Here is a 46,082-nt window from a genome sequence, read left to right as displayed (position 1 = left end):
TTCCTCCGGGCGCTTCCTTCGTTCTTGCTTTGTTCTTGCGTTTCCGACTCTATCAGATCTTTTCGGACCCGATTTCCTCGGTGCTTTCCAGGTTCCCGCTTTCGCGTTTCCCTTTCCGGCGGTTCCGACTCTATCAGACAATCTCACCGGGTTTTTCCGGCTTCGATATCCGATAGGGATTCGGAGAGTGTGCTCCACCGGTGGAATTTATTTCCAGCTCGGGAGCGAGATTGATTCTAGTCGCTCGCCTCCAGACTGTCCAGTCCGTGGCAACCGTTCGAATCTACCTCCCCACGCGGGCCGTGTCAACGGTCTTTGCGGGACGACGAGGAGACTAGCAGCTCAGCAGGGCTGTACGCACATCAGGCCGCGGTCGGCAGCTTCGCGCTGCGGTCGGCGGCTTCCACGTCGCCCGTCTCGCCGGCCCGGGCGGCCCGGCCGCCGAGCACGTAGACGTACAGAAGGAAGGCCGCCTCCGCTACGACGCCGATGGTGATGCGAGCCCAGGTGGGGAGGCCGGACGGGGTCACGAAGCCCTCGATCAAACCCGAGACGAACAGCACCAGGGCGAGACCGATGGCCATCCCGAGGGCGGCGCGGCCCTGTTCCGCGAGGGCTTCGCGGCGGCTGCGGGGGCCCGGGTCGATGACCGTCCAGCCCAGGCGGAGGCCGGTGCCGGCGGCCACGAAGACGGCGGTCAGTTCGAGCAGGCCGTGCGGGAGGATCAGGCCGAGGAAGACGTCGAGGCGGTCGGCCGAGGCCATCAGGCCGAAGCCGACGCCGAGGTTGGCCATGTTCAGCAGGAGGATCCAGAGCACCGGGATCCCCAGGAAGGCGCCCAGCACCAGGCACATCGCGGCTGCCTGGGCGTTGTTCGTCCACACCTGGGCGGCGAAGGAGGCCGCCGGGTGGCTCGAGTAGTACGTCTCGTACTCCCCGCCCGGCTTCGTCAGTGCCCTCAGTTCCTCCGGAGCGGCGATCGAGGCCTGTACCTCGGGGTGCACGGCGATCCACCAGCCGATCAACACGCCGACCGCGACCGACAGCAGCGCAGTCGGGATCCACCAGCGGCGGCTGCGGTACACGGCGGCCGGGAATCCGGCGGTGAGGAAGCGGGCCGCGTCCCGCCAGGAGGAACGGCGGGCACCGGTCACGGTGGCGCGGGCGCGGGCCACCAGCTGGGTCAGGCGGCCGGTGAGCATGGGATCGGGGGTGCTCGACTGGATGAGGGAGAGGTGGGTGGCGGTGCGCTGGTAGAGGGAGACGAGTTCGTCCGCCTCGGCCCCGGTGAGCCGGCGTCCCCGGCCGAGCAGCTGTTCCAGGCGGTCCCATTCCGCCCGGTGCGCGGTCACGAAGACGTCGAGATCCATCCGCTTGGTGCTCCCCTGCCCCGTCGGTTGTCCACAGCACTTACTTCGTCCGCGGTCAGCTTGGCAGACTTGATGAACGAGGGGCAGGTCAGGTCAGGCAGGGAAGGGTGGGCTTCGGTGAGCGATCTGGTGACGGGGGACGCGGTCGTCCTGGGGTTGCGGCCGGCCCGGCTGCCGAGCCGGGCGCTGGCGATTCTGCTGGATCTGGTCGTGTACGTCGCGGGGTACCTGCTGGTGTCCGTCGGGCTCGTGTTCGCCACCGCGTCCCTGGACGATGCCGCGCTCGCCGCGGTGAACGTGGCGGCGTTCCTGCTGATTCTGGTGGGGGTGCCGATCGCGGTGGAGACGCTGTCCCATGGGCGGTCGCTGGGGAAGCTGGCCTTCGGGCTGCGGGTGGTGCGGGACGACGGCGGGCCGATCCGGTTCCGGCATGCGCTGGTGCGCGGGGCCATGGGTGTGATCGAGCTGCTGCTGACCTTGGGGGTGGTCGCCTCCATAGCCTCGCTGGTGTCCGAGCGGGGGCGGCGGCTCGGGGATGTGTTCGGGGGGACGCTGGTGGTCCGGGAGCGGGTGCCGGGGGCCCGGGTGATGCCGGTGCCGCCTCCGCCGCCGTGGCTGGCCGGGCGGTTCACGGCGCTGGACCTGTCGGGCGTACCCGATGGGCTGTGGCTGGCGATCCGGCAGTACCTGACCCGGATGGGGCAGCTGGACCCACAGGTGAGCATGCAGATGGCAGGACGGCTTGCGGACGATCTCGTGGCGCGTACGGGGGCGCTGCCGCCGGCCGGGGTGCCGGCCGCGGCGTTCCTGGCGGCCGTGGTGCACGAACGGCAGTCGCGGGACGCGGCGCGGGCCTTCGGTCCGGGGCAGATACCGGGTGGGGCGATGGCGCCGGGTGGGGCGATGACACCCCTGGCCGGCCCTGGGCCCATACCCGGGCCGGGACCAATACCCGGGCCGGGGCCGATACCCGGGCCGCAGCCCATATCCGGGCCGGGGCCGATGCCGGGGCCGGTCGCGGTGGGTCCGTCTGAGTCCCAGGGAGTGCCGTACGCGGGTGCGTCCGGGGGGCCGGCCGTTGGGCCGGTGGCGCCGGGGGCCTCGCCCGCGCGGAGTACCGGGTTCGCTCCGCCGGCCTAGTAGTCCGTCGGGAACACCGAGGGCGGGGTCTCCAGGTGTTCGAGTTCGATGCCGGGCGCGGAGAGGACCACGTCGCCGGCGATGTGGATGGTGTGCACCTCGCCCGTGTCCAGCGCGGACACCTGGTACTCGTCGACCGCCAGCAGGCCGCTGTCGGTGCTGTGGTTCTGGGTTCGGAGCAGGGCCCAGGCCTGGTCGACCGTACGGGGGGCCAGCACCGGGTCGGTGAAGTTCACCAGGCGGATCCGGGTGGCGGGGGCTCCGGGGGTCAGGCGCAGGAGTCGGCTGGTGGCGACGAGGAAGGCCGGGGAGGTGCCGGTGAAGGAGGGGGCGCGGACGTTGCCCTCGGTGGCCTCGGTGCCGGTGGGGTCGGTACGGACCCAGGTGACTCCGTCGATGGCGGCGCCGCGGACCTGCCAGCTCGCGGCGTTGAGTTCGAGACGGATCGGGCGGCCGAGCTCGTCGATCGCCAGGTCCACGGAGCCGGCGTGCTCGCCTTCGGGGGTGGTGCGCTGGGAGACGTACCGCCAGCCGGAGGGGCCGGGGGCGCAGTGGAAGTGCTCCTCGCCGAGCGGGGCGTGATCGTGCGGATCGTGGAGCGAGTAGCGACCGCGGGGCATGGTGCACGTTCCTTGGGGTGGGGCCTTGGGGGTGGGGGCCTTGCGTACGGGGAATGGGGCAGGCCCCCGACACGGGTGCCGGGGGCCTGCCTTGGGTGCTGGTGCTGCCGCGCTGTGGATCAGTAGCGGTAGTGGTCCGGCTTGTACGGGCCCTCGACCTTGACGCCGATGTAGGCGGCCTGCTCCGGGCGGAGGGTGGTGAGCTTGACGCCGAGGGCGTCGAGGTGGAGGCGGGCGACCTTCTCGTCGAGGTGCTTGGGCAGCACGTAGACCTCGGTCGGGTACTCCTCCGGCTTGGTGAAGAGCTCGATCTGGGCCAGGGTCTGGTCCGCGAAGGAGTTCGACATGACGAAGGAGGGGTGGCCGGTCGCGTTGCCGAGGTTCAGCAGACGGCCCTCGGAGAGGACGATCAGGACCTTGCCGTCGGCGAAGGTCCAGGTGTGGACCTGCGGCTTGACCTCGTCCTTGACGATGCCCTCGATCTTCGCGAGACCGGCCATGTCGATCTCGTTGTCGAAGTGGCCGATGTTGCCCACGATGGCCTGGTGCTTCATCTTGGCCATGTCGGCGGCCATGATGATGTCCTTGTTGCCGGTGGTGGTGATGAAGATGTCGGCGGTCTCCACGACGTCGTCGAGGGTGGCGACCTGGTAGCCGTCCATCGCCGCCTGAAGGGCGCAGATGGGGTCGATCTCGGTGATGATGACGCGGGCGCCCTGGCCGCGGAGGGACTCGGCGCAGCCCTTGCCGACGTCGCCGTAGCCGAAGACCACGGCGGTCTTGCCGCCGATGAGGACGTCGGTGGCGCGGTTGATGCCGTCGATGAGGGAGTGGCGGCAGCCGTACTTGTTGTCGAACTTCGACTTGGTGACGGCGTCGTTCACGTTGATCGCCGGGAAGAGCAGGGTGCCCTCGGCCATCATCTCGTAGAGGCGGTGGACACCGGTGGTGGTCTCCTCCGTCACGCCGCGGACCTCGGAGGCGAGCTGGGTCCACTTCTGGGGGGACTCGCCGAGGGTGCGGTTGAGCAGGGTGAGGATGTGGCGGTACTCCTCGGAGTCCGCGGTGGACGGGTCCGGGGCCGCGCCGGCCTTTTCGAACTCGACGCCCTTGTGGACGAGGAGGGTGGCGTCACCACCGTCGTCGAGGATCATGTTCGGGCCGCCGGTGGGGGTGTTCGGCCAGGTCAGCGCCTGCTCCGTGCACCACCAGTACTCCTCGAGGGTCTCGCCCTTCCAGGCGAAGACCGGGATGCCCTGCGGGTTCTCCGGGGTGCCGTTCGGGCCGACCGCGATGGCGGCGGCGGCGTGGTCCTGGGTGGAGTAGATGTTGCAGGAGGCCCAGCGGACGTCGGCGCCGAGGGCGGCCAGGGTCTCGATCAGGACGGCCGTCTGGATCGTCATGTGGAGCGAGCCGGTGATGCGGGCGCCGGCGAGGGGCTGGGCCTCGGCGTACTCACGGCGGATCGACATCAGGCCGGGCATCTCGTGCTCGGCCAGGGTGATCTCCTTGCGGCCGAACGCGGCAAGGGAAAGGTCTGCGACCTTGAAGTCCATGCGTGCTGCTCCTCATGGTGAGAGAGGGTGGGTACGGCTGAGCCGTGCACCGGTCCGGGGGTTCCCGGGGAGGCGCACCGAGCACAGTCCGTCGGAGGCCCTCTCTCCTCTCGGCCGGTCACGCGGACCGCCCGACCGCCATCAGCAGCGACGTCTGGCACTGCCACCGAATCTACACCGATCGGCCCAGTGAGCCCCAGTCGGCCGACGGGACGTGTCAGGTCATCTCTTTGGGTCCTCCGGCGGCTCCGTTTCGGGCCTTTCGGACTTTTGATGCACTGCTTACGTGGGGAAGGATGCCGTGTGCACGCCCCAGCAGGACCACCGCGTGAGGAGATTTCAGTGACCAGTCCGGTCGGCCCCCAGAAGCGCCTGAAGCTGCTCGCCGTGACCGCGTGCCCCACCGGGATCGCGCACACCTACATGGCCGCGGAGAAGCTCCAGCAGGCTGCGGAGCGTCTCGGTGTGGAGATGAAGGTGGAGACCCAGGGCTCCATCGGGGCCGAGAACGTGCTCTCCGACAACGATGTCAGAGACGCCGACGGCGTCATCATCGCCGCCGACAAGGAGGTCGACCGCGAGCGGTTCGCCGGCAAGCGGGTGCTGTCCACCGGTGTTGCGGACGGCATCCACCGGCCGGAGGGGCTGATCCGGCAGGTGCAGAGCGCTCCCGTGCAGGAGGGCACGGTGCCTGCGGCCGGGGCGGCCGGCGGCGCGGGTGGCGGCAAGGAGCGGAGTCTCGCGTACAAGGCGCTGATGAACGGTGTCTCGTACATGATCCCGTTCGTGGTGGTGGGCGGTCTGCTGATTGCCATCGCGCTGGCGCTGGGCGGCCATGCGACGGACGAGGGCTACGTGACCACCCCGGGCACCTTCTGGGACCACATCTTCCAGATCGGTGTCATCGGCTTCACCCTGATGATCCCGATCCTGTCCGGCTATATCGCGTACGCGATCGGCGACCGGCCCGCGCTGGTGCCCGGCATGATCGGCGGCTTTATCGCCAATACCGGGGCGCTGTACGACTCCGAGTCGGGCGCGGGCTTCATCGGGGCGATCGTGACCGGCTTCCTGGCCGGTTATCTGGTCATGTGGATCAAGAAGGTCAAGGTCCCCAAGGTTGTCCAGCCGATCATGCCGATCATCGTGATCCCGATCGTGTCGACCACGGCGCTGGGTCTGTTCTTCATCTACGTCATCGGCAAACCCATCTCGTGGGTGTTCGAGTCGCTGACCAGCTGGCTGTCCGGGATGACCGGCACCAGCGCGATCCTGCTGGGCGCCCTGCTCGGCCTGATGATCGCCTTCGATATGGGCGGGCCGGTCAACAAGACCGCCTTCCTCTTCGGTGCGGGTCTTATCGCGTCGGGCAACTACGCGGTGATGGGCATGTGCGCGGCGGCCATTCCGGTCATGCCGCTCGGCCAGGGCCTGGCGACCGTGCTGCGCCGCCGGCGGTACTCCGAGCAGGAACGGGAGGCCGGCATGGCGGCGATCTTCATGGGCATGTTCGGCATCTCCGAGGGCGCCATTCCGTTCGCGGCGGCCCGGCCGGCGATCGTCATCCCGGCGAACATGCTGGGTGGCGCGGTGGCCGGTGCGATCGCGGGTGCGGCGGGGGTGGGCGACCATGTGCCGCACGGTGGGCCGGTTGTGGCCGCGCTGGGCGCGATCAGCGGGGTGGGCTGGTTCCTGGTGGCCATCGCGGTGGGCACGGTGGTGACCGCGCTGACGACCAATGCGCTGATCGATCTCAAGGCGCGCCGGAACGGTGAAGGCAGCCCGGTCCCCACGGTGGCATCCGGCACGCCGGAGCCGGTTCTCGCCGGGGTGGGTGCGGGTACGGGTGACGTTGCGGAGATGGGTGCGGAGGCCACCGCGACAGCGGCGGTGCAGGTCGCGCCGGCCGCCGGTGCCGCCGTCGCCGCGGCGACCGCCGTCACAGAGGCCCACCCGGAAGTGCTCTCCGGGTACCTGACCGCGCGCACCGTGAAGACCGAGCTGGCCGCGGACGCCAAGGAGCCCGCGATCCGCGAGCTGGCCGAGATGCTGGCCGGCACCGGCAACGTACGGGACGTGGACGAGCTGGTCCGGGTCGCGCTGGCGCGCGAGGCGCAGGGCACCACGGGGCTGGGCGAGTCGATCGCCATCCCGCACGCCAAGACGGACGCGGTCAGCCGGCCGACGGTGGGCTTCGCCCGGTCCTCGGAGGGCATCGAATGGGGTTCGCTGGACGGTACGAAGGCCCGGCTCATCTTCATGATCTCGGTGCCGGAGGCCGCAGCGGGCGATGAGCACCTGCGGATCCTGGCACTGCTGTCCCGGAAGCTGATGAACCCGGACTTCCGGGACCGGCTCCAGTCCGCTCCGGACAAGCCGGCCATCCTCGACGTGCTCCGCGAGATCGAGTAGCAGGGGCGGAAAGCTCGAAGGCCCCCGTGAGCTGGTGCTCGTGGGGGCCTTCGGCGTGCTGTGGGGCTACTTGGTGTCGGTGGCTGCTGCCGGGTCGGTAGCCGGCTCCCGGTAGATGTCCGGCTCCAGGTAGATCACCCGGGCGATCGGGACCGCCTCGCGGATCCGGGCCTCGGCCGCGTCGATGGCCTCGGCGACCTGGGACGCCGTTTCGTCCGTCCGGACCGCGATCTTGGCGGCGACCAGGAGTTCCTCCGGGCCGAGGTGGAGCGTCCGCATGTGGATCAGGCGGGTGACCGTCTCACCGTCGACGAGGGCGGTCTGGATCTTCTCGATGTCCTCGGTGCCCGCGGCCTCGCCCAGCAGCAGGGACTTGGTCTCGGCGGCCAGCACGATGGCGATCAGGAGGAGCAGCACACCGATGCAGAGGGTGCCGATGCCGTCCCAGACGCCGTCGCCGGTGATGAGGGCGAGGCCGACGCCGATCAGGGCGAGGACCAGGCCGACGAGGGCGCCGAGGTCCTCCAGCAGGACCACCGGAAGCTCGGGGGCCTTGGCGCGCTTGACGAACTGGCTCCAGGTGAGGCTGCCGCGGATCTCGTTGGATTCCTTGATCGCGGTGCGGAAGGAGAAGGACTCCGCGATGATCGCGAAGACCAGCACGCCGACCGGCCAGTACCAGGCCTCGATGGCGTGCGGGTGCTGGACCTTCTCGATGCCCTCGTAGATGGCGAACATGCCACCGACGGTGAACAGCACGATGGAGACCAGGAAGGCGTAGATGTAGCGTTCGCGGCCGTATCCGAAGGGGTGTTGCGGGGTCGCTTCGCGCTGGGCCTTCTTGCCGCCGAGCAGGAGCAGACCCTGGTTTCCGGAGTCGGCCAGCGAGTGGACGGCTTCCGCAAGCATCGAGGAGGAGCCACTGAAGACGTAGGCCACGAACTTGGCCGCCGCAATGGCGAGGTTGGCGGCGAGTGCCGCCACGATCGCCCTGGTACCGCCCGACGCGCTCATGAGTGCGGATGTCCCTTCCTAGCACTGCCACTGGTTCGGCCGCACATTGTTGCAGCCCCGGATGGGGACAGTACTTCAGGCCACCACAGTGGCCCGGAAGACCGTGCCAGACCCGGACAGTTCGGTCCTTTCGCCCGCCGAGACGAAGACGGACTCACCGGGCGCAAGGGTCAGTTCGCCGAGCCGCGGGGCGCCTTCCGTGCAGAGCAGGATCTGCGGGGTGGCGGAGGGCACCGGCACCGGGGCGCCGGCCGGGGCGAGGTCGAAGCGGGAGAGCCGGAACTCGTCGATGGGGGTGTCGTACACCTCCTCGCCGTTGCCCTCGGGGCGGATCAGCGCCGGGTCGGAGGGCTCGAAACGGACGACCTTCAGGAGCTCGGGAACATCCACGTGCTTGGGCGTCAGCCCGCAGCGCAGCACGTTGTCGGAGTTGGCCATGAGCTCGACGCCGAGCCCGCTCAGGTAGGCGTGCGGAACGCCGGCGCCGAGGAACATCGCCTCGCCGGGCTGGAGTTGCACATGGTTGAGCAGCATCGCCGCGATCACGCCCGGGTCGCCCGGGAAGTGGTGCGCGAGGGTCGCGTACGGGGTGTACGCGCCGCCGAGCCGGGCGGCGGCGGCCGTGGCCTCGGCCACCGTCTCCGCCATCTGCTCGCGGTCCGCGGACAGGACGGCCGTGAGCACCTCGCGCAGCGCCGCCTCCTCGGGGTGCGCGTGCAGCAGGTCCACGTACGGCTTGAGGGAGTCGACCTCCAGCCCGGAGAGCAGCTCGGCCGCCTCCAGCGGCGGGCGGAACCCGCACAGGCCGTCGAAGGGGGTGAGCGCGCAGATCAGTTCGGGCTTGTGGTTGGCGTCCTTGTAGTTGCGGTGCGGGGCGTCGATCGGGACGCCGCGGCGCTCCTCGTCCGCGTAACCCTCCTGCGCCTGCGCCAGGTTGGGGTGGACCTGGAGGGAGAGCGGGGCGCCCGCCGCGAGGATCTTGAGCAGGAACGGCAGCCGCGGGCCGAACTTGGCGACGGTCGCCGCACCGAGTTCGCCCTCGGGGTCGGCCGCGATGACCTCGGAGAGGGCCGTCTCGCCGGCGCCGCCCCGGTTCAGCCGGGAGGGGGCGCCGGGGTGGGCGCCCATCCACATCTCGGCCTGCGGCCCGCCGGTGGGCTCGGTGCCAAGGAGCTCCGGGATGAGGGTGGTGGAACCCCAGGCGTAGGGGCGGACGGTGTTGGTCAGGCGGTCCATCGGTCGTCTTCCTGGCTTCCTGGTCGTGGGCGGTGCAGTGGTGCACGGGGTGCACCGGGTGCACGGGGGTGCATGCCGTTAGGTGCGGCCCGCGGATGTCAGCGCGAGGTACGCGGTGGCGAAGTCCGTGACGGCGAGGAGCTCGGCGAGCTGCTCCAGCTCCCCGCCCTCCTCGGGTTCGAGCTCGCTGATGGCCGTGTCGTGGCTGAGGGCGAGCTCGCGCGCGGCAGGGGCGGCGGTGAGGCCGCCGGCCGGGCGGTCGCGCAGCAGGACGACCCGGGCGCGCAGCGCCTGCTGTTCCTCGACCCGGTCGCGGAAGAAGTCCTCGGGGTCGGCGCCGGCCGCGAAGGTGCCGGCGAGCAGGACCCCGTGGCGGGGCAGTGCCTCGGGGAGCTCGGCGGCGAGCGCGGGGCGGCCGGCCAGTTCCGCGAGGGTCGCGGCAAACCGGCGGCCGGCCGGGGCGGCGCCGGGGCCCTCGCTCCAGATGAGCGGCAGTGAGTCGGCGAGCTCGGCGGCCAGGGTCTTGGCCGGGTTGCTGTACGTGGCGATGTTCGGGCCGCAGCGTTCGGCGGTGCGGTCGAGGCGGTCGGCGACGAGTTCGAAGGTGGCGGGGGCGGCGGTGATCAGGCCGACCTTGTCGAGGAGCAGCAGTAGCGGGGTGAGCAGGGCCCAGAGGGCGCCGGGGCCGGCCGCGGCGGACTCGTCGTACTCCTGGTACGGGGCCTTGGCCATCGGGAGCAGGAGGCCGTGCGCGCCGTCGACGGCCTCGGCCAGGGGGGACCGGGGCGGGGCCACCGCGACCACGGTGCAGCCGCGCCGGTAGGCCTGCTCGGTGAGCTGGGCGAGACCGGGTTCGCTGCCGTCGGTGGTGGCGACGAGGAGCAGGTCCACCGGGCCGGCCCAACCGGGCAGGGCCCAGCGGAGGGCGCCGGCGGCGTGGGCGACACCGGTCGGGTGCAGCCGGGTGACCGGGGCGGAGGCGCCGACGAGGGCGCCGAGCAGGTCGGCGACGCCGGTGGCGGCGGTGCCGGGGCCGGCGATCAGGACGGCGCGGGGGCGGCCGTCGGGGCGGAGCTCGGCCAGGCCGGCCTCGGCCGCGTGCCGGGCCGCGGTGCGGACCCGGGCCCCGGCCTCGGCGGCACCGCGGAGCAGGCCGCGCCGGTCGGCGCGGGCGAGGTCTTCCGGTGCGTCGAGCAGCGACTCGTCGAGCATGCGGGGCCTCCGGTCGTCTGAAGTCTGAAGGGTTCAGTGGAGGGGGCGGGCGCGAGCGCCGGCGGCGGGTGGGGCGCCGGGTGGCGGGGCCGGGTCAGGCGGGGCGGCGGGCCTCGTCCACGAGGAGGACCGGGATTCCGTCCCGGACCGGGTAGGCCAGGCCGCAGTCCTTGCCGGTGCAGATCAGTTCCGGGGTCTCGGCCTTGGTCTCGTCCTGCAGGGGGGCGTGGCAGGCGGGGCAGGCGAGGATCTCCAGGAGGCCGGCTTCGAGCGGCATGGGGGTTCCCTTCGGGGGTTGTCTGCGTACGGGGTTGGGCCAGGTCAGCGTACCGCTGGGGCGGGCGGGACGCGGCCTGGCCAGCCGAACCGGAGGGTGGGCCGCTGCGCGGGGCCGTTCCCCCACCCCGCCCCTTCCCGAAACCGGGCTCCGCCCGGACCCGCGCCTCAAACGCCGGCGGGGCTGAAGGGGGACGGGGCTCCGCCCCGGTCCCCGCCGTGCAACCGGCCCCCGGGGCGGGGGCCTGGGCCCGTGGAGCCACGGGCTGCGCCCGGCATCGACCGAGGGCGGCCCCGGGCAGGCGCCTGGCTCCGGCCGCACCCCGCGCGAGCGCCGCGGCGGAAACGGTCGGCTCCGGCTGCACCCCGCCGGTCCCCGCAACGAGCGCCGGTCCCGGGCGCGAGACGCCCGGCTCCGGCTGCGCCCGGCCGGGGTCCTGGGCGGGGCTGGGCGCGGCCGGGGCGGTGGCTGGGTGTGCCCCGCCCTCGCTGGGGCGGGGCGCAGCGGGGTCGGGTCCCCGGGTTGGCCTCCCCAGGAGGGGTTACGCGCGGATGAGGGTTAGGGCTTCGTCGCGGATTTGGGTCAGGGTTTCCGGGTCGCGGGCTTCGACGTTCAGGCGGAGGAGGGGTTCCGTGTTCGATGCGCGGACGTTGAACCACCAGTCCGCTGCCGTGACCGTCAGGCCGTCCAGTTCGTCGAGGGTCACGTCCTCGCGGGAGCCGTATGCCGCGCGGACCGCGGCCAGGCGGGCCGCCTGGTCGGCGACCGTGGAGTTGATCTCGCCGGAGCCCGCGTAACGGTCGTAGGAGGAGACCAGCTCGGAGAGCGGGACGGACGCCGTGCCCAGGGCCGCCAGGACGTGGAGTGCGGCCAGCATGCCGGTGTCCGCGTTCCAGAAGTCCTTGAAGTAGTAGTGCGCCGAGTGCTCGCCGCCGAAGATCGCGCCGGTCTTCGCCATCTCCTCCTTGATGAAGGAGTGGCCGACCCGGGTGCGGACCGGGGTGCCGCCGTGCTCGCGGACCACCTCGGGGACGGACCAGGAGGTGATCAAGTTGTGGATGACCGTGCCCGTGCCGCCGTTGCGGGCCAGTTCGCGGGCCGCGACCAGGGCGGTGACGGCGGACGGGGAGACGCCCTCGCCCCGCTCGTCGACGATGAAGCAGCGGTCGGCGTCGCCGTCGAAGGCGATGCCCAGGTCCGCGCCCTCGGCCAGCACGCGGGCCTGCAGGTCCACGATGTTCTTCGGGTCCAGCGGGTTGGCCTCGTGGTTGGGGAAGGTCCCGTCCAGTTCGAAGTACATGGGGGTGACCGAGAGCGGGAGGCCGGCGAAGACCGTGGGGACCGTGTGGCCGCCCATGCCGTTGCCCGCGTCCACGACCACCTTCAGTGGACGGATCGAGGTCAGGTCGACCAGGCCGCGCAGGTGGGCGGCGTAGTCGGCGAGGGTGTCCCGCTCGGTGACGGTGCCGGGCGTGGCGGCCGGAGCCGGGGCGCCGGACTCGGACCACTTCTCGACCAGGGCGCGGATGTCGGCGAGGCCGGTGTCCTGGCCGACCGGGGCGGCGCCGGCCCGGCACAGCTTGATGCCGTTGTACTGGGCCGGGTTGTGCGAGGCGGTGAACATGGCGCCGGGCAGGTTCATCGAACCCGAGGCGAAGTACAGCTGGTCCGTGGAGCACAGCCCGATGAGGGTGACGTCCACGCCGCGGGCGGCGGCGCCGCGCGCGAAGGCGGCGGACAGGCCGGGCGAGGAAGGCCGCATGTCGTGGCCGATGACGATCGCCGTGGCGTCGGCGACCTCGACGAACGCCGCACCGAACAGCTCCGCCAAGGACTCGTCCCACTGGTCCGGGACGACTCCACGTACGTCGTACGCCTTGACGATGTTCGAAAGATCAGCGGCCACTGCCTGCCCTCCTGAGTCCTGTGCGGTCGGAACAACCTACCTTGCGGAGGGGGGCGGCTTCAGCGGCGCGAACGCGTCAGGGTGACAGCGTTCAGACGGCGTTTAGGTGTCCGGTGAGCGTAGTACGCGGAGGTGGCCTCGGCGTGTCTCGTTTCCGCCGGCGCGTCCCTTGCCCCCGCCGGCCTCGGCCGCGCGGTCCTGCGGGCGGGCGGCCTCGCGTACGGCGTTGGCCAGGGCTTCGAGGTCGTCCCCGCTGGGCCGGGACGGCGCGGAACCATCGGACAGGCGTACGACGTCCCAGCCGCGCGGGGCCGTCAGGCGCTCCGAGTGCTCGGCGCACAGGTCGTAACAGTGGGGTTCGGCGTAGGTGGCGAGCGGGCCGAGAACTGCGGTCGAGTCGGCGTAGACGTACGTCAGTGTTGCGACGGCAGGGCGGCCGCACGCGGTGCGCGAACAGCGACGTACAAGGCTCACGACGTTGGACGGTACCGCACTCTTGACCGGGCCGCGACGACTCTCGGTCGGCTCGCTCCCCCGTGTCGTGGCGCGATCCCGGCCATGGTCGGCCTCGAACGCGCCGATCGGCGGGAGATTGCCGGTCGATTCCCCGGCCTGAACGTTCGCGTCGCGGCATCCCGCCCGGGGCGCCGCCGAGGGCTACCCTGCCTGGGTGATGGACAGTCCTCCGCCGCCGCCCGGCCCCTCCGCGTCCGCCCCCGCCCCCGCACCGCACGAGCCCCGGCCGCGCCGCCGCGACCGGCACGGACGGGGCATGCGCGGCCCGGTGGCCCCACCGCAGGTTCCGCTGTCCTCGAGCCGCGCCGAACTGTTCGGGGACCTCGTGCAGGACTCGATCGAGCGGCTGGAGCGGCGCTGGCCGCAGCTGGCCGAGGTGGAGTTCGTGGTCGCGGAGGTGCCGGGGGCGCCGGGCGGCGCCGACACCGGGTGGAACGACGAGGCCGTGCCGCTGGGCGGCATGGTGGAGCCCCGGGAGGGCCGGCCGGCCCGGATCCTGGTGTACCGGCGGCCCGTGGAGATCCGTACGAAGAACCGCGACGAGCGGGCGCTGCTGGTGCACGAGATCGTGGTCGAGCAGGTGGCGGAGCTGCTCGGGCTGTCGCCCGAGACCGTCGATCCTCGGTACGGGCAGGATTGATAGCTCTCGGTTCGATTAGTCCGCCAGGATGCGCAGGTCCTGGATCGCCTTCGGGACCGTGACCGTGCTGTGGTCGTCGACCAGGGGCTGCACCGTGAAGAACGGGATGCCCTCGTGCGGCAGCGACAGGGTGCGCGCCGCGTGCACCGGGCCGCCCGAGACGGTTTCCACGGTCAGTGCGTACGTGCCCTTGCCGCCCCCGCCCGGCACCGGCGGCGGGGCCACCGCCAGGGTGGTGCCCGCCTTCACCTTGTACTCCTGGCTCGCGGGCTCGCCGCCCTGGGTGCCTGGCGAGGCGGTGACCCGCACCGTGGCGTCGGCGCCCACGGCGGTGAGGGAGAGGGTGGTGGCGCCCTGGTCGGTGCGGTTGTCCGCGTTGGTCGCCCGCGCGCCCACCGGGCCGGCTGCCGGGATGAAGCCCAGTTCCTGCTTGGCACCGGTGCCGCGGACCACCCGCAGCGCCGCCACCACGGGCACGGCCTTCTTCGGGTCGGTCGGGGTCAGTACCAGGGAGCCCGCCTCGCCCCGGGTCAGGTCCTTCAGGTCCAGGGTGGCGGTCATCCGGGACTTCAGGTGCAGCTGCTCGTTCCCGGCCGGGGTGATCGGCCCGCCCGGCCCGGCGAGCTGGAGCCGGAGGTCGGCGTCGTCCTCGCCGGGGGCGAAGGCGACCAGCCGGACCGAGGTGGCGTCGGCGGGGATGCCGGGCAGCACCAGGGAGCCGGCCGGGGCGGTGGAGGCGGGCAGCCAGTCGGAGCCGACGCCGTCCTCCAGCACCTGGACGGAGGCCCCGACCCGGCCCGAACGCGTCGTCACATGGGCGGTGACATCGGCCTGCTGCTGCGAGCTCAGCGTGTTCAGCAGGACCGGCACCGAGGACTTGGGGCCGATCTTGATGTTCTCGCCGGTGCCCGGGTCCGAGGCGGACCGGCCCTCCGGGCCGAACAGCTCGATGTCCACCACCGCCGGGGTGTCGTCCGCGTTGGTGAGGTGGACGTAGTCCTGCCGGCCCTTGGCGGTACTGGCGCCGGGGAACCAGAACTCGGTGCCGGGCGATGTGCAGGCCACGCCGAGCAGGCCGCGGGCCTGGCCCACCGACACCTTGGTGGTCTGCTGGGCGGTCCAGCCGGGGGCGAGGGCCCCGTCGGCGATGCCGGTCAGTGCCGGGCCCTCCGCGCCGGAGGCGGTGGCACCGGCCGGTTTGCCCGGCTCCTTCAGCTCCAGCAGCTGCTTCTGGTCCTTGGTGGCCCCGGCCAGGCGGGCGCTGCCGCCCTGGCCGGGCTTTCCGCCCGCGGTGCCCGGGGTGCCTGGGGTGATCGAGGTGTAGGTGGTTTCGGCGATGTCCGAGGCGGACGGCGTCGGGCACACCAGCACGGACCGTTCGACGGGCTGCCAGGCCGCGGCCGGCGCCGGGCCGCCGGCGGCCGGGGTGGCGGGGGCGGTGAGGGTGGCGACGCCGGCGACGGCGGCGAGCGCGGCGGCCACGGCCGCGAGGGTCAGGGGTGCGCGCTTCACTGCTGGGGGCTCCCGTCGGGGCGCGGCTGCCGGTAGCCGACCGGCCGGCCGTACGCGTCGTACTGCTGCTGGTCCGGCTGGTACTGCTGCTGGGGGTCGTAGTGGCCGTCGTAGTGGCCGTCGTGGCCGTCGTACTGCCCGCCGTACTGCGGGTACTGCTCGTACGACGGCTGCTGCTGTGGCTGCTGCGGGTACTGGCCGTACCCGTAGCCCTCGTAGCCGTGGTCGTCGGCCGGGTAGGTCACCTGGGCGGGGATCTCCGCGTACGGGTCGGCCTGGACCGGGGTCGCGGACTCCGGCCCGGGCTCCGGTTCCGCGCCGGCCCGGAGGCGGCGGGCCCGGCGGCCCTCGCCGGCCTCGCCGGGGCCGGTACGGTCGGGCCCGGCGGTCTCCTCCTCGGGGAGGTCGTCGTCGAGTTCGCGGCGCCGCCCGGGCAGGGCCATCACCAGCAGCAGGACGGCGAGCAGGGCCTGGGCCCACAGCCAGCCGGAGCGGGCGGCGGAGTCGGCGTACACCAGGTCGAGGCGGCCTCCGGCGGCGGGCAGTTCAAAGCCCTGGGCCCAGCCGTCGAGGGTCTTGGCCTTGAGCGGCTTGCCGTCGAGGGTGGCCTGCCAGCCGGGGGCGGCCCGGTCGGCGATCCGCAGCATCCGGCCGGACTCGCCGGCCGGGATCTCGGTGTGGGCCTCGACGGGGCCGGAGGCGACCGGGACGGGGGCCTCGCCGGGCTTGCCGGAGAGGATCACGGCCCGGGCGACCTGCCGGTCCACCCGCCAGAGCGCGCTGCCGTCGAGCTGGCTGAGCCGGCTCAGGCCGGGGGTGGCGTCGAGGACCTGCCGCATCTGCTGCGGGGCGCCGTCGCGGACCAGGACGTACCGGATGGCGAAGCCGCCGAGCTGGTCGGTCTGGTCGGCGCCGGAGCCGGCGACCAGGCTGGACACCACCTTGTCGAGGCGGCTGTCGCTGCCGGCCGAGGCGGCGAGTTCGGCGTCGCCGAGGCGGCCTCCGGAGCCGCGGACCAGGGTGTAGGAGACGGTGGCGGGCGAGCTGCCACCGAGGACCAGGGTGCGGGCCTGGTCGCGGGTGCCGCTCTCCTCGGCGACGAAGGCGGGCACCTGGACCGGGTCGCGGCGTTCCAGCGGGCCGTCGGCGCCGCCGAGCATCCAGCCGGCCGCGCCGAGCAGCGGGCCCGCGGCGGCGGCCAGGGCGGTGAGGGCGGCCAGCGGCTGGCGCCAGCCGAAGCCGTGGGCGGCGAGCCGGTCCTTGGCGCCGTCCGCGCCGACCGCGGCGGCGGCGAGCAGGGCGAGGCCGTAGACGAGGGTGGCGGGGCCGGCCCAGCCGGTGCTGTTGGTGAGGACGGCCAGGACGAGCCCGGCGAGGGCGGCGGCCCAGGCGGCCCGGACGGCGAAGCTGCGTTCGGTGCGGAGCAGGGCGGCCAGGGCGGCGAGGACGATGCCGAGGAGCAGCAGTCCGCCGGCGGTCTTGGGGCCGCCGGGGCTGATGCCGAGCAGGTCGAGGGCGGTGGCGGCGCCGTTGCCGTACGGCAGTCCGGCCTCGCGGAGGAACCGGCCGGGGTGCATGAGCAGGGTCAGCGACCAGGGCGCGAGGGCCACCAGGGGGGTGGCGAGGGTGGCTGCGTACCGGAGGGCGTACGTCTTCCAGGCGGCCCGGCGCACCACCAGCGCGGCGGCGCCGAGGGCCGCGGCGAGCGGCCAGGCGGCCGGGGTGAAGGCGGTGGCCAGGGTCAGGAGGAGGGTGTACGTCCAGACGGCCCGCCAGCTGCCCCGGTCGCCGTCGGTGCCGCGGCCGGCGGCGAGGCCGTACGCGGCGACGCCGGCCCGGGCGAGGAGCGGCAGCAGGATGGCGAGGACGGCGGTGCCGAGCCGGCCGCCGGCCAGTGCTCCGGTGACGGCGGGCAGGAAGGCGTAGGCGACGGCGGCCCAGGCGCGCAGCAGCCGGGACTCGACCAGGGGCCGGGAGGCGAAGTAGGCGGTGAGTCCGGCGAGCGGGACGGAGCAGACCAGGAGCAGGGTGAGGGCGGCCTGGGTGGAGCCGAACAGCAGGGCGGAGAGGGCGCCGAGGACGCCGAGGTAGGGGGGCGCTCCGGTGGTGGAGCCGGTGCCGACGGGGTGCCAGTCGTCGGCGTAGGCGTGCCAGAGGGCGCCGGCTCCGTCGGGGGCGGGGAGCAGGGCGCCGCCCATCAGGGTGCCGCCGCCGAGCAGGCCGCGGCAGGCGGCCAGGGAGACGAGGAGGAGCAGGGCGAAGAGGACGGGGGCGGGGTTGCGGGCGATCCGCTTGAGCCGGGCGAACTGCTCGATGTGGAGGTAGTCGGCGTCGTCGCCGCCGGGACCGGATTCGATGGCCCCGCCGTGCCGGCCGGCGTTGCCGGTGTCGGTGTCGCGGTCGGCGCCGATGTAGCCGGCGAGTTGTTCGAGGTTGGCGCGGAGGGTGGCGCCGGGCGGCGGGAAGAGCGGGCGGAGTTCCTTGGCGGGGACGGCGGAGCGGCCCCGGCGCTTGCGGGCGCCGAGGATCCGGCCGGGGCGCAGCAGGGTACGCAGGAGTCCGGTGAACTCGTCGACGGCCTGGCCGGGGGCCTTGCCGATGAGGTAGCCGAGGGTGCGGAGCAGGGTGCCGAGGACCAGCCGGACCAGCACCCAGGGGAGGACGGCCGCCGGGCTGTTGACGAGGATGGTGTAGGCGGCGCCGGCCTTGTCGACGCGGTGCGGGCTGGCCGAGGTGCGGCCGGCGCAGTCGACGGTGCGGCGTTCGCGGGCGGATGCCTCGGCGTGGCGGAGTACGGCGTCGGGTGCGATGAGGACGGGGTGGCCGGCCCGTTGGGCGCGCCAGCACAGGTCGACGTCGTCGCGCATCAGGGGCAGGCGGCGGTCGAAGCCGCCGAGGGCCTCGTAGACCTCGCGGCGGATGAGCATGCCGGCGGTGGAGACGGCAAGGACGGGGCGGACCTGGTCGTGCTGGCCCTGGTCCTGTTCGCGGCGGTCCAGGCCGGTCCAGCGGCGACCGCTGTGGGCGATGGTGACGCCGGCTTCGAGGAGCTGCTTGCGGTCGTACCAGCCGCGGAGCTTGGGGCCGATGACGGCGGCCTCGGGGTTCTCCTCGGCGACGCGGAGGAGTTCCCCCAGGGCCTCGGGTTCGGGTGCGCAGTCGTCGTGCAGCAGCCAGAGCCACTGGACGGGTTCGCCGTGGGGCAGATCGGGGAGGTCGTAGGCGTCGTCGCGCCAGGTGCGGCTGACGGGGTCCCAGCCGCTGGGGCGCTTGAGGTAGGGCAGGTCCTCGGGGGTGAGGGTGCCGGCGTTGCGGTGGGCCTCGTCGACGGCGGCGCCGAAGGAGGTGCGGCGGGCCAGGTGGAGGACGCGGTCGTCGCCGAGGGCCTCGGCGAGGAGCCGGGCGGAGTCGTCGGCACTGCCGGTGTCGGCGGCGATCCAGTCCTGGACGGGGCGTTCCTGGCCGAGGAGTCCGGCGAGGGCCTGCGGCAGCCAGCGGGCGCCGTCGTGCGCGACGAGGACCGCCGTGACGACATGCCGGGGGAAGGCCGGGGCAGCTGTGGGGGCGGCTGCCTGGTGGCTGTGCAAGGACATCGCGGTACGGGCCCTCCGGCTGGGGGGTCCCCCGGACGGGGTCTGGGGGCGGGTCCGGGGGTGGTGTGCCCTCGGAGGCGGCTGGACAGCGCCCCACACTAGCCCTTGAAACGCACCGGTCCGCCTCCAGCGGGGAAGGTGCAGGAGGCGGACCGTTTGCTCTGTTCGTTGCTCTGTTCGCTTTGTTCGCTATGTGGTCGCGGGTGCCGTTCAGACCGCGGCCTTTTTCAGGCGGCGGCGCTCGCGCTCGGACAGGCCGCCCCAGATGCCGAAGCGTTCGTCGTTGGCGAGGGCGTATTCGAGGCATTCGGACCGGACCTCGCAGGCGAGGCAGACCTTCTTGGCCTCTCGGGTGGAGCCGCCCTTCTCGGGAAAGAAGGACTCGGGGTCGGTCTGGGCGCACAGAGCGCGCTCCTGCCATCCGAGCTCTTCGTCCGCCTCCTCGACCAGCAGTTCCTGAAACAGCTCGGTCATGTGCGCCCCTCGCTCTGTCTGTGCGTCCCCGTGCCTGTCGTTACCGGATCCGGCCGGAACGACACGAGTGAAATTACAAGTGTGTGGATCCGGGGCAGTCAAGCCGAGATCTGCTATTGGGCCCCTTATTCACTCTGCGGAACCAAGCCTATGCAGAAAGTGTTCATATCGCCAAAAATCGTGACAGATGCCACGCGCATGGCTTGGACGCCTGTTTCACCCGCAATCGACGCGCCACTCTCGGGCGTGGTTGTGATCCGGCCACAGAAGCGGCGTAGATCACATTCCGGTCACGAGTGGTGGCGGACGTTTACGGGCGCGACTGCAGCGCCACATCCCCGGGCCGGTAGTGCACAAACCTTTCTCCGCACACGTTAACCGGATGAGGTGAATCTTTTCTCGCAATCCGGACATTGGGTTGACAGTCGAACCTTAAACCCGGTCTCCTTGTCCGCATGTCAGTGACCGCAGCCACCACCCGGACCCCCATTCGTGGGTTCCTGCGTGCTGCCCAGGTTCGCTGTTGCTGTTGCGGCTGTTGAAGCCACCGCAACCGACCGGCAACCGGCGCCAGAGCTCCACGCCAGAGCGCCACTGACATCCGTCGAGGAACCTCACGATGAACAACGACAGCGACCTCCAGATCGCCGGCGACATCCTTGAAGTCCCCCACCTCCTGCAGCCCGCCCGGGAACACCCCGCCACCATCGCCGAGTTCGCCGGCCTCGCCCGCGAGATCGCCGCGAACCGCGCCGAGTGGGAACACCTCGTCGAGTACGACGCCACCAGCCGCTGGTACCACCGGCTCCGCACCGGCCCCGGCTACGAGGTCTGGCTGCTCAGCTGGGTCCCCGGCCAGGGCAGCGGACGCCACGACCACGGCCCGTCCTCCGGCGTCCTGACCGTCCTCGACGGCACCCTGTCCGAGCACAGCTCCCGCGGGGCCCTCGCCCTCGGCGCCGGCAGCCAGCGCGTCTTCGCCCCCGGCTACGCCCACGAGGTCGTCAACGACTCCCTCGACGGAGCCGTCAGCCTGCACATCTACTTCCCCGGCCTGACCGAGATGCCGATGCACCGCTGCTCCCCGGCGGACCTGGAGTCCGTACCGGCCTGACAGACTTCGGTGCATGCGCATTGTTGTTCTGGCCGGCGGCATCGGCGGCGCCCGTTTCCTCCGCGGACTGAAGTCGGCGGTCCCCGACGCGGACATCACGGTCATCGGCAACACCGGTGACGACATTCACCTCTTCGGGCTGAAGGTCTGCCCCGACCTGGACACCCTGATGTACACCCTCGGCGGTGGCATCAACGAGGAACAGGGCTGGGGCCGCACCGACGAGTCCTTCACGGTCAAGGAAGAGCTCGCGGCGTACGGGGTCGGACCCGGCTGGTTCGGCCTCGGCGACCGCGACTTCGCCACCCACATCGTCCGCACCCAGATGCTCGGCGCCGGCTACCCGCTGAGCGCCGTCACCGAGGCGCTCTGCGACCGCTGGCAGCCCGGGGTCCGGCTGCTGCCGATGTCCGACGACCGGGTCGAGACCCATGTCGCGGTGACCCTCGACGGGGAGCGCCGGGTCATCCACTTCCAGGAGTACTGGGTGCGGCTGCGGGCCTCGGTGGACGCGGAGGCCGTCGTACCGGTGGGCGCCGAGCACGCCAAGCCGGCACCGGGCGTACTGGAGGCCATTGCGGCGGCCGACGTGATCGTGCTGCCGCCGTCCAACCCGGTGGTCTCGGTCGGTACCATCCTGGCCGTACCCGGCATCCGGGAGGCCGTCGCGGCGGCCGAGGCCCCCGTGGTCGGCCTCTCCCCCATCGTCGGCGGCGCGCCGGTGCGCGGCATGGCCGACAAGGTGCTCGCCGCGGTGGGCGTGGACGCCACCGCCGCGGCCGTGGGCCTGCACTACGGGGCCGAACTGCTGGACGGCTGGCTGGTGGACACCGCCGATGCGGACGCCGTCGCCGAGGTCGAGGCGTCCGGCATCGCCTGCCGGGCGGTCCCGCTGATGATGACCGACCCGGCCGCCACCGAGGCGATGGCCCGGGCCGCGCTGGAACTGGCCGAGGCGTGCCGGTGAGCGGGGCGGGGGCGGGGGGTGCGGCCGGTGTTCCCTCGTACGAGGTCCGGGCGGTCGCCGGGATCGGGGAGGTCTGTCCCGGGGACGACGTGGCCAAGCTGATCGCAGCCGCCGCGCCGGACCTGCGGGACGGGGACGTCCTGCTGGTCACCTCGAAGATCGTCTCCAAGGCGGAGGGCCGGATCGTGACGGCCGGCTCGCGGGAGGCCGCCATAGACGCCGAGACGGTACGGGTGGTGGCCCGGCGGGGCACCCTGCGGATCGTCGAGAACCGGCAGGGGCTGGTGATGGCGGCGGCCGGAGTGGACGCCTCCAACACGGCGGCCGGCACCGTACTGCTGCTCCCGGAGGACCCCGACGCCTCGGCGGCGGCGATCCGCGAGGGCCTGCGGGCGCTCCTGGCGGTGGAGGTCGGCGTGGTGGTGACCGACACCTTCGGGCGGCCCTGGCGCTCCGGGCTCACCGACGTGGCCATCGGCGCGGCCGGGGTGCAGGTCCTGGACGACCTGCGCGGCGGCACCGACGGGCACGGCAACCCGCTCGGCGCGACCGTGGTCGCCACGGCGGACGAGCTGGCCGCCGCAGGCGATCTGGTGAAGGGCAAGGCCACCGGGTACCCGGTGGCGGTCGTCCGCGGCCTGCCGCACGTCCTCGGCGAGGGCACGGCCCGCGAGCTGGTCCGGGCGCCGGCGGACGACATGTTCCGGCTGGGCACCTCGGAAGCCGTACGGGAGGCCGTGACCCAGCGCCGGACCGTCCGGGCCTTCACCGACGAGCCGGTGGACCCGGGCGCGGTCCGCCGCGCCGTCGCCGCGGCCGTCACCGCTCCGGCCCCGCACCACACCACCCCCTGGCGGTTCGTGCTGCTGGAGTCGGCGGAGTCCCGGACCCGGCTGCTGGACGCGATGCGGGAGGCCTGGATCGCGGACCTGCGGCGGGACGGAAAGCCGGAGGAGTCCATCGCGAAGCGGGTGCGGCGGGGCGATGTGCTGCGCAATGCCCCGTACCTGGTGGTGCCCTGCCTGGTGATGGACGGCTCGCACCACTACGGGGACGAGCGGCGGGACGCGGCCGAACGGGAGATGTTCGTGGTCGCGGCCGGTGCGGGCGTGCAGAACTTCCTGGTGGCGCTGGCCGGCGAGCGGCTGGGCTCGGCGTGGGTGTCGTCCACGATGTTCTGCCGGGACGTGGTCCGCGAGGTGCTGTCGCTGCCGGCGGGCTGGGACCCGATGGGTGCGGTGGCGGTGGGGCATGCGGCGGAGCCGCCGCGGGACCGGGCGGTGCGGGAGGCTTCGGCGTTCATCGAGGTGCGCTGAGGCCTTGGCCGCCTTGGTCAGAGGCGGCCGATGTCGCCGCGCGGCATGCGGGGGGTGCGGCGGGGCGGGGTGCGGCCCGTCAGCAGGATCAGGCGGGCCGCGCGGTGGCGGTGGCCGGCGTACGGGGCGAGGAGCTCCAGCATCTCGGCGTCGTCGGCGTCGGGGTTGCCGGCCAGGGCGAAGCCGATGATGCCGGGCAGGTGCAGGTCGCCGGTGGTGACGGCGTCGGGGGCGCCGTTGCTGCGCTGCAGGGTTTCGGCGGAGGTCCAGGGGCCGATGCCGGGTACGAGTTCCAGGCGGCGGGCCGCGTCGGCCGGCGCCATCGCGGCTGCCTCTTCGAGGCGGGGGGCGACGCGGGCGGCCCGCAGGATGGTGCCGGAGCGTTTGGCGTCCACGCCGGCGGCGTGCCAGTCCCAGGAGGGGATGCGGCGCCAGGTCGCGGGCGCGGGCATCACGTACAGGTCGGCGGTCGGGCCCGGGGCCGGGCCGGGGGCGGGTTCTCCGTACTGGCGGACCAGACGGCGCCAGGCGCGGTACGCCTCCTCGACGGTGACCTTCTGCTCCAGGATGACCGGGATCAGCGACTCCAGCACCAGCCCGGTACGGGTCAGCCGCAGGCCGGGGCGCCGGCGGTGGCTGGCGTGCACCAGGCGGTGGCGGGGGGTGAAGCCGGCCGCATCGTCCTCGGCGCCGAGCAGCGCGGGGAGGCTGTCGAGCACCCAGTCCGCCCCGGGCCCCCATGCCTCGGCCTCGACCCGGCCGGCCCCGCTGACGGCCACGACGCGGAGGGTGGCCGGACCGGCGGGGGTCAGGGTGGCCCGCCATACCGAGCCGTCCGGGGTGACCTTGAAGGTGGGGTCGGAGGGTCCGCGGCGGAGCGGGCCAAGGGTAAGGCCGAGATCGAGGGGGGCGGGCGGGGTCCATTCCCGGCGCTTGGGCGCGGGCGGCTGCGGTGGGCCGACCTGGGTGGGGGCGTGCCCGGCGGGCGGCTGCGGTGCTCCGGCCTGGGTGGGGCTGTGCCCGGCGGGCGGCTGCGGTGCTCCGGCCTGCGTGGGGCTGTGCCCGGCGGGCGGCTGCGTGGGGCTGCGCCGGCCTGCGGGTACGGCTACGTGGCCACCGCGGGAGGTGGTGCGGGTCAGGGGATCGAAGCGGCCGGCCACCCCTCGAGCGTAGCGGGGCGCCAACCCGCTGCGCGGAGCCTTCCCCCACCCCGCCCCTTCCCGAAACCGGGGCTCCGCCCCGGACCCCGCAGGACCACGGGCTCCGCCCGTGGTCCCTTTCGGGGGCTCCGCCCCCGTACCCCCAGCAGCACGCGGGGCTCCGCCCCGTAAGCGCGGCCTGGCCAGGCTCTGCCCGCAGCCCATACCTGGGGCTCCGCCCGGGCCCCGGGCGCGAAGCGCCCGACAACGCCGGGCTCTGCCCGGCACGCCCGGGCTGCGCCCTGGACCGCCGCCGGCCCCGCCGGGCCCCGCAGGGGCCCGTGACCCGGGGGCGCGGGCCTGCCCGGTCCCCGCCCGGGCCCCAGACGCGAAGCGCCAGCCAGTGCGTGGGGCTCCGCCCCACAACCCCCTCGGCTCCGCCCCGGGCCAGGCCCCGTGGGCACGGCCCGCCCTGGCTCTGCCCGGCAACGCCCTGGCTGCGCCCCGGACCGCCGCCGGCCCGACCGGGCCCCGCACCCGCGGGCGCGGGCCTGCCCGGCCCCGGGCCCCAGGCGCGAAGCGCCTGACAGCGCGTGGGGCTCCGCCCCGCAAGCCCCTCGGGGCTCCGCCCGGAGCCCGTGCCTGGGGCGGAGCCCCGGGACCCCTGAGGCGGAGCCCCACGCAACCCCGCTGGGGCGGAGCCCCCGGCACACCCGGGCCGGGCGCGTCAAGGCGCAAGGCGGCCCTGGAGTTTGGCTGAGGCCGTGCGGGTTGGGGGGAGTTGGCCGTACAGGCGCTTGCCCGGGCATTCCGTCGCGAAGCCGTCCCGATGGCCCGAGATCACGTTCAGCGAAACGTTCCTGCCCTTCGGGAACTTGTTCCCGCCCCCCGAGGTCAGCCACGTCTTGCCCCGCGGGTCCGCATTGAACAGCCCCAGCTTCCACGCCGTCAGCTTCGCGACCGCGTCCACCGCCGCCGCCGGCGGAGCGGTCTTCGCGTAGGAGCCGAGCACCGCGATGCCCATGCTGTTGGTGTTGAAGCCCATCGTGTGCGCGCCCATCACCGGCTTCGCCACGCCGCCCGCGCGCCCCTCGTACACCGTGCCGCACTTGTCGACCGCGAAGTTGTAGCCGAAGTCCCGCCAGCCGCTGCTCACCACGTGGTAGCGGTACAGGCTGCGCAGCACCGCCGGAGCGTCCTTGCAGGCGTAGTTGTTGCCGGAGGCGCTGTGGTGGACGAACGCCGCCTTGACCGTGCTCGTGTAGACGAAGCCGGGCTCGCGCAGCGATTCGTCCGCGCCCCAGCCCCTCCGGGTGACGATCTTGGGGCGGGGGCCGATGTACGGGGCCGCCGCGGCGTCCAGCTCCCCGTCGCTCGCGAACACCGCGTCCGCCGTGGCGTCCGCCTTGTTGAGCTCCTTGATCTCGTTCGCGCCGAGCGGAGCCATCGGCACGTTCGCCATCGAGGACTCCGCCATCGGCATGGTCATGCCCGGGATCGAGCCCCCTTCGCCCTTGTCGTCTCCGTCTCCGTCCCCGATTTCGTTTCCTGTGCCGTTTTTTCCGTCGGGCGGGGGCGTTCCTTCGGTGCCCGGGTCGACGAGTTCGATCCGCAGGCCCGAGGGCAGGCTGGACTTCTCCCGGGTGATCCGGTCCGCCCCCGGCTCCGCCTGGACCCGGACCTCCACCCCGTCCGACTCCCCCACCCACAGCGGTGCGGTGCTCCCCCGCACCCGGCCCGAGCTGCGCTCGGCCGTGTCGGGGTCGGCCGCGTGCTCGCTGTTGTGGGTCTCGACGTCCTGCCAGTCGGACCAGCGGCCGGTGGTGGCCGAGCGGGTGCGGACCTGGACCCGGCCGAAGAGTTCCGTACCCGCGTCGTCCCAGACGACGCCGACCAGCGAGAACGTCTTGACCTCGCGGGCGGTCAGGCCCTGCGCCTCGGGTACGCGGGGCGAGGCGCTCATGCCGGGGACGCCGGTCGCCCGGCCCTGCTCCGGTCCCAGGGGAACCAGGGGCAGCGACTGGGTCGAACCGGCGGGGGTCACGGGGGCGGTCTCGGCCAGGGCTGGGGTGGGCAGGGCGAGCGGGAGGGCCAGTGCGGCCGCGGTCGCGACGCCGATCGAGGAAGCAAGGAATCCACGCATGTGAGAGATCGTGAGCGCAGTCGGCAGCGGCTGCCAGCGGGAACTGACGGGCCGTCGGCGTGCCGCGCCGACGGTCTCCCCCGTACGGAGGACGCCCGCGCCCGCCGTCCGGAGGAAGGGCCCCGCGTACCCTGTGCCGGGTGAATGCCACTGACCGCACCCCTGCCGACCTGCTGCGATCCGCGCTCGCCGGGGACCCGGGCCGCCCGCTCGTCACCTTCTACGACGACGCCACCGGCGAACGCGTCGAATTGTCCGTTGCCACCTTCGCCAATTGGGTGGCCAAGACCGCGAATCTGCTCCAGGGCGATCTGGGCGCCGAGCCCGGTGACCGGCTGGCGCTGCTGCTGCCCGCGCACTGGCAGACGGCGGTGTGGGTGATCGCCGCCGCCTCGGTCGGCGTGGTCGTCGAGCCGGGCGGGGACCCGGCCGGTGCCGACCTCGTGGTGAGCGGGCCGGGCTCGCTGGAGGCGGCCTCCGCCTGCTCCGGTGAGCGGGTGGCGCTGGCGCTGCGACCGCTGGGCGGAAGGTTCCCGCAGCCGCCGGCCGGGTTCTTGGACTACGCGGTGGAGGTGCCGGGGCAGGGCGACCGGTTCGCCCCGTTCGTTCCGGTGGACCCGGAGGCCGCCGGGCTGTCGGTGGCGGGCACCGAGCTGTCGTACGCGGAGCTGGTCGGGCGGGCCCGCGAGGATGCGGCGAAGCTCGGGCTCGGCGCGGGCTCGCGGGTGCTGACCGGGCTTCCGTACGACGGCTGGGAAGGGCTGTCGGCGGGGCTGTTCGCGCCGCTGGCGGTCGGCGGCTCGGTGGTGCTGTGCCGGAACCTGGACCGGCTGTCCGCCGAGGGCCTGGCCCAGCGGGTGGAGGCCGAGCGCGTCACCCACACCGCGCCGTAGCCGTTCCGGGCCCACCCCTGGGCGTCAGCCCGGCGGTGCGGGCGGCCGTCACCCACTCGCGTGACCGGCGGCCTCGGGGCGATTTGTCACCCACACGGCCCAGTGCGGGCCCCTGCCCCCGGGCCGCCCGAGCGGCCCGGGGGCAGGATCGAACGGAGGGGCACCTCCCCTCGGCCGCGCACCCGTGCGGCCGTCGCCGACGCGATACGTAGCAGTCAGTACGCGGTACGCGGTAAGGGACGGACCCAGTGACCGACAGGTGGGGCACACCCGGCGGGCGCCGACGCCGCCGCCGCGGAGGCATACCGGAGCCTCCGCGGCGCCGTCGGCGCCGGCTGCTGCGCTGGGTCGGCCTCGGGATGGTCCTGCTGGTCCTGGCCGGGGCGGCCACCGGTTGGTGGACGTACAACAAGCTCGACGGGAACATCACCGAGGACACCTCGACCACCGCCGAACTGGAGCGGTACGAGCGGGACCGGCCGGACCAGTTCGTGGGCGGGTCCCGGAACATCCTGCTGATCGGCTCGGACTCGCGCTCCGGCACGGACAACGCCCGGTACGGACAGGACGGCGGCACCCAGCGCTCGGACACCACGATCCTGCTGCATGTGGCGGCGGACCGGAACAGCGCGACGGCGGTGTCCATACCGAGGGATCTGATGGCGCAGATCCCGAGCTGCCTCAGGTCCGACGGGAGCCGCACCGGCGCCCGGTTCGCGCAGTTCAACTGGGCCTTCGAGTGGGGCGGCGCGGCCTGCACGATCCGCACCGTGGAGAAGCTGACCGGGATCCGCATCGACCACCACATGGTGGTGGACTTCCGCGGCTTCAAGAAGATGGTGGACGCGGTCGGCGGGGTGGAGATCTGCCTGAAGGAGCCGGTGCGCGACACCGAGGCCAAGCTCACACTGCCGGCCGGGCGGCAGATCCTGCACGGGGAGCAGGCCCTGGGCTTCGTCCGGGCCCGCTACAGCCTGGGCAACGGCAGCGACACCGAACGGATGGAGCGGCAGCAGCAGTTCCTCGGCTCACTGGTGAAGAAGGTGCAGAGCAACGGCGTCCTGCTGAACCCGGGCCGGCTCTATCCGCTGCTGGACGCGGCCACTTCCTCGATCACCACCGACCCGGGCCTGGCCTCGCTGCGCGGCCTGTACGAACTCGTACGCGGCATGCGGGACATACCTGCCGATAAGGTGCAGTTCCTGACAGTGCCCAGGAAGCCGTACGCCATCGACCCGAACCGGGACGAACTGGTACAGCCTGACGCAGGGCGGCTGTTCGGGCAGCTGCGGATGGACCGGCCGGTGACCATCACCCCGCCGGAATCCCCGACCCCGCCCCGGCCCGAGCCCCAGGCCCCGCCCCAGGTCCCGGGAACCGGCGCGAGCTCCACACCCGTCCCCACTTTCACCGGCACCACGGCCGGCGCCGCATCCTGCAGGTGACCGGCCGGTAAAGCAATGCCAAAAGCCGATGCCGGAACCGAGCAGGTTGGCTGGTTTGTCCAGTTATAAGGGGAGTGGAATTTGTCACCAGCATGGTTTGGAGCTGAACTGGCCGGATAGTGTGAGCGATCCGGTGCCACCGACGGAGGATTCGAGCGACCGTGGATGCACAAGGCCGTGGGCGGGCGGACGAAATCGATCCCGCAGACCAGTGGGTCCTCAACCCCCGCACCGGCAACTACGAACTGCGACTGGACCGTTCCGCACCGCAGCAACAGCAGCAGCGGCCGTCCGTCAGCGCCCCCCGCAAAGCCCCCGCGGCTCCCGCGGCCCCCGGCGGCGCGCCTGCCGCGCCGTCCCCTGCCGTCCCGGGTCCGCGGCGCGGTGACCTCCCGCCCGGCGGCGGGCGGCGCGGTGGCCGCAAACGCGGCAAGGGCGACGGCGGCAAGGGCCCCAAAGGCGGTGGCCGCAAGAAGAAGGTGCTCGTCATCACCGGCGCGACGCTGGCCTTCCTGCTGGTCGGCGGCTCCGTGGCGGGCTACCTCTACTACCAACACCTGAACGGCAACCTCGATGTCATCGACACCGCCGGCGCGGGCACCGGCGGTTTCAAGAAGGACCAGCCGATCAACATCCTGGTGATCGGCACCGACAAGCGCACCGGTGCCGGCAACGAGGGCTACGGCGACAAGAACAGCAAGGGCCACGCCGACACCACGATCCTCTTCCACGTCTCCAAGGACCGGACGAACGCGACCGCGGTGTCCATCCCGCGCGACCTGATCACCAACATCCCGGAGTGCCCGACCAAGCAGCCGGACGGTTCGGTGAAGACGATCCCCGGCGAGAAGGGCGTCCGCTTCAACACCAGCCTCGGGCAGGCGGGCCGCGACCCGGGCTGCACGATGCGTACGGTCAAGGAGCTCACGGGCATCGAGATCGACCACTTCATGATGGCCGACTTCAACGCGGTCAAGACGCTCAGCACGGCGGTCGGCGGCGTCCCGGTCTGCCTGGCCAAGCCGGTGGACGACGACAAGTCGAAGCTGAAGCTGTCGCAGGGCGAGCACCGGCTGTCCGGCGAGCAGGCCCTGGCCTTCGTACGGACCCGGCACGCCTTCGGCAACGAGAGCGACCTCGACCGGATCAAGACCCAGCAGCAGTTCCTGGGTTCGATGATGCGCGAGATGAAGTCCAAGGACACGCTGTCCAGCCCGAAGAAGCTGTTCTCCCTGGCGGAGGCGGCGACCAAGGCGCTGAGCGTGGACTCGGGCATAGGGTCCATCGGCAAGCTCACCGACCTCGGCCAGGAGCTGAAGGGCGTCAATCCCAAGAACGTCACCTTCACCACCCTTCCGGTGATCGACAACCCGGCCGAGAAGATCAAGGCGACGGTGGTGGTCAGCGAGAGCCAGGCCGAGCCGCTGCTGCAGATGATCCGCGAGGACGTCTCCCTCACCGAGGTCGAGCAGCAGGAGAAGGCGGCCAAGGACGCGGCCAAGGCCCAGCAGGAGGCACTGCTCCAGGGCAACCGCGCGCAGCCGGGGGATGTGCGCGTACAGGTCTTCAACGGCGGCGGCCCGTCGGGCTCGGCCTCCACCACCCTGGGCTGGCTGCAGAACAACAAGGGCGTGACGCGGGCCAGCAACGAGGGCAACGCGCCCGCGAAGCTGGACAAGACGACCCTGGAGTACGCACCCAACCAGGCCGACCAGGCCCGGGCGCTGGCGGACATGATGGGCCTGCCGGCCACTGCACTGAAGATCGGAACGGCGGACGCGGCCCCGAAGACCCCGATGAAGCTCACGCTGGGCGCGGACTTCAAGGGTGCGGGCATCCCGCTCACGGCACCGCAGAAGGTTCCGGAGGGCGTGCAGCGCGTCGAGGCGGACAAGGCCATCTGCGCGAAGTGATGGTTCGTCACGGGATGAACCGTCATAATCCCTGACGTATCAGGTCCTTTTCTTGGGGGGTATTGCGTGAGGCACAGCAACGTGCGGGGGGAGGGTGCGCCCTCCTCCGCCGACGGCATGGCCGACGGCGGAGGTTCCGGTGCGTCCGGCGCGATACCCGGCCCCCGGGGCAGCCGGGGCCGCGGGCCGGGCGGGCCGCCCGCCCGCCGGGGCCGGCGCGTGCTGCGCTGGGTCTCCTCGGTGCTGGCCCTGCTGATACTCGGGACGGCAGGCGCCGGCTACCTGTACTACCGCCACCTCAACGGCAGCATCCAGACGGACGCGCTGAACCTCGGCGACACCAAGCTGGGCGGGTCCAAGCCCAACGCCTTCGGGCAGACCCCGCTCAACATCCTCCTCATCGGTTCCGACGCCCGTGACGGCGACGAGAACAAGTCCCTCGGCGGGGGCCGGGACACCTTCGACGGACCGCCGCTCGCGGATGTGCAGATGCTGCTGCACCTGTCCGCCGACCGCAGCAACATGTCGGTGGTCTCGATGCCGCGCGACACCCTCCTCAAGATGCCGAAGTGCACCGAGCCGGGGGGCAAGGTGCACCAGGCCAGCAAGGGGCTCGTGCAGACCAACGAGTCGCTCCAGCGGGGCGGTCCGGGCTGCACGGTCGCCGCCTGGCAGGAACTCACCAAGATCCCCATCGATCACTTCATGATGATCGACTTCAAGGGTGTGGTGTCGATGGCCGACGCCATCGGCGGCGTCCCGGTCTGCGTCGAGCAGAACGTCCACTCGCGCACCAGGGAGGGCCACGGCTCCGGCCTGAAGCTGCCGAAGGGCGACAATGTCATCCAGGGCGAGGTGGCGCTGCAGTGGCTGCGCACCCGCTACGGCTTCGAGGACGGCACCGACATCGGCCGCACCCGCGCCCAGCACATGTACATGAACTCGCTGGCCCGCGAGTTCCGCAAGAACGCCAAGCTCAGCAATCCGGTGAAGCTCAACAGCCTGGCCCAGGCGGCCATCAAGGCCATGGTCGTGGACCCGGGCCTGAACAAGATCGACAAACTGTACGACCTGAGCATGGAGCTGAAGAAGGTCCCCACCGGCCGGATCACCATGACCACCATGCCGTGGATCCAGAGCCCGCGGGACGGCAACCGGGTGGAGCCCAAGCCGGGCGAGGCCGAGGAGCTGTTCCGGATGGTCCGCGAGGACATCGCGCTCGACGGCCAGGGCGGCACCCCGGCCGCCACCCCCGCCGCCTCTGCGGCGCCCTCCACGCCGCCGGTCACCGACCCGGCCGCGGCCCCCGGCAAGATCCCGGTCATGGTGCGCAACGCCACCGGCGGCAAGAGCACCCCGGAAGGCAAGGTCAAGCTACGGGCGAGCGAGGTGGCCACACTGCTGGCCGGCAAGGGCTTCACCAGGGCCATGGCGGACAACCAGCCGGCCGCCGAGGACACCACCGTGATCCGGTACGCGGGGCTGGACCAGGCGGGTGACGCGCTGGCCGTGGCCACCGCGATCGGCCTGCCGCCGGCCGCGGTGCAGCGGTCCACGGACGTTTCCGGGGTGACCCTGTTCGTGGGCAAGGACTGGCGCAGCGGTGCTGCGATCACCCCGCCGGCCCCGGCCCCCACCAAGGCCCCGGACTCGGCCCGCCCGCTCAACGGCGACGACGACAAGGCCTGCATGCGCATCCAGGAGGGCTTCACCTGGTAGCGGCCCGGCCGCGTACGTGAAAGGGGCCCGGCGGAGATCACTCCGCCGGGCCCCTTCGCGTATGTACGTACGACTACCGGGTCGCGGCCGGGTCCTGCGCTGATTCCGCCGGTACGGACGGCCGGCGGGAGGCGATGACCTTGCGCGCGAGCGAGCGCGGGCTGGTCAGGAAGCCCCAGCCCCAGGACATGTGCATGGTGGCCAGGGCGACCGGGATCTGCAGCCGGGCCTTGAGCGACAGCCCCTTGCCGGCCGGGACGGAGCCCGCGGTGATCGCCGCGAGGTAGCCGCCCGGGATCAGGAAGCCCCAGGGGGTCAGCACGGCGCCCGCGACCAGGCCGGCCGCGATCGCGCAGACGGCGACCGGCGGGGCGAGGTAGCGCAGGTTGATCGAGCCGGCGTGATAGCGGGCCACCACGTGCCGCCAGCGGCCGTAGTCCTTGTACTGCTTGGCGAGCGCCCGGACGGACGGCCGCGGGCGGTACTGGACCTTCAGCTCCGGCGAGAACCAGATCAGACCGCCGGCCTCACGGATCCGGAAGTTCAGCTCCCAGTCCTGGGCGCGGATGAACTCCACGTTGTAGCCGCCCTGCCGCTCCAGCGCCTCGCGCCGGAACACGCCCAGGTAGACGGTTTCGGCGGGGCCCGCCTGGCCACCGGTGTGGAAGGCCGCGTTGCCGACGCCGATCTTCGAGGTCATCGCGGCAGCGACGGCGTCCTCCCAGGCGTTCTCGCCCTCGGCGTGCATGATGCCGCCGACATTCTGCGCGCCGGTCTCGGCGAGCAGCCGGACGGCGGTGGCGATGTAGTTCGGGGAGAGCATGCCGTGCCCGTCGACGCGTACCACGATCGGGTGGCGCGAGGCCTTGATGGCGGCGTTGAGCGCGGCGGGGGTACGGCCGGTGGGGTTCGGGACGGTGCGGACACGCGCTCGGTCGTTGGACGCGGTCTCGCGTACGAGCTCGGCGGCGATTTCATCGGTACGGTCCGTGGACGGGCCGAGCGCGATCACCACCTCCATCTCGCCGTCGTAGTCCTGGCCCAGGATGTGCCGGACGGAGTCGCGGAGGTAACGCTCCTCGTTGAGCACCGGCATGATCACCGAGACTGCGGGCTGCTGCTGGGTGGGCATGTGGTCCTTCGAAGGGGGTCGGTATCGGTGTCACGTTACCGCGTACGGGGGAAACCGGTGCGCGCCGGACCGTCCATGACGGCCGTCGCTGATCGTATGGACCTACTGTTCCGATGAATCGATTGAATCGATCACGCCCCGCGGAGGTGTCCCTCGTGCCCCAGCCGCCGCACCGATCCCGAAGGCGCCCCGCCCCGCCCCGGCGTGCCCGGCGCGGGGCAGGCAGCGGGGCGGGCAGCGGGGCGGGCAGCAGGGTGGCCAGCGGGGCGGGCCGGGCAAGCCGGCGCGGGGACCGGCCGCGCTGGGGGCTGCGGCTGGCCGGGGCGCTGGCCGTCGCGGTGCTGGGCTCCGGGGCCATCGGGCACGCGGTGATGACCGGGCTGGAGACCGGGATCGAGCGGGTGGACCCGTTCAAGGACATGAAGAACCGCCCGGAGGCCGGGCACGGCATGAACGTCCTGCTGGTGGGCACCGACGGCCGGAAGAAGATCACCCGTGAGGAGCGGCGCGAGTACCGGCTGGGCGGCGCGCCCTGCCACTGCACCGACACGATCATGCTGGTGCACATCTCGGCCGACCGGGAGCGGGCCAGCGTGGTCAGCCTGCCCCGGGACAGCTATGCGGAGGTGCCCGCGCACCGGGACCCGGAGACCGGGAAGGCCCGCGCGGCCCATCCGGTGAAGCTCAACGCGGCGTATGCGGAGGGCGGTCCCCAGCTGACCGTACGGACCGTGGAGAACATGACCCGGGTGAAGATCGACCACTATCTGGAGGTCGACTTCACCAGCTTTATGAAGACGGTGGACGCGATGGGCGGCGTGGACATCTGCACCGCCAAGGCCATGCGGGACCCGTACACGGGGCTGGAGCTGCCGCCCGGCACGCACCGGCTGACCGGTGGGCAGGCCCTGCAGTACGTACGGTCCCGGCATGTGGACGGGGCCTCGGACCTGGGCCGGATGCAGCGTCAGCAGCGTTTCCTGGCCGCCCTGATCCGGCAGGCGACCGGCGGCGGGGTGCTGCTGAACCCGGTGAAGTTCAAACAGGTCAGCTCGACCCTGCTGAGCTCGGTGCGGGCGGACAAAGGCTTCGGCTCGGAGCAGATGCTGGCCCTGGGGCAGGCGATGCGGGACTTCAGCCCCGCCTCCTCGGAGTTCGCCTCGGTGCCGGTCGGGAACCCCTCGTACAAGGTGAAGGGCATCGGCTCCACGGTGAAGTGGGACCGGCCGAAGGCCGCCAAGCTGTTCCAGGCCCTCCGGGACGACCGCCCGCTGGCCCCGGACCGCCCGGGCCGCCCGGGGGCCGCGGGCGGCCGGCCGGTGGCGGTGCCGGTGGACGTGGCCCCGCAGCAGGTCCGGGTCCGGGTGGAGAACGGCACCCGGATCGACGGCCTGGGCGGCCGGGTGGACCAGGCCCTGCGGGCCACCGGCTTCAACACCACCCGGACCCCGGGCAACGCGGCCAGCCGCGAGATCAAGCGCACGGTGGTGGCCTACGACCCGCGCTGGGACCGCTCGGCGCGGAGCCTGGCAACGGCCCTGCCGGGCTCCGAGCTCCGCGCCGTCCGCGGCCTGGGCCGCACCCTGCTGGTCACGGCCGGATCGGACTACCGCAAGGTGGTCCCGGTCCGCGCCGAGGACCCGAAGCAGGGCGAATTCGGCGTGATGACGGGCGACCAGGTGCTCTGCAACAAATAACTCAGTCGTCAACAAATGACTCAGTCGTCGAAGCCCTCGGCGGCGCGGCGCTCGCGGAGCTCCTTGATGGCCCGGCGGCGGGCCAGCCGGTGGGTCCGGCGGATCTGGGCCTCCTGGTAGCGGCGCTTGTCCCGGTCGGTTTCGGGGAGCACCGGGGGCACGGTGCGGGGCTTGCCCTCGGCGTCGACGGCCGCGAAGACCAGGTAGGCGGTGCCGACCTGGGTGGCGGGGGTGGACTCGTTCCACCGCTCGGCGAGGACCCGTACGCCGATCTCCATCGAGGACCGGCCGGTCCAGTTGCACTGGGCCTTCACATGGACCAGGTCGCCGACCCGGACCGGCTCCAGGAAGACCATCTCGTCCATGGATGCCGTGACCGCCGGACCGCCCGAGTGGCGTCCGGCGACGGCGCCGGCGGCGTCGTCCACCAGCTTCATGATCACGCCGCCGTGCACCGTCCCGAGGAGGTTGGTGTCGTTGCCGGTCATGATGTGGCTGAGGGTGGTCCGCGAAGCGGAGGTCGGCTTGCCCGGAAGCTCACCCGGTATCTCTGTCATACGGCAACCATAAGTCGGTCGCGGATGCATCAGCTGTGCAACAGCACCGGTACGAAGAGGCACCCGGCCTGTCGGGCGACACGCCGGGCCAGGCATTCTTGTCCGCATGAATGACTGGCCCAGGGGGAACGACGGTCGCGGCGGCGACCGCGACGAGCGGTACGGCTACGGCAGCGCACAGGCGCAACCGGAAGGCGCCCGCCGGATGCCGCACGTGCAGCGCCCGCCTCAGCAGCGCCCGCCGCAGCAGCCTCCGCGTCCCGCCGCCGCCCCGCCGGCCGGCCCCGGCTACGGCGTCCCGCCGCAGCAGGCCCAGACCCACGACACCTTCGCCGGCTACGACAGCGGCTACAACACCGGGCAGGTCTACGGCACCCCCGCGGGCGGCGCCCCGGGCGGGCCCGCCGGCCCCGGCGGGCCGACCGGTCCGCAGGGACCCCGCCGGCCGGGCGCTCCGGCCCCGAACTGGGGCAAGCGGATCAAGATCGGCTCGATCGTGCTGGTCTCGGCGATCGTGGTGACCAGCATTGGCACGTACTTCTGGGCGGACTCCAAGGTGCGCCGGGAGGTGGACCTGTCGAAGGTCATCGAGCGGCCGAAGGACGACGACTGCACCACCTACCTGATCGTCGGCTCGGACAGCCGCGAAGGGCTGACCAAGGAGGACAAGAAGCGCCTCCACACCGGTTCGGCCGACGGCAAGCGGACCGACTCGATGATGGTCCTGGCGGCGTGCTCCGGCGGGAACTCAATGATCTCGCTGCCGCGTGACTCCGATGTGGAGATCCCGTCCTTCGTGGGCTCCGAGTCCGGCAAGACCTTCCCGGCCCGCGGGCGCACCAAGCTGAACGCGGCCTATGCGATGGACGGCCCCGAACTGCTGGTCCGTACCGTGGAGCACAACACCGGCCTGCGCATCGACCACTACGCGGAGATCGGCTTCGCCGGCTTCGCGAACATCGTGGACGCGCTCGGCGGTGTCGAGATGGACATCGAAAAGGCCTTCAAGGACGACAAGTCGGGCGCCGACTTCCAGGCCGGCAAGCAGACCCTGAACGGCGAGCAGGCCCTGGCCTTCGTCCGCACCCGGTACGCCTTCGCCGAGTCCGACCTGGCCCGCACCAAGAACCAGCAGAAGTTCCTGTCGGCCCTGGCGAGCCAGGCGGCGACACCGACCACCATCATCAACCCGTTCAAGATCTACCCGGTGATGGGCGCGGGCCTGGACACGCTGATCGTGGACAAGGATATGTCCCTGTTCGACCTCGGCGAGATGTTCTTCGCAATGAAGGGCATCAGCGGCGGCGACGGCACCTCGATGAACATCCCGGTCTCCGGCAGCCGCGGCGGCAACCTGGTCTGGGACAAGGCGAAGGTGCAGCAGCTGGTGAAGCAGATCCAGAACGACGAGAAGGTCACGGTCACTCAGTAGCCGCCGTGGCGTTCCCCGGTGAAACGTGAGATAGCACACTTCATCCGGCAGTGGTTGGACAGTGGGAGACCCCCTCGCAAAAACTGGGTGCTTCAACAGAGGGGGTTCCCCAGTCATGACCGACCGCAGTCGCGGTACCGGGCTGCGGTGGTCGTCACACGGCACCGTAGCTGAGCTCTTCACCGGCCGTCACAACAGCCTGGGCTTCATGAGGCTGTTCCTGGCCGGTGGTGTGGTGCTCTCGCACGCAGCCAGCCTCGGTTTCAACACCACCGAGTTCGGCCACGGCTTCAGCCGTGGCCAGACCGACATCGGAAAGCTGTCGGTCTACGCGTTCTTCATCCTGTCCGGCATCCTCGTCACCCGCAGCGGTGTCCGGCTGGGCCTCGGCCGCTTCCTGTGGCACCGCGCGCTGCGGCTGCTGCCCGGCCTGTGGGTGTGCATCCTCGTCTGCGCGTTCGTCCTGGCTCCGCTCCTGTACTGGCACCTGCACGGCAGCCTGAACGGGTTCATCGACCACGCCCAGGGCCCGTTCCAGTACGTGTGGCACAACGCGCACATCATCATCGTGCAGAAGGACATCTCGGGGGTCATGTCCTTCGGCAAGTCCCTGGGCCTCGGCACCTCGGAAACCTTCAACGGGCCGGTGTGGACCCTGCACTACGAGGTGATGTGCTACCTCGCGGTGGGCCTGCTCGCGGTCACCGGGGCGCTGAAGAAGTCCCGCCGGCTGATCCTGCTGATCACCGTCTTCCTGGGCTGGCGGGTGATCCGCGAGGCCATCGAGCACCGCTACTACACCGGCGCCGGACAGGCTTCGTTCTTCCGCGACTTCTCCGTGCCGGTCCTCGGCTACACGAGCACGAACTGGTACCTGTACCTCGGGTTCGCCTTCGCCCTCGGCACCGTCATCGAGCTCTACAAGGACCGCATCCCGGTCAACGACGTGCTCGGCATCGGCTCCATCGTGGTGCTCCTGCTCAGCCTGCGGTTCGGCTACCTGTTCGTGGTCGGCATCCCGGCCATGGCGTACGGACTGACGTACCTGGCGATCCGGCTGCCGAAGCCGTTCCAGCGGATCTGCTCCCGCAACGACTACTCGTACGGGATCTACATCTACGGCTGGGCCATGCAGATGACCCTGATCCTGCTCGGCGGGACCCGCTGGGGCTTCTGGCCGTTCCTGCTCCTGTCCTACGTGGCCGCAGGCGTGATGGCGTACCTGTCCTGGCACCTGGTGGAGAAGCGGGCCATGCGCTTCAAGGACCTGGGCAAGGACTGGACGTTCGGCCGCCGCCCGAAGGACGGGGCCGGGGACGGGGCCGGGGCCGTGCCGCCGGCTCCCGCCGCCGCGGAACCGGTGCCCGAACGGGTCGGCGCCACTTCCTGACCCGGATATGACAGGACCCCGGCTGCTCTCCGCAGCCGGGGTCCTGTCATATCCGTGGCATCCGGTCTCAGCCGACCACCTTGTACAGCACCATGCCGTTCGGACCGGTCTTGACCTTGCGCAGCGCCGGGTCGCCCGGCGGCAGGCCCTGGTCGGGCCAGCCCAGCACCCACTGCGCCCCGAACCGGTGCAGCGCGTCGAGCTTCTCCTGGCGGGGGGTGGACCGGTCGAAGTACCGCCGGGTGGCCTCGATGCGCTCGGGCTCGTCCGGCAGGAAGAAGTCCGGGTAGCCCGGCGCCACGGTGTAGAAGCCGTAACCGGGGATCTGCTGGCCGGTGTTCTGGTCGACCATGACCACATCGCCGTACCCGGCGTACTTGGTCATCCACTGATACCCGGGGATCGGCAGCCACGCCTTCTTGGTCAGTGTCTGCGGCATGGCCTCGCTGCGTACGACGAAACTGAGCGACGGGGCCTGCGCCCAGGAGCCGGCCAGCAGCCCGGCCGCCAGCACCACCGCGAAGCAGCGGCGGACGAACCGGCCACCGCCTTCGACCACGGCCAGGGCTGCCGCCAGCTGGGCCGGGATGATGGCGCCCGGCAGGGCCCGGCCCCAGGAGTAGTGCCCGGTCAGCCCGCCCACGGTGATCATCAGCGCGGCCAGCAGGAACCACCACACCAGCGGGTCGCGCCGGTTCCGGGCGAACCGGAAGGCCAGTGCGACCACGCCGATCAGCACATAGCCGAAGCGCATCCACCACTCGTCGTACAGCCCCCGGTGGATGTCCTCGAGGCCGCCGATGGTGAGCAGCGAGAAGAAGTTGTAGTACGGCCACAGGGCGAGCAGGGCCACCGCCGCGGCGAGCGCGGTGCCCAGCCGCAGCCATGTCTGCCGGGTCGGCCAGGGCCGGACGGAGATCAGCACGCCCATGGCGCCGAAGGTGATGACCACGCCGGTGAACTGGTGGCTGAGCATGATCAGCGCCCACAGCGCACCCAGGCCGGTCCAGGCCGCCCAGGACGTGGCGGTGTCCCGGCGCAGGGCCTTGGCCAGCAGGGCCAGGAAGTGGAAGCCGAGGCCGGTGGCGAAGGTGCTCGGGTACGAGATGTTCAGCGAGATGGAGGTGAAGCCGAGGAACCCGCTCCATATGAAGAAGGTCGGACCCCACAGCAGGATCAGCGTGAGCACGGCGAGCGGCGGCGCGGCCCGGTGCCGGCTGAGGCTGCGGGTGAGGTGCCAGATGCCGGTCAGCAGCAGGACGAGGCCGACGAGCGCGGCACCCCGCAGCACCATGAACCCGCTGAGCCCGCTCACCTTGGCGATGACTCCGAGGAGGACCATCCAGGGCGAGTTGTACGGGCTGGGCGTGTCGGCGGCGACCTGGGTGTTCCCGGGGTCGAGCAGGTCGTGGCGGAGCCGCTCGATGGTGGCCAGGTGCACGCCCATGTCGCCGATCCACGGCAGCCGGAGCACCATCAGCAGCAGGACGGCCGTGAGCAGGAGCACCGCGCCGTTGAGTGCGGGGACCAGGCGGTCCGCGAGGCGCGGTGGCCGCGTCGCAGGGTGGGAAGCGGCCTGCTCCGGGTCCGGGCGTCGGCCGGTCGGACGGGCGGAATGGTCAAGGGCGCTGGTCATGTATGGGGATACCCGAGTCCGGTCAAATGGGAAGCGGAAGGCCGTGACGGTGCGACAGGCTGCGCCCTGGGGCGGCCTGAAGCGCCGAGCGGCAGGGGGCGGCAGGGGTCAGCTGCGGGCGCGGGAACGGAGGCGGAGCTTCCACGGCATGACGACGGATTCCAGCTGGACGGCGAGGTTCATCTTGGACTCGCCGAGGGTGCGGTCCTCGAAGTGGATGGGCACCTCCAGCACGCCGCAGCCGCGGCTGAGGGCCGCGTACTTCATCTCCACCTGGAAGCTGTAGCCGGCGCTGCCGACGGAGCCGAGGTCGATGGCGCGCAGGGTGTCCGCGCTCCACAGGTTGAAGCCGCTGGTGATGTCGCGGATCCGGGAGCCGAGGATGGTGCCGGCATAGGCGTTCGCCCAGCGGGAGAGGAGCTTGCGGTGGGCGCCCCAGGCGTCGGAGAGGGTGCCGCCGGGGACGTACCGGCTGCCGACGACGAGGTCCGCGTTGGCGGCCAGGGCCACCCCCAGCATCTCGGCGATCTTCTCGGCCGGGTGGCTGCCGTCGGCGTCCATCTGCAGTACGTACTCGGCGCCCTGCTCGACGGCCAGGCTCATGCCGGCCGCGTAGGCGCGGCCCAGGCCGTCCTTCTCCGTGCGGTGCAGGACGCGGATGCGGGGGTTCGCCTCGTCCTCGTTGTAGCGCTCGGCGAGCTTCTCGGCGAGCTCGCCGGTGCCGTCGGGGCTGGAGTCGTCCACCACGAGGAGGCTCAGACCGGGCAGGTCGAGGTCCATCAGGGTCGCCGCCATGCCGGGCAGGTTGCCTGCCTCGTTGTACGTCGGCATCACGACGCAGAGCCGGGTGGCCGCCCAGGAGTCGGGCAGCCGGGCCGGTATGCCTGTCACAGGTGTTCCTCTTGCAGAAGTGGTCGGTCGGCGGGGCCCGGTACCGGGGTCAGCGGTCCGAGGAGAAGCGGATGGATGCGTCGGGCAGCACTGCCCCGCACCAGATCCGCACCCCGTCGCGGAGTTCGTTGTGTGCGCCTACCTGTGCGCCGTCCCCGATGACGGCAGCGTCCACGACCGTCTGTCGGCCCACCGTTGCGCCGGCACCGATCAGGCTGGAGGTGATACGGGCGTCCGCGGCGACGGTCGCGCCATCGAGAACCGTCGAGCCGTGGACGACGGCACCCGCTTCAATGCGGGCGCCGGCGCCCACCACGGTACCGCCCGAAACTGTGGCCCCGTCAGCGACCTGGGCACCGGGGAGGAGCAGAGCCTCTCCCCGAGGGCCGGGGACGGCGGCGGAGTCGACGACTCCGCGGACCAGGTCGGCCGACGCCTGCACGAAGGACTCGGGCTTGCCGAGGTCCAGCCAGTACGTGTCCTCGACCTGGCCGCGCAGGCGCGCCCCGGCGGCCAGCAGGCCCGGGAAGGTCTCCCGCTCGACGGAGACCGGCCGGCCGGCCGGGATCGTGTCGATGACGGACCGGCGGAACACGTAGCAGCCCGCGTTGATCTGGTCGGTGACGATCTCCTCGGGCGTCTGCGGCTTCTCGGTGAAGGCCAGCACCTGTCCGTCGGGGCCGGTCGGCACCAGGCCGAAGGCCCGCGGGTCGGCCACCCGTACCAGGTGGAGCGAGACGTCCGCCGCGGCCTGCTGGTGGGCGGCCACCAGCCCGGCGATGTCGAGACCGCTGAGGATGTCGCCGTTGAGCACCAGGACGGGCTCGTCGGGGCCGCAGGTGAGCCGCTCGGCGGCGTTGCGAATCGCTCCGCCGGTACCGAGCGGCTCGTCCTCGACGACGTACTCCAGGCGGACGCCAAAGCCGGTGCCGTCACCGAAGTAGGGCTCGAACACCTCCGCCAGGTAGCAGGTGGCCAGCACGATGTGTTCGACACCGGCCGCGGCGAGCCGGGCGATCTGGTGGGCGAGGAAGGGCACGCCCGCGGCGGGCACCATCGGCTTCGGCGTATTCACCGTCACCGGGCGCAGCCGAGTCCCCTGCCCGCCGACGAGCAGGATCGCTTCCTTCATCTTTCTCCCCAACCTGGCCGACCTGATGCGCGGTCTCATTTTAGGGTTCGAAGGACCCCGGTCCTTGCCGCCGTGCGACCCCGCACCACAAGGTGGAAGAGGCCAAAAGCCCTGAAAGGGTTCCGTATGTGACGACATGCACAGCGGGGGCTGCGAGTCCACGCGCTGGGCCTGCGCATGTGAACGGCCCCCGGCTGGTGCCGGGGGCCGTTCATGTACGCGCGAAACAAGCTGGGTTACGGCAGGTTGCGGGCCATGACGATGCGCTGGACCTGGTTCGTGCCTTCATAAATCTGAGTAATCTTCGCGTCGCGCATCATGCGCTCGACCGGGTAGTCGCGGGTGTAGCCGTAGCCGCCCAGGAGCTGGACCGCGTCCGTGGTGACCTCCATGGCCACGTCGGAGGCGAAGCACTTGGCGGCGGCGCCGAAGAAGGTGAGGTCGCTGTCGACGCGCTCGGACTTGGCGGCGGCCGAGTAGGTGAGCTGGCGGGCGGCCTCGATCTTCATGGCCATGTCGGCCAGCATGAACTGGATGCCCTGGAAGTCGGCGATCGGCTTGCCGAACTGCTTGCGCTCCTGGACGTAGCCCTTGGCGTAGTCCAGGGCGCCCTGGGCGATGCCGAGGGCCTGGGCCGCGATGGTGATGCGGGTGTGGTCCAGGGTCTTCATGGCGGTGGCGAAGCCGGTGCCCTCGGCGCCGATCATGCGGTCCGCGGGGATGCGGACGTTGTCGAGGTAGACCTCGCGGGTCGGGGAGCCCTTGATGCCGAGCTTCTTCTCCGGGGCGCCGAAGGAGACGCCCTCGTCCGACTTCTCGACGACGAAGGCGCTGATGCCCTTGGAGCGCTTCTCGGGGTCGGTCACGGCCATGACCGTGTAGTACTCGGAGACGCCGGCGTTGGTGATCCAGCGCTTCACGCCGTTGAGGACCCAAAAGTCGCCGTCGCGGACCGCGCGGGTCTTCATGCCGGCGGCGTCGGAGCCGGCGTCCGGCTCGGACAGGCAGTACGAGAACATGCCGTCACCCTTGGCCAGCGGGCCCAGGTACTTCTTCTTCAGGTCCTCGGAGCCGGAAAGGATCACCGGGAGCGAGCCGAGCTTGTTCACGGCCGGGATCAGGGAGGAGGAGGCGCAGACGCGGGCCACTTCCTCGATCACGATGACGGTGGCGAGGGCGTCCGCGCCGGCACCGCCGTAGGACTCGGGGACGTGGACGGCATGCAGGTCATTGGCGACCAGGGCGTCCAGGGCCTCCTGCGGGAACCGCGCCTCTTCGTCGACGGCGGCAGCGAACGGCGCGATCTTCGCCTCGCACAGCGCGCGAACCGACTCGCGGAGCATGTCGTGCTCCTCGGCAGGGCGGTAGAGGTCGAAGTCGGATCCTGCCAAAGCACTCACTCCCCATGCTAACTACCGTTAAGTAACCCAAGCCTAGGCCCGACTCACGGGTACGGGTACGGGCCGCACGCGTGAGATGTGTGACAACGGGCGCGACTATGCTCGGTGGCCGCACACCGCACCGCCACCCCTATGGAGTACCCATGGCCCCCAAGATCACTGTGATCGGCACTGGATACCTCGGCGCGACCCACGCCGCGGCCATGGCCGAGCTGGGCTTCGAGGTGCTCGGGCTGGACGTCGTACCGGAGAAGATCGAGATGCTGGCCGCCGGCCGGGTCCCGATGTACGAGCCGGGGCTGGAGGAACTGCTGGCCCGGCATGTGGCCGGACTGCCGGGATCGACCGGGCGGCTGCGGTTCACCATGGACTGGGCCGAGGTCGGGGACTTCGGTGATGTTCATTTTGTCTGCGTGAACACGCCGCAGAAGCACGGCGAGTACGCGTGCGACATGAGCTACGTCGACGCGGCGATGGAGTCGCTGGCTCCGCACCTGACCCGGCCGGCGCTGGTGGTGGGGAAGTCGACGGTGCCGGTGGGGTCCGCGGACCGGCTGGCGCGCCGGCTGGCCGAGCTGGCGCCGGCGGGCGCCGATGTCGAGCTGGCGTGGAACCCGGAGTTCCTGCGGGAGGGCTTCGCGGTGCAGGACACCCTGCACCCGGACCGGATCGTGGTGGGCGTGCGGGAGCCGGGCGGGAACGCCGAGAAGCAGCTGCGCGAGGTCTACGCGACGCCGGTCGGGGAGGGGTCGCCGCTGGTGGTGACCGACTTCCCGACGGCGGAGCTGGTCAAGACCGCGGCGAATTCGTTCCTGGCGACCAAGATTTCGTTCATCAACGCCATGGCCGAGGTGTGCGAGGCCGCGGGCGGTGATGTGGTGAAGCTGGCGGAGGCGATCGGGCACGACGAGCGGATCGGGTCGAAGTTCCTGCGGGCCGGCATCGGCTTCGGCGGCGGCTGCCTGCCGAAGGACATCCGGGCGTTCATGGCGCGGGCCGGCGAGCTGGGGGCCGACCAGGCGCTGACCTTCCTGCGCGAGGTCGACTCGATCAACATGCGGCGCCGCGGGCACATGGTGGAGCTGGCCCGGGAGGCGGTCGGCGGGTCGTTCCTGGGGAAGCGGGTGGCCGTGCTGGGCGCCACCTTCAAGCCGGACTCGGACGACGTACGGGATTCCCCGGCGCTGAACGTGGCCGGGCAGATCCATCTGCAGGGCGGCCAGGTGACGGTGTACGACCCCAAGGGGATGGAGAACGCGCGGCGGGTGTTCCCCACGCTGGCGTACGCGGAGTCCGCGCGGGCGGCGGTCGAGGGCGCGGACGTGGTGCTGCACCTGACCGAGTGGCGCGAGTTCCGCGAGCTCGACCCGGCGGAGCTGGGCACTGCGGTCGCGGACCGGCTGATCCTGGACGGCCGCAATGCGCTGGACGCGGAGGCGTGGCGGGCGGCGGGCTGGACCTACCGGGCGATGGGTCGGCCGCGGGCCTGAGCCCTGAGCGGAGCCGCTACTCGCCGCGGGAGCGGTACGTGCGCATCTTGGCGCGGGCTCCGCAGACCGACATCGAGCACCAGCGGCCCCGGGCGGCCGGGCTGCGGTCGTAGTACGCCCACTGGCAGTCCTCGGCCGCGCAGGCCTTGAGGCGGGGCCAGGTTCCGGCGGCGACCCCCTCCGCGAGGGCCGCGGCGATACGGTCGGCCAGCCCGCCGCCGGCCACCAGTGTGGCCGCGCCCTCGGCGTCGACGCGGACGGTGAGCGGTGCCGCGGCCAGCAGCCGGTTCAGGGTGTCCAGGGCGCCGCCGGCCGAGGCGGGGGCGTGGTGGCCCGCATGGGCGAGCAGGGCCGCGCGCAGGGCCTCGCGGAGCTCGACCGCCTCGGCGAGGGCGGGGCCGGACAGGCCGAACTGCGCCGCCAGGCGGTCCACGCCGGTGTCCACGCTCAGCGTGTTGACCAGTTCCTCCACCAGCGCGAGGCCTCCGGGGGCCGGTGCGCGTCCGCCGCTCGTGCTCATGTCTGCGACGTTACCTCTTGGATTCGTGAAGCGGTAACGCGTAGGGTGGTGGTTACTGGTAGAGGCTGTTTGTTGGTAACCATCAGAACGTGAAGGAGTGCGTCATGGCTGTCGCCAAGCTCGGAGCCGTCGTCCTCGACTGTCCCGACCCCCTTGCTCTCGCCACCTTCTACGCCGGGCTGTTGGGTGGCACGCCGGTCTCGGATTCGGACTCCGACTCGGAGGGGCAGAGCTCCTGGGTGGACCTGGAGGGGCACGGCGGTACGCCGCTGGCCTTCCAGAAGGCGCCGGGGCACGTCCCGCCGCGGTGGCCTTCCGCCGAGGCCTCGCAGCAGTTCCACCTGGATCTGGTGGTGGAGGACCTGGATGCGGCGGAGGAGCGGATTCTGGCGTTGGGGGCGAAGGTGTTGGATGCGGAGGATCGGGGGCGGAACTGGCGGGTGTATGCGGATCCGGCGGGGCATCCGGTCTGCCTTTGCGCCTCTTAGGCGCGGCTGGCGGGTGGTCCGGCCCGGCACCCCGGTCGCCGGGGCTACGCCGCCGGGCCCCGGCGGGGGGGGCGGCGTCGGGGGCGGGGGTCCGCTGCGCGGGGCCATTCCCCCACCCCGCCCCTTCCCGAAACCGGGGCTCCGCCCCGGACCCCGCCTGGGTGCCCGGGCTTCGCCCGGCACCCCCGCT

Annotated in this window: 36 protein-coding genes; 15 read left to right on the top strand and 21 right to left on the bottom strand. The window is 72.1% G+C overall.

The annotated features are described in order from the left end of the window. Window positions 1-362: 362 nt before the first annotated feature. The gene (locus ABT123_RS34000; protein WP_351321843.1) at window positions 363-1,370 is read right to left on the bottom strand and encodes a stage II sporulation protein M; all 1,008 of its coding nucleotides are present in this window, start codon (window positions 1,368-1,370) and stop codon (window positions 363-365) included. Window positions 1,371-1,487: 117 nt separating this feature from the next. Here ABT123_RS34000 and ABT123_RS33995 point away from each other — a divergent pair, with 117 nt between their 5' ends. Further along, a complete protein-coding gene (locus ABT123_RS33995; RefSeq protein WP_351321841.1) occupies window positions 1,488-2,510 on the top strand; it encodes an RDD family protein in 1,023 nt (340 codons plus the stop codon). On the opposite strand, the gene ABT123_RS33990 is transcribed toward ABT123_RS33995, so the two are convergent. Next, a complete protein-coding gene (locus tag ABT123_RS33990) occupies window positions 2,507-3,130 on the bottom strand; it encodes a hypothetical protein (RefSeq protein WP_351321839.1) in 624 nt (207 codons plus the stop codon). The two genes, ABT123_RS33995 and ABT123_RS33990, sit on opposite strands and share 4 nt — an antisense overlap. A 119-nt stretch (window positions 3,131-3,249) precedes the next feature. Further along, on the bottom strand, window positions 3,250-4,686 hold the full coding sequence (gene ahcY, locus ABT123_RS33985; protein ID WP_351321837.1) for an adenosylhomocysteinase: 1,437 nt from the start codon (window positions 4,684-4,686) through the stop codon (window positions 3,250-3,252). 342 nt (window positions 4,687-5,028) lie between these two features. On the opposite strand from ahcY, the gene ABT123_RS33980 reads away from it, so the two are divergent. Further along, the gene (locus ABT123_RS33980; protein ID WP_502971145.1) at window positions 5,029-7,098 is read left to right on the top strand and encodes a fructose-specific PTS transporter subunit EIIC; all 2,070 of its coding nucleotides are present in this window, start codon (window positions 5,029-5,031) and stop codon (window positions 7,096-7,098) included. Window positions 7,099-7,164: 66 nt separating this feature from the next. Here the strand turns inward: ABT123_RS33980 and ABT123_RS33975 are convergent, their stop codons facing one another. The 6 genes from ABT123_RS33975 to ABT123_RS33950 all read right to left on the bottom strand — a co-directional run bounded on the left by ABT123_RS33975 (window position 7,165) and on the right by ABT123_RS33950 (window position 13,217). Beyond that, window positions 7,165-8,112, bottom strand: a complete 948-nt coding sequence (locus tag ABT123_RS33975) for a cation diffusion facilitator family transporter (RefSeq protein ID WP_351321835.1) — start codon at window positions 8,110-8,112, stop codon at window positions 7,165-7,167. Between the two features lie 75 nt (window positions 8,113-8,187). Then, window positions 8,188-9,348: a mannose-6-phosphate isomerase, class I gene (manA, locus tag ABT123_RS33970; protein WP_351321833.1), complete on the bottom strand. Its 1,161-nt coding sequence runs from the start codon at window positions 9,346-9,348 to the stop codon at window positions 8,188-8,190. Window positions 9,349-9,426: 78 nt separating this feature from the next. Then, complete coding sequence (locus tag ABT123_RS33965) at window positions 9,427-10,560, bottom strand: SIS domain-containing protein (protein ID WP_351321831.1); 1,134 nt, start codon at window positions 10,558-10,560, stop codon at window positions 9,427-9,429. Window positions 10,561-10,654: 94 nt separating this feature from the next. Continuing rightward, the gene (locus ABT123_RS33960) at window positions 10,655-10,837 is read right to left on the bottom strand and encodes a Trm112 family protein (RefSeq protein WP_150207958.1); all 183 of its coding nucleotides are present in this window, start codon (window positions 10,835-10,837) and stop codon (window positions 10,655-10,657) included. Window positions 10,838-11,378: 541 nt separating this feature from the next. Further along, window positions 11,379-12,743 carry a phosphomannomutase/phosphoglucomutase gene (locus ABT123_RS33955; protein ID WP_351321828.1) on the bottom strand — a complete coding sequence of 455 codons (1,365 nt, stop codon included), beginning with the start codon at window positions 12,741-12,743 and terminating at the stop codon, window positions 11,379-11,381. 102 nt (window positions 12,744-12,845) lie between these two features. Continuing rightward, the gene (locus ABT123_RS33950; RefSeq protein ID WP_351321826.1) at window positions 12,846-13,217 is read right to left on the bottom strand and encodes a DUF3499 domain-containing protein; all 372 of its coding nucleotides are present in this window, start codon (window positions 13,215-13,217) and stop codon (window positions 12,846-12,848) included. 199 nt (window positions 13,218-13,416) lie between these two features. Between ABT123_RS33950 and ABT123_RS33945 the strand changes: the two genes are divergently transcribed. After that, a complete protein-coding gene (locus ABT123_RS33945; protein ID WP_351321853.1) occupies window positions 13,417-13,899 on the top strand; it encodes a metallopeptidase family protein in 483 nt (160 codons plus the stop codon). 15 nt (window positions 13,900-13,914) lie between these two features. Here ABT123_RS33945 and ABT123_RS33940 read toward each other — a convergent pair whose 3' ends face one another. The 3 genes from ABT123_RS33940 to ABT123_RS33930 all read right to left on the bottom strand — a co-directional run bounded on the left by ABT123_RS33940 (window position 13,915) and on the right by ABT123_RS33930 (window position 19,478). Then, on the bottom strand, window positions 13,915-15,411 hold the full coding sequence (locus ABT123_RS33940; protein ID WP_351321824.1) for a DUF5719 family protein: 1,497 nt from the start codon (window positions 15,409-15,411) through the stop codon (window positions 13,915-13,917). Next, on the bottom strand, window positions 15,408-19,004 hold the full coding sequence (locus tag ABT123_RS33935) for a glycosyltransferase family 2 protein (protein ID WP_351321822.1): 3,597 nt from the start codon (window positions 19,002-19,004) through the stop codon (window positions 15,408-15,410). Before ABT123_RS33935 ends, ABT123_RS33940 begins: the two co-directional genes overlap by 4 nt. A 210-nt stretch (window positions 19,005-19,214) precedes the next feature. Further along, window positions 19,215-19,478, bottom strand: coding sequence for a WhiB family transcriptional regulator (locus tag ABT123_RS33930; RefSeq protein WP_003983763.1), 264 nt, complete (start codon window positions 19,476-19,478; stop codon window positions 19,215-19,217). A gap of 619 nt (window positions 19,479-20,097) precedes the next feature. Here ABT123_RS33930 and ABT123_RS33925 point away from each other — a divergent pair. Genes ABT123_RS33925 through ABT123_RS33915 form a run of 3 tightly spaced genes read left to right on the top strand, consistent with a single transcriptional unit; the run spans window position 20,098 to window position 22,875 of the window. Further along, entirely contained in the window at window positions 20,098-20,592 is a 495-nt protein-coding gene (locus tag ABT123_RS33925; RefSeq protein WP_351321820.1) for a cysteine dioxygenase, read from the top strand. A 13-nt stretch (window positions 20,593-20,605) separates the two neighbouring features. Beyond that, window positions 20,606-21,559, top strand: a complete 954-nt coding sequence (gene cofD, locus ABT123_RS33920) for a 2-phospho-L-lactate transferase (protein ID WP_351321818.1) — start codon at window positions 20,606-20,608, stop codon at window positions 21,557-21,559. Next, window positions 21,556-22,875 (top strand): coenzyme F420-0:L-glutamate ligase, encoded by a 1,320-nt coding sequence (locus ABT123_RS33915; protein ID WP_351321816.1) that lies wholly within the window; start codon window positions 21,556-21,558, stop codon window positions 22,873-22,875. Before cofD ends, ABT123_RS33915 begins: the two co-directional genes overlap by 4 nt. A gap of 17 nt (window positions 22,876-22,892) precedes the next feature. Here the strand turns inward: ABT123_RS33915 and ABT123_RS33910 are convergent, their stop codons facing one another. Together ABT123_RS33910 and ABT123_RS33905 are read right to left on the bottom strand one after the other, a co-directional pair. Continuing rightward, window positions 22,893-24,035 carry a DNA-3-methyladenine glycosylase family protein gene (locus ABT123_RS33910; protein WP_351321814.1) on the bottom strand — a complete coding sequence of 381 codons (1,143 nt, stop codon included), beginning with the start codon at window positions 24,033-24,035 and terminating at the stop codon, window positions 22,893-22,895. A 706-nt stretch (window positions 24,036-24,741) separates the two neighbouring features. Beyond that, window positions 24,742-26,157: a peptidoglycan recognition protein family protein gene (locus tag ABT123_RS33905; protein WP_351321812.1), complete on the bottom strand. Its 1,416-nt coding sequence runs from the start codon at window positions 26,155-26,157 to the stop codon at window positions 24,742-24,744. A 140-nt stretch (window positions 26,158-26,297) separates the two neighbouring features. Between ABT123_RS33905 and ABT123_RS33900 the strand changes: the two genes are divergently transcribed. From ABT123_RS33900 to ABT123_RS33885, 4 genes are all read left to right on the top strand, one after another. Further along, on the top strand, window positions 26,298-27,050 hold the full coding sequence (locus ABT123_RS33900) for a TIGR03089 family protein (protein WP_351321810.1): 753 nt from the start codon (window positions 26,298-26,300) through the stop codon (window positions 27,048-27,050). 248 nt (window positions 27,051-27,298) lie between these two features. Then, window positions 27,299-28,495: an LCP family protein gene (locus tag ABT123_RS33895; protein ID WP_502971142.1), complete on the top strand. Its 1,197-nt coding sequence runs from the start codon at window positions 27,299-27,301 to the stop codon at window positions 28,493-28,495. Between the two features lie 161 nt (window positions 28,496-28,656). Next, window positions 28,657-30,408, top strand: coding sequence for an LCP family protein (locus tag ABT123_RS33890; protein WP_351321808.1), 1,752 nt, complete (start codon window positions 28,657-28,659; stop codon window positions 30,406-30,408). Window positions 30,409-30,525: 117 nt separating this feature from the next. After that, window positions 30,526-32,127 (top strand): LCP family protein, encoded by a 1,602-nt coding sequence (locus ABT123_RS33885; RefSeq protein ID WP_351321849.1) that lies wholly within the window; start codon window positions 30,526-30,528, stop codon window positions 32,125-32,127. A 73-nt stretch (window positions 32,128-32,200) separates the two neighbouring features. On the opposite strand, the gene ABT123_RS33880 is transcribed toward ABT123_RS33885, so the two are convergent. Then, window positions 32,201-33,259, bottom strand: coding sequence for a glycosyltransferase family 2 protein (locus tag ABT123_RS33880; protein ID WP_351321806.1), 1,059 nt, complete (start codon window positions 33,257-33,259; stop codon window positions 32,201-32,203). Between the two features lie 155 nt (window positions 33,260-33,414). Between ABT123_RS33880 and ABT123_RS33875 the strand changes: the two genes are divergently transcribed. Continuing rightward, window positions 33,415-34,956, top strand: coding sequence for an LCP family protein (locus ABT123_RS33875; protein ID WP_502971141.1), 1,542 nt, complete (start codon window positions 33,415-33,417; stop codon window positions 34,954-34,956). Window positions 34,957-34,976: 20 nt separating this feature from the next. Here ABT123_RS33875 and ABT123_RS33870 read toward each other — a convergent pair whose 3' ends face one another. Then, complete coding sequence (locus ABT123_RS33870; protein ID WP_351321804.1) at window positions 34,977-35,513, bottom strand: acyl-CoA thioesterase; 537 nt, start codon at window positions 35,511-35,513, stop codon at window positions 34,977-34,979. 106 nt (window positions 35,514-35,619) lie between these two features. On the opposite strand from ABT123_RS33870, the gene ABT123_RS33865 reads away from it, so the two are divergent. Next, entirely contained in the window at window positions 35,620-36,945 is a 1,326-nt protein-coding gene (locus ABT123_RS33865; RefSeq protein ID WP_351321802.1) for an LCP family protein, read from the top strand. 115 nt (window positions 36,946-37,060) lie between these two features. After that, window positions 37,061-38,335, top strand: a complete 1,275-nt coding sequence (locus ABT123_RS33860) for an acyltransferase family protein (protein ID WP_351321800.1) — start codon at window positions 37,061-37,063, stop codon at window positions 38,333-38,335. Window positions 38,336-38,402: 67 nt separating this feature from the next. Here the strand turns inward: ABT123_RS33860 and ABT123_RS33855 are convergent, their stop codons facing one another. The 4 genes from ABT123_RS33855 to ABT123_RS33840 form a co-directional block, all read right to left on the bottom strand. After that, on the bottom strand, window positions 38,403-39,971 hold the full coding sequence (locus ABT123_RS33855; RefSeq protein ID WP_351321798.1) for a hypothetical protein: 1,569 nt from the start codon (window positions 39,969-39,971) through the stop codon (window positions 38,403-38,405). 108 nt (window positions 39,972-40,079) lie between these two features. After that, on the bottom strand, window positions 40,080-40,802 hold the full coding sequence (locus tag ABT123_RS33850) for a polyprenol monophosphomannose synthase (RefSeq protein WP_351321845.1): 723 nt from the start codon (window positions 40,800-40,802) through the stop codon (window positions 40,080-40,082). A 109-nt stretch (window positions 40,803-40,911) separates the two neighbouring features. Beyond that, window positions 40,912-41,994, bottom strand: coding sequence for a mannose-1-phosphate guanylyltransferase (manB, locus tag ABT123_RS33845; RefSeq protein WP_351321796.1), 1,083 nt, complete (start codon window positions 41,992-41,994; stop codon window positions 40,912-40,914). A gap of 236 nt (window positions 41,995-42,230) precedes the next feature. Further along, complete coding sequence (locus tag ABT123_RS33840) at window positions 42,231-43,385, bottom strand: acyl-CoA dehydrogenase (RefSeq protein WP_351321794.1); 1,155 nt, start codon at window positions 43,383-43,385, stop codon at window positions 42,231-42,233. 152 nt (window positions 43,386-43,537) lie between these two features. On the opposite strand from ABT123_RS33840, the gene ABT123_RS33835 reads away from it, so the two are divergent. Continuing rightward, entirely contained in the window at window positions 43,538-44,884 is a 1,347-nt protein-coding gene (locus tag ABT123_RS33835; RefSeq protein ID WP_351321792.1) for a UDP-glucose dehydrogenase family protein, read from the top strand. A 16-nt stretch (window positions 44,885-44,900) separates the two neighbouring features. Here ABT123_RS33835 and ABT123_RS33830 read toward each other — a convergent pair whose 3' ends face one another. Then, window positions 44,901-45,404 (bottom strand): CGNR zinc finger domain-containing protein, encoded by a 504-nt coding sequence (locus tag ABT123_RS33830; protein WP_351321790.1) that lies wholly within the window; start codon window positions 45,402-45,404, stop codon window positions 44,901-44,903. A 104-nt stretch (window positions 45,405-45,508) separates the two neighbouring features. Between ABT123_RS33830 and ABT123_RS33825 the strand changes: the two genes are divergently transcribed. Continuing rightward, entirely contained in the window at window positions 45,509-45,892 is a 384-nt protein-coding gene (locus tag ABT123_RS33825; RefSeq protein WP_351321788.1) for a VOC family protein, read from the top strand. Window positions 45,893-46,082 lie beyond the last annotated feature (190 nt).

The organism is Streptomyces sp. NPDC002054 (assembly GCF_040296685.1).
In the GTDB taxonomy this organism is placed as follows: domain Bacteria; phylum Actinomycetota; class Actinomycetes; order Streptomycetales; family Streptomycetaceae; genus Streptomyces.
Note: the sequence above shows the minus strand (reverse complement) of the source record. Positions and strands in the feature narration are given on the sequence as shown.

What these genes read in the sequence shown, in the direction of transcription:
- ABT123_RS33960 (WP_150207958.1), bottom strand. Translation starts at nt 10,837, where the DNA reads ATGCCGCTCGAAGCCGGCCTCCTGGAGATCCTCGCCTGCCCCGCCTGC.
- ABT123_RS33965 (WP_351321831.1), bottom strand. Translation starts at nt 10,560, where the DNA reads ATGCTCGACGAGTCGCTGCTCGACGCACCGGAAGACCTCGCCCGCGCC.
- ABT123_RS33905 (WP_351321812.1), bottom strand. Translation starts at nt 26,157, where the DNA reads ATGCGTGGATTCCTTGCTTCCTCGATCGGCGTCGCGACCGCGGCCGCA.
- ABT123_RS33930 (WP_003983763.1), bottom strand. Translation starts at nt 19,478, where the DNA reads ATGACCGAGCTGTTTCAGGAACTGCTGGTCGAGGAGGCGGACGAAGAG.
- ABT123_RS33860 (WP_351321800.1), top strand. Translation starts at nt 37,061, where the DNA reads ATGACCGACCGCAGTCGCGGTACCGGGCTGCGGTGGTCGTCACACGGC.
- ABT123_RS33830 (WP_351321790.1), bottom strand. Translation starts at nt 45,404, where the DNA reads ATGAGCACGAGCGGCGGACGCGCACCGGCCCCCGGAGGCCTCGCGCTG.
- ABT123_RS33880 (WP_351321806.1), bottom strand. Translation starts at nt 33,259, where the DNA reads ATGCCCACCCAGCAGCAGCCCGCAGTCTCGGTGATCATGCCGGTGCTC.
- ABT123_RS33850 (WP_351321845.1), bottom strand. Translation starts at nt 40,802, where the DNA reads ATGCCGACGTACAACGAGGCAGGCAACCTGCCCGGCATGGCGGCGACC.
- ABT123_RS33835 (WP_351321792.1), top strand. Translation starts at nt 43,538, where the DNA reads ATGGCCCCCAAGATCACTGTGATCGGCACTGGATACCTCGGCGCGACC.
- ABT123_RS33945 (WP_351321853.1), top strand. Translation starts at nt 13,417, where the DNA reads ATGGACAGTCCTCCGCCGCCGCCCGGCCCCTCCGCGTCCGCCCCCGCC.
- ABT123_RS33935 (WP_351321822.1), bottom strand. Translation starts at nt 19,004, where the DNA reads ATGTCCTTGCACAGCCACCAGGCAGCCGCCCCCACAGCTGCCCCGGCC.
- ABT123_RS33865 (WP_351321802.1), top strand. Translation starts at nt 35,620, where the DNA reads ATGAATGACTGGCCCAGGGGGAACGACGGTCGCGGCGGCGACCGCGAC.
- cofD (WP_351321818.1), top strand. Translation starts at nt 20,606, where the DNA reads ATGCGCATTGTTGTTCTGGCCGGCGGCATCGGCGGCGCCCGTTTCCTC.
- ABT123_RS33870 (WP_351321804.1), bottom strand. Translation starts at nt 35,513, where the DNA reads ATGACAGAGATACCGGGTGAGCTTCCGGGCAAGCCGACCTCCGCTTCG.
- ABT123_RS34000 (WP_351321843.1), bottom strand. Translation starts at nt 1,370, where the DNA reads ATGGATCTCGACGTCTTCGTGACCGCGCACCGGGCGGAATGGGACCGC.
- ABT123_RS33885 (WP_351321849.1), top strand. Translation starts at nt 30,526, where the DNA reads ATGGCCGACGGCGGAGGTTCCGGTGCGTCCGGCGCGATACCCGGCCCC.
- manB (WP_351321796.1), bottom strand. Translation starts at nt 41,994, where the DNA reads ATGAAGGAAGCGATCCTGCTCGTCGGCGGGCAGGGGACTCGGCTGCGC.
- ABT123_RS33975 (WP_351321835.1), bottom strand. Translation starts at nt 8,112, where the DNA reads ATGAGCGCGTCGGGCGGTACCAGGGCGATCGTGGCGGCACTCGCCGCC.
- ABT123_RS33825 (WP_351321788.1), top strand. Translation starts at nt 45,509, where the DNA reads ATGGCTGTCGCCAAGCTCGGAGCCGTCGTCCTCGACTGTCCCGACCCC.
- ABT123_RS33855 (WP_351321798.1), bottom strand. Translation starts at nt 39,971, where the DNA reads ATGACCAGCGCCCTTGACCATTCCGCCCGTCCGACCGGCCGACGCCCG.
- ABT123_RS33925 (WP_351321820.1), top strand. Translation starts at nt 20,098, where the DNA reads ATGAACAACGACAGCGACCTCCAGATCGCCGGCGACATCCTTGAAGTC.
- ABT123_RS33990 (WP_351321839.1), bottom strand. Translation starts at nt 3,130, where the DNA reads ATGCCCCGCGGTCGCTACTCGCTCCACGATCCGCACGATCACGCCCCG.
- ahcY (WP_351321837.1), bottom strand. Translation starts at nt 4,686, where the DNA reads ATGGACTTCAAGGTCGCAGACCTTTCCCTTGCCGCGTTCGGCCGCAAG.
- manA (WP_351321833.1), bottom strand. Translation starts at nt 9,348, where the DNA reads ATGGACCGCCTGACCAACACCGTCCGCCCCTACGCCTGGGGTTCCACC.